The organism is Magnetovibrio blakemorei (assembly GCF_001746755.1).
Classification (GTDB): Bacteria; Pseudomonadota; Alphaproteobacteria; order Rhodospirillales; family Magnetovibrionaceae; genus Magnetovibrio; species Magnetovibrio blakemorei.
Genome location: NZ_MCGG01000052.1, coordinates 55,243 through 111,108, shown reverse-complemented (window position 1 = coordinate 111,108; position 55,866 = coordinate 55,243). Strand labels below are relative to the sequence as shown.

At 54.1% G+C, this 55,866-nt stretch carries 61 protein-coding genes and 3 tRNA genes (2 of these 64 cut by a window edge); 15 read left to right on the top strand and 49 right to left on the bottom strand.

The annotated features are described in order from the left end of the window. The 32 genes from BEN30_RS13610 to BEN30_RS13455 form a co-directional block, all read right to left on the bottom strand. Positions 1-1,300: the 5' portion of a Do family serine endopeptidase gene (locus BEN30_RS13610; RefSeq protein ID WP_084005564.1), read on the bottom strand. 152 nt of this gene lie to the left of the window's left edge; only the first 1,300 of its 1,452 coding nucleotides appear in the window; its start codon is at positions 1,298-1,300; the stop codon falls past the left edge of the window. Then, the gene (locus BEN30_RS13605) at positions 1,281-2,426 is read right to left on the bottom strand and encodes an HD-GYP domain-containing protein (RefSeq protein ID WP_084005562.1); all 1,146 of its coding nucleotides are present in this window, start codon (positions 2,424-2,426) and stop codon (positions 1,281-1,283) included. The genes BEN30_RS13610 and BEN30_RS13605 overlap by 20 nt, the downstream gene beginning before the upstream one ends. 130 nt (positions 2,427-2,556) lie before the next feature. Beyond that, the gene (gene rplQ / locus BEN30_RS13600; protein WP_069958865.1) at positions 2,557-2,979 is read right to left on the bottom strand and encodes a 50S ribosomal protein L17; all 423 of its coding nucleotides are present in this window, start codon (positions 2,977-2,979) and stop codon (positions 2,557-2,559) included. A gap of 205 nt (positions 2,980-3,184) precedes the next feature. Next, positions 3,185-4,204, bottom strand: a complete 1,020-nt coding sequence (locus tag BEN30_RS13595; RefSeq protein WP_069958864.1) for a DNA-directed RNA polymerase subunit alpha — start codon at positions 4,202-4,204, stop codon at positions 3,185-3,187. 134 nt (positions 4,205-4,338) lie between these two features. Further along, complete coding sequence (gene rpsK / locus BEN30_RS13590) at positions 4,339-4,731, bottom strand: 30S ribosomal protein S11 (RefSeq protein WP_069958863.1); 393 nt, start codon at positions 4,729-4,731, stop codon at positions 4,339-4,341. 10 nt (positions 4,732-4,741) lie between these two features. Beyond that, the gene (gene rpsM, locus BEN30_RS13585) at positions 4,742-5,110 is read right to left on the bottom strand and encodes a 30S ribosomal protein S13 (protein WP_069958862.1); all 369 of its coding nucleotides are present in this window, start codon (positions 5,108-5,110) and stop codon (positions 4,742-4,744) included. A gap of 102 nt (positions 5,111-5,212) precedes the next feature. Continuing rightward, positions 5,213-5,860, bottom strand: coding sequence for an adenylate kinase (locus BEN30_RS13580; RefSeq protein WP_069958861.1), 648 nt, complete (start codon positions 5,858-5,860; stop codon positions 5,213-5,215). A 2-nt stretch (positions 5,861-5,862) separates the two neighbouring features. Further along, positions 5,863-7,200 carry a preprotein translocase subunit SecY gene (gene secY / locus BEN30_RS13575; protein ID WP_069958860.1) on the bottom strand — a complete coding sequence of 446 codons (1,338 nt, stop codon included), beginning with the start codon at positions 7,198-7,200 and terminating at the stop codon, positions 5,863-5,865. 27 nt (positions 7,201-7,227) lie between these two features. Then, a complete protein-coding gene (rplO, locus tag BEN30_RS13570; protein WP_069958859.1) occupies positions 7,228-7,737 on the bottom strand; it encodes a 50S ribosomal protein L15 in 510 nt (169 codons plus the stop codon). 28 nt (positions 7,738-7,765) lie between these two features. Continuing rightward, complete coding sequence (gene rpmD, locus BEN30_RS13565; protein ID WP_069958858.1) at positions 7,766-7,960, bottom strand: 50S ribosomal protein L30; 195 nt, start codon at positions 7,958-7,960, stop codon at positions 7,766-7,768. A 5-nt stretch (positions 7,961-7,965) separates the two neighbouring features. After that, entirely contained in the window at positions 7,966-8,556 is a 591-nt protein-coding gene (rpsE, locus tag BEN30_RS13560) for a 30S ribosomal protein S5 (protein WP_084005560.1), read from the bottom strand. A gap of 7 nt (positions 8,557-8,563) precedes the next feature. After that, on the bottom strand, positions 8,564-8,926 hold the full coding sequence (gene rplR / locus BEN30_RS13555; RefSeq protein ID WP_069958857.1) for a 50S ribosomal protein L18: 363 nt from the start codon (positions 8,924-8,926) through the stop codon (positions 8,564-8,566). A 9-nt stretch (positions 8,927-8,935) separates the two neighbouring features. Then, entirely contained in the window at positions 8,936-9,469 is a 534-nt protein-coding gene (gene rplF / locus BEN30_RS13550) for a 50S ribosomal protein L6 (protein WP_069958856.1), read from the bottom strand. Positions 9,470-9,484: 15 nt separating this feature from the next. Beyond that, positions 9,485-9,883 (bottom strand): 30S ribosomal protein S8, encoded by a 399-nt coding sequence (rpsH, locus tag BEN30_RS13545; RefSeq protein WP_069958855.1) that lies wholly within the window; start codon positions 9,881-9,883, stop codon positions 9,485-9,487. Positions 9,884-9,896: 13 nt separating this feature from the next. After that, a complete protein-coding gene (gene rpsN, locus BEN30_RS13540; protein WP_069958854.1) occupies positions 9,897-10,202 on the bottom strand; it encodes a 30S ribosomal protein S14 in 306 nt (101 codons plus the stop codon). Continuing rightward, complete coding sequence (rplE, locus tag BEN30_RS13535) at positions 10,202-10,759, bottom strand: 50S ribosomal protein L5 (protein WP_069958853.1); 558 nt, start codon at positions 10,757-10,759, stop codon at positions 10,202-10,204. The genes rpsN and rplE overlap by 1 nt, the downstream gene beginning before the upstream one ends. A 15-nt stretch (positions 10,760-10,774) precedes the next feature. Further along, positions 10,775-11,086: a 50S ribosomal protein L24 gene (rplX, locus tag BEN30_RS13530; protein WP_069958852.1), complete on the bottom strand. Its 312-nt coding sequence runs from the start codon at positions 11,084-11,086 to the stop codon at positions 10,775-10,777. Next, positions 11,086-11,454: a 50S ribosomal protein L14 gene (gene rplN / locus BEN30_RS13525; protein WP_069958851.1), complete on the bottom strand. Its 369-nt coding sequence runs from the start codon at positions 11,452-11,454 to the stop codon at positions 11,086-11,088. Before rplN ends, rplX begins: the two co-directional genes overlap by 1 nt. A gap of 50 nt (positions 11,455-11,504) precedes the next feature. Further along, on the bottom strand, positions 11,505-11,741 hold the full coding sequence (gene rpsQ, locus BEN30_RS13520; protein WP_069958850.1) for a 30S ribosomal protein S17: 237 nt from the start codon (positions 11,739-11,741) through the stop codon (positions 11,505-11,507). An 11-nt stretch (positions 11,742-11,752) separates the two neighbouring features. Then, complete coding sequence (gene rpmC / locus BEN30_RS13515; protein ID WP_069958849.1) at positions 11,753-11,953, bottom strand: 50S ribosomal protein L29; 201 nt, start codon at positions 11,951-11,953, stop codon at positions 11,753-11,755. Between the two features lie 2 nt (positions 11,954-11,955). Further along, complete coding sequence (rplP, locus tag BEN30_RS13510; protein WP_069958848.1) at positions 11,956-12,375, bottom strand: 50S ribosomal protein L16; 420 nt, start codon at positions 12,373-12,375, stop codon at positions 11,956-11,958. Positions 12,376-12,410: 35 nt separating this feature from the next. After that, on the bottom strand, positions 12,411-13,088 hold the full coding sequence (rpsC, locus tag BEN30_RS13505; protein WP_069958847.1) for a 30S ribosomal protein S3: 678 nt from the start codon (positions 13,086-13,088) through the stop codon (positions 12,411-12,413). After that, complete coding sequence (rplV, locus tag BEN30_RS13500) at positions 13,088-13,468, bottom strand: 50S ribosomal protein L22 (RefSeq protein ID WP_069958846.1); 381 nt, start codon at positions 13,466-13,468, stop codon at positions 13,088-13,090. Before rplV ends, rpsC begins: the two co-directional genes overlap by 1 nt. Positions 13,469-13,470: 2 nt before the next feature. Next, positions 13,471-13,749 (bottom strand): 30S ribosomal protein S19, encoded by a 279-nt coding sequence (gene rpsS, locus BEN30_RS13495; RefSeq protein WP_069958845.1) that lies wholly within the window; start codon positions 13,747-13,749, stop codon positions 13,471-13,473. Positions 13,750-13,763: 14 nt separating this feature from the next. Continuing rightward, on the bottom strand, positions 13,764-14,588 hold the full coding sequence (gene rplB, locus BEN30_RS13490) for a 50S ribosomal protein L2 (RefSeq protein WP_069958844.1): 825 nt from the start codon (positions 14,586-14,588) through the stop codon (positions 13,764-13,766). A gap of 12 nt (positions 14,589-14,600) precedes the next feature. Continuing rightward, positions 14,601-14,900 carry a 50S ribosomal protein L23 gene (locus BEN30_RS13485; protein ID WP_069958843.1) on the bottom strand — a complete coding sequence of 100 codons (300 nt, stop codon included), beginning with the start codon at positions 14,898-14,900 and terminating at the stop codon, positions 14,601-14,603. Further along, complete coding sequence (gene rplD / locus BEN30_RS13480) at positions 14,897-15,517, bottom strand: 50S ribosomal protein L4 (protein WP_069958842.1); 621 nt, start codon at positions 15,515-15,517, stop codon at positions 14,897-14,899. The genes BEN30_RS13485 and rplD overlap by 4 nt, the downstream gene beginning before the upstream one ends. A gap of 5 nt (positions 15,518-15,522) precedes the next feature. Beyond that, positions 15,523-16,272, bottom strand: a complete 750-nt coding sequence (gene rplC / locus BEN30_RS13475; protein ID WP_069958841.1) for a 50S ribosomal protein L3 — start codon at positions 16,270-16,272, stop codon at positions 15,523-15,525. A 38-nt stretch (positions 16,273-16,310) separates the two neighbouring features. Continuing rightward, positions 16,311-16,619 (bottom strand): 30S ribosomal protein S10, encoded by a 309-nt coding sequence (gene rpsJ, locus BEN30_RS13470; protein WP_069958840.1) that lies wholly within the window; start codon positions 16,617-16,619, stop codon positions 16,311-16,313. 61 nt (positions 16,620-16,680) lie between these two features. After that, positions 16,681-17,871, bottom strand: coding sequence for an elongation factor Tu (gene tuf, locus BEN30_RS13465; RefSeq protein WP_069958839.1), 1,191 nt, complete (start codon positions 17,869-17,871; stop codon positions 16,681-16,683). A 104-nt stretch (positions 17,872-17,975) separates the two neighbouring features. Continuing rightward, positions 17,976-18,049, bottom strand: a tRNA-Gly gene (locus tag BEN30_RS13460). Positions 18,050-18,110: 61 nt separating this feature from the next. Next, a tRNA-Tyr gene (locus BEN30_RS13455) sits at positions 18,111-18,196 on the bottom strand. A gap of 173 nt (positions 18,197-18,369) precedes the next feature. Here BEN30_RS13455 and rlmB point away from each other — a divergent pair. Beyond that, entirely contained in the window at positions 18,370-19,296 is a 927-nt protein-coding gene (rlmB, locus tag BEN30_RS13450; RefSeq protein ID WP_084005570.1) for a 23S rRNA (guanosine(2251)-2'-O)-methyltransferase RlmB, read from the top strand. A gap of 6 nt (positions 19,297-19,302) precedes the next feature. On the opposite strand, the gene BEN30_RS13445 is transcribed toward rlmB, so the two are convergent. Further along, positions 19,303-19,995 carry a haloacid dehalogenase type II gene (locus BEN30_RS13445; protein WP_069958882.1) on the bottom strand — a complete coding sequence of 231 codons (693 nt, stop codon included), beginning with the start codon at positions 19,993-19,995 and terminating at the stop codon, positions 19,303-19,305. A gap of 109 nt (positions 19,996-20,104) precedes the next feature. On the opposite strand from BEN30_RS13445, the gene BEN30_RS13440 reads away from it, so the two are divergent. Then, positions 20,105-20,180 (top strand) — tRNA-Thr (locus BEN30_RS13440). Positions 20,181-20,328: 148 nt separating this feature from the next. Continuing rightward, entirely contained in the window at positions 20,329-20,946 is a 618-nt protein-coding gene (locus tag BEN30_RS13435) for an IS1595 family transposase (protein ID WP_069958838.1), read from the top strand. On the opposite strand, the gene BEN30_RS13430 is transcribed toward BEN30_RS13435, so the two are convergent. The 5 genes from BEN30_RS13430 to BEN30_RS13410 form a co-directional block, all read right to left on the bottom strand. Continuing rightward, positions 20,890-21,558 (bottom strand): hypothetical protein, encoded by a 669-nt coding sequence (locus tag BEN30_RS13430; RefSeq protein ID WP_069958837.1) that lies wholly within the window; start codon positions 21,556-21,558, stop codon positions 20,890-20,892. The two genes, BEN30_RS13435 and BEN30_RS13430, sit on opposite strands and share 57 nt — an antisense overlap. Positions 21,559-21,810: 252 nt before the next feature. Next, positions 21,811-22,497 (bottom strand): EAL domain-containing protein, encoded by a 687-nt coding sequence (locus tag BEN30_RS13425; RefSeq protein ID WP_084005558.1) that lies wholly within the window; start codon positions 22,495-22,497, stop codon positions 21,811-21,813. A gap of 287 nt (positions 22,498-22,784) precedes the next feature. Beyond that, on the bottom strand, positions 22,785-23,000 hold the full coding sequence (locus BEN30_RS13420) for a hypothetical protein (RefSeq protein ID WP_069958835.1): 216 nt from the start codon (positions 22,998-23,000) through the stop codon (positions 22,785-22,787). A 143-nt stretch (positions 23,001-23,143) separates the two neighbouring features. Beyond that, entirely contained in the window at positions 23,144-23,506 is a 363-nt protein-coding gene (locus BEN30_RS13415; RefSeq protein WP_170827064.1) for a CZB domain-containing protein, read from the bottom strand. 194 nt (positions 23,507-23,700) lie between these two features. Then, a complete protein-coding gene (locus tag BEN30_RS13410; protein ID WP_069958833.1) occupies positions 23,701-26,709 on the bottom strand; it encodes an HD domain-containing phosphohydrolase in 3,009 nt (1,002 codons plus the stop codon). 249 nt (positions 26,710-26,958) lie between these two features. On the opposite strand from BEN30_RS13410, the gene recQ reads away from it, so the two are divergent. Beyond that, a complete protein-coding gene (gene recQ / locus BEN30_RS13405; RefSeq protein ID WP_069958832.1) occupies positions 26,959-28,764 on the top strand; it encodes a DNA helicase RecQ in 1,806 nt (601 codons plus the stop codon). Positions 28,765-28,766: 2 nt separating this feature from the next. Here recQ and BEN30_RS13400 read toward each other — a convergent pair whose 3' ends face one another. Beyond that, positions 28,767-29,387, bottom strand: a complete 621-nt coding sequence (locus tag BEN30_RS13400) for a cytochrome c oxidase assembly factor Coa1 family protein (RefSeq protein WP_069958831.1) — start codon at positions 29,385-29,387, stop codon at positions 28,767-28,769. A gap of 5 nt (positions 29,388-29,392) precedes the next feature. Then, the gene (locus BEN30_RS13395) at positions 29,393-30,352 is read right to left on the bottom strand and encodes a DUF805 domain-containing protein (protein ID WP_069958830.1); all 960 of its coding nucleotides are present in this window, start codon (positions 30,350-30,352) and stop codon (positions 29,393-29,395) included. A 223-nt stretch (positions 30,353-30,575) separates the two neighbouring features. Between BEN30_RS13395 and BEN30_RS13390 the strand changes: the two genes are divergently transcribed. Continuing rightward, on the top strand, positions 30,576-31,253 hold the full coding sequence (locus BEN30_RS13390; protein ID WP_139135034.1) for a DUF6134 family protein: 678 nt from the start codon (positions 30,576-30,578) through the stop codon (positions 31,251-31,253). A 128-nt stretch (positions 31,254-31,381) separates the two neighbouring features. On the opposite strand, the gene BEN30_RS18690 is transcribed toward BEN30_RS13390, so the two are convergent. After that, positions 31,382-31,543, bottom strand: coding sequence for a hypothetical protein (locus tag BEN30_RS18690; protein ID WP_170827063.1), 162 nt, complete (start codon positions 31,541-31,543; stop codon positions 31,382-31,384). A gap of 356 nt (positions 31,544-31,899) precedes the next feature. Between BEN30_RS18690 and BEN30_RS13385 the strand changes: the two genes are divergently transcribed. The 3 genes from BEN30_RS13385 to BEN30_RS13375 are packed head-to-tail and all read left to right on the top strand — an operon-like array spanning position 31,900 to position 36,523. Beyond that, complete coding sequence (locus BEN30_RS13385; protein WP_069958828.1) at positions 31,900-34,818, top strand: molybdopterin oxidoreductase family protein; 2,919 nt, start codon at positions 31,900-31,902, stop codon at positions 34,816-34,818. Between the two features lie 2 nt (positions 34,819-34,820). After that, entirely contained in the window at positions 34,821-35,558 is a 738-nt protein-coding gene (locus BEN30_RS13380; RefSeq protein WP_069958827.1) for a 4Fe-4S dicluster domain-containing protein, read from the top strand. 17 nt (positions 35,559-35,575) lie between these two features. Beyond that, positions 35,576-36,523 carry a dimethyl sulfoxide reductase anchor subunit family protein gene (locus BEN30_RS13375; RefSeq protein ID WP_069958826.1) on the top strand — a complete coding sequence of 316 codons (948 nt, stop codon included), beginning with the start codon at positions 35,576-35,578 and terminating at the stop codon, positions 36,521-36,523. An 11-nt stretch (positions 36,524-36,534) separates the two neighbouring features. On the opposite strand, the gene BEN30_RS13370 is transcribed toward BEN30_RS13375, so the two are convergent. The 3 genes from BEN30_RS13370 to BEN30_RS13360 form a co-directional block, all read right to left on the bottom strand. After that, positions 36,535-37,560, bottom strand: coding sequence for a TAXI family TRAP transporter solute-binding subunit (locus BEN30_RS13370; protein WP_084005554.1), 1,026 nt, complete (start codon positions 37,558-37,560; stop codon positions 36,535-36,537). Between the two features lie 14 nt (positions 37,561-37,574). After that, positions 37,575-38,471, bottom strand: a complete 897-nt coding sequence (locus BEN30_RS13365) for a MurR/RpiR family transcriptional regulator (protein WP_069958825.1) — start codon at positions 38,469-38,471, stop codon at positions 37,575-37,577. A gap of 233 nt (positions 38,472-38,704) precedes the next feature. Continuing rightward, positions 38,705-39,424 carry a FadR/GntR family transcriptional regulator gene (locus BEN30_RS13360; RefSeq protein WP_069958824.1) on the bottom strand — a complete coding sequence of 240 codons (720 nt, stop codon included), beginning with the start codon at positions 39,422-39,424 and terminating at the stop codon, positions 38,705-38,707. Between the two features lie 361 nt (positions 39,425-39,785). On the opposite strand from BEN30_RS13360, the gene proS reads away from it, so the two are divergent. After that, on the top strand, positions 39,786-41,306 hold the full coding sequence (gene proS / locus BEN30_RS13355; RefSeq protein ID WP_069958823.1) for a proline--tRNA ligase: 1,521 nt from the start codon (positions 39,786-39,788) through the stop codon (positions 41,304-41,306). 136 nt (positions 41,307-41,442) lie between these two features. Here the strand turns inward: proS and BEN30_RS13350 are convergent, their stop codons facing one another. Beyond that, the gene (locus BEN30_RS13350) at positions 41,443-41,925 is read right to left on the bottom strand and encodes a hypothetical protein (RefSeq protein WP_211563411.1); all 483 of its coding nucleotides are present in this window, start codon (positions 41,923-41,925) and stop codon (positions 41,443-41,445) included. 494 nt (positions 41,926-42,419) lie between these two features. Between BEN30_RS13350 and BEN30_RS13345 the strand changes: the two genes are divergently transcribed. After that, positions 42,420-43,367: a hypothetical protein gene (locus tag BEN30_RS13345; RefSeq protein WP_069958822.1), complete on the top strand. Its 948-nt coding sequence runs from the start codon at positions 42,420-42,422 to the stop codon at positions 43,365-43,367. A gap of 39 nt (positions 43,368-43,406) precedes the next feature. On the opposite strand, the gene BEN30_RS13340 is transcribed toward BEN30_RS13345, so the two are convergent. Then, the gene (locus BEN30_RS13340; protein WP_069958821.1) at positions 43,407-44,393 is read right to left on the bottom strand and encodes an RsmB/NOP family class I SAM-dependent RNA methyltransferase; all 987 of its coding nucleotides are present in this window, start codon (positions 44,391-44,393) and stop codon (positions 43,407-43,409) included. Next, on the bottom strand, positions 44,393-45,259 hold the full coding sequence (rsmI, locus tag BEN30_RS13335; RefSeq protein ID WP_069958820.1) for a 16S rRNA (cytidine(1402)-2'-O)-methyltransferase: 867 nt from the start codon (positions 45,257-45,259) through the stop codon (positions 44,393-44,395). The genes BEN30_RS13340 and rsmI overlap by 1 nt, the downstream gene beginning before the upstream one ends. 163 nt (positions 45,260-45,422) lie before the next feature. Here rsmI and BEN30_RS13330 point away from each other — a divergent pair, with 163 nt between their 5' ends. The 3 genes from BEN30_RS13330 (at position 45,423) to BEN30_RS13320 (ending at position 49,353) form a co-directional block, all read left to right on the top strand. Beyond that, the gene (locus BEN30_RS13330) at positions 45,423-46,349 is read left to right on the top strand and encodes a DNA/RNA non-specific endonuclease (protein WP_084005552.1); all 927 of its coding nucleotides are present in this window, start codon (positions 45,423-45,425) and stop codon (positions 46,347-46,349) included. 135 nt (positions 46,350-46,484) lie between these two features. Further along, on the top strand, positions 46,485-47,762 hold the full coding sequence (locus BEN30_RS13325; RefSeq protein WP_069958818.1) for a nucleotide sugar dehydrogenase: 1,278 nt from the start codon (positions 46,485-46,487) through the stop codon (positions 47,760-47,762). Between the two features lie 10 nt (positions 47,763-47,772). Further along, a complete protein-coding gene (locus BEN30_RS13320) occupies positions 47,773-49,353 on the top strand; it encodes an acyl-CoA synthetase (RefSeq protein ID WP_069958817.1) in 1,581 nt (526 codons plus the stop codon). Here BEN30_RS13320 and BEN30_RS13315 read toward each other — a convergent pair. Further along, on the bottom strand, positions 49,340-52,189 hold the full coding sequence (locus BEN30_RS13315) for a bifunctional diguanylate cyclase/phosphodiesterase (RefSeq protein WP_069958816.1): 2,850 nt from the start codon (positions 52,187-52,189) through the stop codon (positions 49,340-49,342). The two genes, BEN30_RS13320 and BEN30_RS13315, sit on opposite strands and share 14 nt — an antisense overlap. Positions 52,190-52,768: 579 nt before the next feature. On the opposite strand from BEN30_RS13315, the gene BEN30_RS13310 reads away from it, so the two are divergent. Next, the gene (locus BEN30_RS13310) at positions 52,769-52,978 is read left to right on the top strand and encodes a cold-shock protein (RefSeq protein WP_069958815.1); all 210 of its coding nucleotides are present in this window, start codon (positions 52,769-52,771) and stop codon (positions 52,976-52,978) included. 85 nt (positions 52,979-53,063) lie between these two features. Here BEN30_RS13310 and BEN30_RS13305 read toward each other — a convergent pair whose 3' ends face one another. Then, positions 53,064-54,593: a SulP family inorganic anion transporter gene (locus BEN30_RS13305; RefSeq protein ID WP_069958814.1), complete on the bottom strand. Its 1,530-nt coding sequence runs from the start codon at positions 54,591-54,593 to the stop codon at positions 53,064-53,066. A 365-nt stretch (positions 54,594-54,958) separates the two neighbouring features. On the opposite strand from BEN30_RS13305, the gene bioB reads away from it, so the two are divergent. Continuing rightward, positions 54,959-55,866, top strand: partial view of a biotin synthase BioB gene (gene bioB, locus BEN30_RS13300; protein WP_069958813.1) — the 5' portion only. Its footprint extends 115 nt past the window's final position; only the first 908 of its 1,023 coding nucleotides appear in the window; the start codon lies at positions 54,959-54,961; its stop codon lies beyond the right edge, outside the window.

Here is a 55,866-nt window from a genome sequence, read left to right as displayed (position 1 = left end):
AACGTGCGGCACTGCCCTTGCGGTCCAACGCCAACACGATCACGCCGGTTTGTTCATGCTCAAGCCCCAATTCATCGGCCAGCTTGGGCGATAAGTTGGCGACCACGGCCCCTTCGAACGGGTGATGGCCGCGCAATAAGGTTTCTTCACGCCGAGGGATTTCCGGGGGCGCTTCCAAGGCGATGTCGAGCGACACCGGACCGCCGCGTCGCATCACCGAGACGCTGGCTTTGCCGCCCACTTCAAGGGTGGCGATGATAAAGCGCAAATTCTGCCCATCACGCACTTCCTTGCCATTCACGCCCAGCAGCACGTCGCCAACCTTAAGGCCACCACGAGCCGCAGGGCCACCCTCATGTACTTCGGTAATCATCACGCCAAACGGACGCTTCATGCCCAAGCTTTCGGCGATATTTGCCGTCACGCCTTGGCCCTTGGCCCCCAACCACGGGCGCACCACGTTGCCCGTGGTCACCAGGGCGGAAACCACCCGCTTGACCATATTGGACGGAATCGCAAAACCAATCCCATTCGATGCCCCGGTTTTGCTAAAAATCGCCGTGTTGACGCCCACCAATTTACCCGACATATCCACCAAGGCACCGCCGGAATTGCCGGGATTGATGGCCGCGTCGGTTTGGATGAAGGAATTGAGATCCGATACCGACGAAGCGGTGCGCGCCAAGGCAGACACGATGCCGCTGGTGACCGTTTGACCGACCCCAAACGGATTGCCAACGGCCAAAACCAAATCACCGATTTCCAACTGGTCGGAATCACTCAATTGCAAAAACGGCAGGGATTCCCCTTTTAAATCCAATTTAAGAACGGCGAGGTCGGTGCGCTCATCCTTGCCCAAAATCTTGGCTGCGAATTCACGTCTGTCATTGAGCACCACTTTGACTTCTTCGGCGCCTTCGAGAACGTGGTTGTTCGTGACCACCAACCCGTCCCCCCGAATCAACACCCCGGAACCCAGAGTGTTTTGAACCTTCTTTTCGGGTCCGGGAATGATGCGTTGGGCATTATCGCCAAAAAAACGACGAAAAAACGGATCGTCAAATAGCGGCACCGTTTTGCGGGTGCGCACCGTCTTGGAGGTGAACACGTTGACCACCGCAGGTGCGGCTTGCTTTACCAAAGGGGCAAAACTCAACTGCACCTGTTGACGCGTCTGCGGCGACATGCGCTCTTGGGCGAAGCCGGGAACAGCCATCAGCCCAACAGACGTCAACACCGTGGCGACAAACAAGGCGCAAAACGCACCCACACGCAATGAATTAACCGAACATATCTTCATGGAATCTCTTCTGAATCTCTTCAATCTTGGTTATGTGGTTGGCCAGAGCAGACACGCATTCCCCATCGAATATTTTTGGGCTCTTGCATTTTAAGAAGTCCAAGGCCTCGTCATTGGTCCAGGCTTTTTTATAAGGCCGCACACTGGTCAGCGCATCAAACACGTCCGCGACGGCAATAATCCGGGCTTCCAGGGGAATTTGATCCCCCACCAAGCCTTGAGGATAACCACTGCCATCCATGGCCTCGTGGTGACACCAGACAATATTTTGCAACATATCGATTTTGGGCATGCTTTCCATCTTAAAGCCGCTGATCAATTTCCCTACGATTTCCATACCTTTGGCAACATGCGTTTGCATGGTTTCGCGCTCGAAGTCGGTCAACCGCCCTTCTTTCAACAAAATGCCATCCGGGATGGCAATTTTGCCGATATCGTGCAGCGGAGCAAAATGGAACAGATATTCGATAAACTCATCGCTCAGTTCGTGGCTATCGGCCATGCCCAAGGCAATGACTCGCGAAATGTTCGCCATACGCGTCAAGTGGCCGCCTGTTTCTTCGTCCCTAAACTGGGAGATTTCCCGCGCCGTCTTGACCGCCGCTTGCAGGGTGCGAATGGCATTGAACTCGGTGATGCTGAGCAAACCCACAAGCTGAGCATAAACACCAAGCTTGTAAACAACAGTATCGGTGAAACATCCCGTTTCTGACGCATTGAAAAAGACAAAACCGTGAAACACGTTGTTGTGGACGATGGGCACGGTGTGGCTCGACAGATAGCCTTTTTTGAGAATTCTCTGCGTATGCTCACTGTTTCCCTTGGCCAAAACCGTGAGATCGTTGATGGTGCGGGGCGCCCGGTCCTCGGCCAATGTGGACAGGGACTGCACGTCTTTCAACGCGGCCTCATAATGTTCGATCGGACTGCCATGATCGGAAGAGTTAACGAAGGTCTTCAACACATCCGTTTCGGGATCGTAGAGCGCCACCGCAATGCGGTTGAGGCTGGGCAACCACGACTTGATCTCTTGATGAATTTCGACCACCCGCGCAGACAACTTGTCTTCGGCTCCGCTTTGGGGCCGCTCCTCACAATTGTCTGGGGACAAAATGGTTGGTATCATCGGTGGAAACCCTTAATGGTTCAAACAGGCGGGGTATCATACCCTTTGTTGAGCAAAGACCCAATGCTCCCTAAAACAAAAAAAGGCAGCTCTAAAGCTGCCTCTTTTCGAATACAAGATTTGCAAGCGCTTAATCTTCCGCTGCAGCAGCCTCGGCGGCGACACGGGCCTTATCGGCGGCGCCTTTGGCTTCGGGATCACGATCCACCAACTCCAGGTAAGCCATCGGGGCGCAATCGCCATGACGGAAGCCAGCTTTGAGAACGCGGGTGTAACCACCGGGACGTTCTTTGTAGCGCTCTGCCAAGACTGAAAACAACTTTTTGACTGCAGCGTCGTCACGCAGGTAAGAAAAAGCCTGACGACGGGCATGCAGATCACCGCGTTTGCCGAGCGAAATCATTTTGTCGGCGATGCGACGCATTTCTTTCGCTTTGGGCAGCGTGGTTTTGATCTGCTCATGAGTCAAGATAGCCACCGCCATGTTCGAAAACATAGCTTTACGATGGCTGGAGGTGCGGTTCAGTTTACGTAAGCCGTTGCCATGACGCATAACGGTAACTCCTTCTATTTTCTATCCGGCCCCAGAGTGCACACACATCCGTGAGCACACGCAAAGGTCCGATTGCAAAGCCCGCCGCCTCGCCCCTGAAATCCCAAAGGGACATCAGAGGAACGGGTACGACGGGTGTGGACCAAGATGGTCCTGAGCTAAAAGCGCTTTACCACTTTAACCGAAAATCGGTTCATCCAATGGATTAGTAGGGCTCTTCAAGCTTTTTGGCCAAGTCCTCGATATTCTCGGGCGGCCAATTGGGGATATCCATGCCCAGGTGCAGACCCATCTGTGACAGCACTTCCTTAATTTCGTTCAAGGATTTGCGGCCAAAATTCGGGGTGCGGAGCATGTCAGCTTCGGTCTTTTGAACCAAGTCGCCGATATAGATGATGTTGTCGTTCTTGAGGCAATTGGCGGAACGAACCGACAATTCCAACTCGTCGACTTTGCGCAACAAGTTCTTGTTGAACGGCAGCTCGTCGCGAACGTCTTCTTCGGCACTGGCCACGACGGGCTCTTCGAAGTTGACGAACAAACGCAGCTGGTCTTGCAAAATGCGCGCAGCCAAAGCCACAGCGTCATCGGGCGTAACCGAACCGTTGGTGTGAACTTCAAGCGCCAACTTGTCCAAATCGGTCTGTTGACCAACGCGGGTGTTTTCGATCTTGTAGCTGACACGGCGCACCGGAGAGAAAACAGCATCGATGGGGATCAAGCCGATAGGCGGATCCTCAGGACGGTTTTCAGATGCAGCCACATAGCCCTTACCGGTATCAACGGTAAATTCCATGTTGACCTTTTTGCCCTCGTCCAAGTGGAAGAGAACCAAATCCGGGTCCATAACTTCGATTTCCGAACCGGTTTCGATCATTCCTGCGGTAATTTCGCCGGGTTTTTCGACCGATAACGTCATCTTTTTACGGCCTTCGGAGTGCACGCGCAGGCCCAAAGACTTAATGTTCAAGATGATGTCGGTGACGTCTTCACGCACGCCCGGAATGGACGAGAATTCGTGCAGAACGCCATCCACATGGATCGCCGTAACGGCACCCCCACGAAGCGACGAAAGCAAAATACGACGAAGAGCGTTGCCCAAAGTCAGACCGAAGCCGCGTTCCAGCGGTTCAGCGACAATAACAGCGGACCGCGAGGCATCATGCCCCGGAACCACTTCAAGTTTCGCCGGTTTGATCAATTCCTGCCAATTTTTTTGAATCACGGTTGTGACCTCACGCCTGGCACGTTAATGCATTAATGGGCTCGAATGAGCCCTAACTCTATACGACGGCCCCGAATGAATTCCGGGGCCGATAAATAGCGATCCGTTTGGACCAGACCGCTTAAACGCCTCAATTAAACACGACGGCGTTTACGCGGACGGCACCCGTTGTGCGGGATCGGCGTCACGTCACGAATTGACGTGATGGTGAACCCGACTGCCTGCAAAGCACGCAGTGCGGACTCACGACCTGAACCAGGACCCTTCACTTCGACCTCAAGGGTCTGCATGCCATGATCCTGTGCCTTTTTACCGGCATCTTCCGCCGCCATCTGGGCTGCGTAAGGGGTCGATTTGCGCGACCCTTTGAAACCCTGAATACCTGCCGAAGACCAGGAAATCGTATTGCCCTGGGCGTCGGTAATGGTGATCATGGTGTTGTTGAACGTTGAGTTCACGTGCGCGACGCCGGAAACAATGTTCTTGCGCTCGCGGCGACGGGGACGCGCCGTTGATGCTTTAGCCATAACTCAGCCTCTATTTCTTTTTGCCGGCAATGGCCTTTGCAGGGCCCTTGCGCGTGCGTGCGTTGGTGCTGGTGCGCTGACCGCGAACCGGCAGACCACGACGATGACGAAGACCGCGATAGCAGCCCAAGTCCATCAAACGCTTGATGTTCATGGCGACTTCACGACGCAGATCACCTTCGACCTGATAGTCGCTATCAATGGTTTCACGGATTTGAATGACTTCGTCATCCGTGAGTTCATTAACACGACGTTCGGCCGGAATCCCGACCTTCGTGCAGATTTCCTTGGCCTTGGTATTCCCAATTCCATGGATGTATGTGAGCGCAATCACGACCCGTTTGGAGGTCGGAATGTTAACGCCAGCGATTCGAGCCAAAGCCGATACTCCTTAACCTTTGGTTTTCAAAGGCTTCGCGTTGTCAAATAGGTTGAAGAGGCGCGATTATAAGAAATCGCACCCCCGTGTCAATACGAAGTCTTAAGAACCGATCAGGTTCTCCAGTTGCGCGGTGACGTCGTCAATCGGCGCCATCCCGTCAACTTGTTGCAAAATGCCATGATCCCCGTAGTAAGTGGCGATCGGCGCGGTTTGTTCATGGTAGGCACTGAGCCTGTTGCGCACGGTTTCTTCGTTGTCATCAGCGCGGCGGGTGAAATCAGTAGAACCGCACTTATCACAGACTCCGTCCGTGGCAGGTTTTTGGAACGAATCGTGATAGCCAGCACCGCATTTGGAGCACGTATAGCGGCCGCAAATTCGTTCCACCATGGCTTCGTCGTCGACTGTCAGCTCGATAACCTTTCCGAGCTTCAAGGACTTCTCAGCCAACATCTTGTCAAGGGCCTCGGCCTGCGGCACGGTGCGCGGGAAACCGTCAAGGATGAAACCGTTTTTGCAGTCATCTTGATCGACGCGGCTGGAAATCATGCCGATGATGATCTCGTCAGAGACAAGTCCACCAGCTTCCATGATTGCTTTCGCCTGCTTACCCAGGTCCGTTCCAGCTTTCACTTCGGCCCGCAACATGTCGCCCGTGGACAACTGCGTCAAACCGAACTTGTCTTCCAAACGCTTGGACTGAGTTCCCTTACCCGCACCCGGCGGGCCCAATAAAATCAAATTCATAACTAACGTCTCCCCCGTAATTTAGCTTTCTTAATCAGTCCCTCGTATTGATGAGCCATCATGTGGGACTGGACTTGGGCGACCGTATCCAACGTCACGGTCACGACGATCAGCAGCGATGTGCCGCCAAAATAAAAGGGTACTGCATACTGCGACATCAAGATTTCCGGCAGCAAACAAATGGCCGCCAAATACGCCGCTCCGAGAACGGTTAGTCGCGTCAGCACTTTATCTAGGTATTCAGCGGTGTTTTTGCCGGGACGAATGCCGGGAACAAAGCCGCCATACTTTTTCAAATTTTCAGCCGTGTCATGCGGATTGAAGACAACCGCGGTGTAGAAGAACGCAAAAAACACAATCAACATCACGTAAATGATCAAATAAGCCGGCTGCCCACGTCCCATCCAGGCGGTCAACGTGGTCACCCACTCCGGCCCCGCCCCTGCGGCGCTGAGCCCCAAGATGGTAACCGGCAGACCCAAGATCGATCCCGCAAAAATCGGCGGAATCACGCCCGCGGTGTTCAGCTTCAAGGGCAAATGGCTGCTTTCGCCGCCAGTCATACGGTTGCCTTGCTGACGCTTCGGATATTGCACGATGATCCGTCGCTGAGCGCGTTCCATGAACACAATCAAGAAGATAACGCCCACTGCCATAGCCATCAAGGCCAGGATAAAGATGGTCGAGAGTGCCCCGGTGCGACCCAATTCCAACGTACCCGCAATTGCTGTGGGAAGGTTGGCAACGATGCCCGAAAAAATGATCAGTGAAATGCCATTACCGACCCCGCGCTGGGTGATTTGTTCGCCCAACCACATCAAGAACATGGTGCCACCGGTCAGCGTCACCACCGTAGTAAAGCGGAAGAACCAGCCCTGATCCAACACAGCCGCGCCGCTCGACATACTTTCCAAACCAACAGAGATTCCATAGGCCTGCATAATCGTGATCAAAACGGTCAGATAGCGGGTGTATTGGTTGATCTTTTTGCGGCCCGATTCGCCTTCCTTCTTCAGTTGTTCCAGCGATGGTGAAATCGCCGTCATCAACTGCATGATGATGGAAGCCGAGATGTACGGCATGATGTTAAGCGCAAAAATGGTCATACGCGACAGCGCGCCGCCCGTGAACATATCGAACATGCCCAACAGGCCGCCCGAGTTCTGACGGAAGATTTCTGCCAACGCAACAGGATCGATGCCCGGCAAAGGGATATAGGTCCCGAGCCGGTATACGATCAACGCTCCCAGGGTAAACCAGATGCGTTTTTGAAGCTCGGTGCTTTTTTGGAAAGCCCCAAAGTTCATGTTACGAGCCATTTTTTCGGCGGCAGAAGCCATTATTCGTCGTCTCCGGCGCTATGCTGTTTATTTGCCACTCTCGGCGGCGGCTTTAGCTTTACCAATCAAGGCTGGCGTCACGACGACGATGGCAAGCGTGCCCCCCGCCTTTTCGACAGCTGCGACGGCGGCTTTAGAAGCACCAGCGGCTTCGATGTTCAGCTTTGCGGTGACTTCACCACGGGCCAGGATGCGCACGCCGTCGTAACGGCCTTTGATCATGCCGGCTTCGCGCAGAACAGCTTCGTTAATAACCTTTTTGGCATCCAGCTTTTTGCTATCGACGGCCTTTTGCAGCTCACCAATGTTGAGCACAGCATAGGTTTTGGCAAAAATGTTGGTAAACCCACGCTTCGGCAAACGCCGATACAAAGGCATCTGGCCACCTTCGAAGCCGAGGAGCGAAACGCCCGAACGGGACTTCTGGCCCTTGACGCCGCTGCCGGACGTTTTGCCGGTACCGGAACCGATACCGCGACCGATACGCTTGCGATTCTTGGTTGCGCCCGCGTTGTCGCCGATCTGATTGAGGTTCATTGTCTTTATTCCCTATCTGAAAACGGCCTTAGCCGGCTTCTTCAACCCGTACCAGGTGAGCAACCTTGTTGATCATGCCGCGCACTGCGGGCGTATCTTCAAGTTCACGGCTACGGTTAATTTTGTTCAGACCAAGACCCTTGAGGGTCGCGCGTTGATCCTTGGGGCGGCCGATGGGGCTGCCGGTCTGGGTCACGGTGACGGTTTTTTTCGTCGCGGCCATCTCAATTACTCCTTAGTTTCCGTGTCGCCACGGCGTGCGACAATGTCGCTCACCTTGAGGCCACGGCGCGCAGCAACACTGCGCGGCGATGCGCAACGGTTCAGCGCATCGAAGGTTGCTTTGATCATGTTGTGCGGGTTCTGCGAACCGGTGGATTTACACACCACGTCTTGCACGCCCATGGTTTCGAAAATGGCACGCATCGGGCCACCAGCGATCACGCCGGTACCTGCTGGCGCACTGCGCAAAACCACGCGACCGGCACCGTAATGCCCTTCGACGTCATGATGCAGGGTGCGGCCTTCGCGCAGCGCGATTCGAACCATCTTCTTTTTGGCTGTATCGGTTGCTTTGCGAATGGCTTCTGGGACTTCGCGGGCTTTGCCGGTACCAAAACCGACGCGACCTTTGCCGTCACCAACCACCACCAAGGCAGCAAATGAGAAGTTACGACCACCTTTGACGACCTTGGAGACACGGTTAATGCCAACCAAACGGTCGATCAGATCGGATTCTTCACGCTCGCGGCGTTCACCGCCACGAGGGCGGTCGCTGCGAGGACGTTCACGCTTTTGAGGAGCGGGCTGATTCATCATAATCTCCTTAGAACGCCAGACCGGCTTCGCGGGCTGCGTCGGCCAAGGCTTTCACCCGACCATGATACCTGTAACCACCGCGGTCAAAGACAACGTCTTTGACGCCAGCTTTAACGGCGCGCTCAGCGATGAGCTTGCCGACTTCAGCTGCTGCCGCGGTATCGGAGCGGGACTTGAGTTTGGACTTTAAGTCCTTCTCAAGGCTCGACGCCGCCGCGACGGTGTGGCCTTTCAGGTCGTCAATGACCTGGGCATAAATGTACTTACCGGAACGGAAAACCGAAAGACGAGGACGCCCTGCGGACTTCTTGGCGATTTGAGCCCGCGCGCGTTGCTTGCGCCGCTCAAAGAGTTGTTTCGCTGTTGCCATGGTCTTACCTTACTTCTTCTTGCCTTCCTTACGCACGACGAACTCGTCGGCGTAACGGACACCCTTGCCTTTGTAGGGCTCAGGCGGGCGGAAACCACGAATATCAGACGCGATCTGACCGACTTTTTGTTTGTCGGCACCAGAAATATCAATGGTCGTCTGATCGGGACAGTTGATGGTGATACCCTGGGGCACCGGCACCACGACTTCATGAGAGAAGCCGAGAGCCAACACGAGGTCGCTCCCCCTGATCTGAGCGCGATAACCAACGCCCGAGATCAACAGCTTTTTCGTAAAGCCCTGAGATACGCCCTCAACCAGATTGTTGATGATGCTGCGAGACATCCCCCACATCTGACGAGCGCGCGGCGCACCTTCACGCGGATCAACCTTCACATCGTTGTCGTTGATGGTCACAACAACGTCGTCGGTTAAAGTCGCACTCAATTCACCAAGCTTGCCCTTTGCCGTAACAACAAGGCCAGACATCGCGACGCTAACGCCATCGGGAATCTGAACAGGGTTTTTACCGATACGAGACATGATCTGTATCCCCCCTTAAAAGACTTGGCACAACACTTCACCGCCCACGTTGGCCACACGGGCCTCTGCGTCAGACATGACGCCACGGGGGGTGGAGATGATGGAGATGCCGAGACCGTTATAGACCTTGGAAAGGTCTTTGATTTTCGAGTACACGCGACGACCGGGCCTGGAAACACGAGAAATCTCCTGAATCGCGGGCGCACCTTCGTGGTACTTGAGTTCGATCTTGAGCGCACGAATACCGGGACGGTCTTCGTACTCTTCAAAACTACGGATGAAGCCTTCGCGCTTGAGAACATCAAGAACGTTAGCGCGCAACTTGGACGACGGCGCAACAACAGAGGACTTCTTAGCCATCTGACCGTTACGGATACGGGTCAGCATATCGCCCAAAGGATCTGACATGGACATGTGTCTGTCTCCCCTACCAGCTCGACTTGACTACGCCGGGGATTTGTCCCGCCGAAGCCAGATCACGCAGTGCGATGCGCGAGAGCTTAAATTTACGATAGTTTCCGCGCGGACGACCAGAAAGGCCACACCGCAAACGGAGGCGAATCTCAGCAGAATTACGCGGAAGCTCAGCAAGCTTCAGTTGCGCGTTGAAACGATCTTCCAAGGACAAACTGTCGTCCACGGTCATCGCTTTCAAACGGGCACGCTTCGTCGCGTATTTCTTCACCAAACGTTCGCGCTTCAAATTGCGTTCGATTGAGCTTTTCTTAGCCATTACTGGTTGCCTCCAGTCTCGCCGGCGAACGGCATGTTGAGGTGGCGAAGCAAGGCTTTTGCTTCTGCATCGGTCTTTGCGCTGGTGCAGATAACGATATCCATACCGCGAACCTTATCGACCTTATCGTAATCGATTTCGGGGAACACAATCTGTTCCTTAAGACCCATAGCGAAGTTGCCATTGCCGTCAAAGCCCGTACCCTTCACGCCACGGAAGTCACGTACGCGCGGCAGCGCGATGTTGACCAAGCGGTCGTAGAATTCGTACATCTGGTCTTTGCGCAAAGTCACCATCGTGCCGATGACCATTTCTTCACGCAGCTTAAACGCCGCGATCGATTTTTTCGCTTTGGTGGTCACAGGCTTTTGGCCGGTGATCAAGGTGAGGTCGGAAACAGGCCCATCGATTTTTTTCTTATCTTGGGAAGCTTCACCAACACCCATGTTCAAAACGATTTTCGTCAGCTTCGGGACCTGCATGGGGTTCGTATAATTGAACTCCGCCTGCAGCGCCGGAACGACGGTCTCGTTATACACTTGTTTCAAGCGTGCCATTTTTGTGTCCCTTCCTTAATCAATGACCACGCCGGAACGCTTTGCATAGCGCACCTTGCGGCCATCAACGTCCTTAAAGCCAACGCGCGTCGGCTTGTCGTCCTTGGGGTCCAAGTGGGCGATATTGGAAAGATGGATAGAAGCCTCTTTCTCGATAATGCCGCCTTCGGACGTCTGGGTGGGACGGGTATGACGTTTGACAACGTTCACGCCCTGCACGATTGCAAGATTGTCACTCGGATTTACACTCAACACTTCGCCGGTTTTACCCTTGGAGCGTCCTGTGAGCACGACGACCTTGTCGCCTTTTTTAATTTTGCTCGCCATTACAATACCTCGGGCGCCAATGAAATGATCTTCATGTAGTTTTTGGCGCGCAGTTCACGTGTCACTGGGCCAAAAATACGCGTGCCGATCGGTTCGTTGTTGTTGTTCAACAGAACAGCAGCGTTGTTGTCGAACCGGATGGTCTGGCCGTCAGCACGTTGAATGTCCTTGGCTGTACGCACAACAACAGCGCGGTGCACGTCGCCTTTTTTAACGCGGCCACGTGGGATCGCTTCTTTAACAGAAACGACGATCACATCGCCAACAGAAGCATACCGACGCTTCGAACCACCCAACACCTTGATGCATTGCACCCGGCGTGCGCCCGAATTGTCTGCAACCTCCAGATTTGATTCAACTTGAATCATGGGGTTATTCCTTTTTCCGTGTCACGGTCTCTGCGGTTAAGTCAGGTGACTTAGGCAGACTCAGTGACAACTTCCCAACATTTACGCTTTGAAAGCGGACGGCATTCGCGGATGCGGATGATGTCGCCTTCTTTTACAACGTTTGCTTCGTCGTGCGCGGCATATTTTTTAGATTTGCGCACGTATTTTTTGTAAATCGGGTGCATAACGCGGCGTTCGACCAAAACAGTAACCGTTTTGTCTTGCTTGTCGCTCACCACGACGCCCTGAAGAACACGTTTAGGCATTCTCGTTCTCCTTACGACGCGGCAGCGCTGGTGCGCTCGCCGATAATGGTCTTGATGCGCGCAATGTCTTTGCGAATTGCATTTTTGCGCGCGGTGTTATCAAGCTGCCCACTGGCGGCTTGAAAACGCAGGTTGAAGGACTCTTTACGCAAGTCCAGCAGCTGCGCCTTAAGCTCGTCGTCGCTTTTGGTGCGAACGTCGGATGCTTTCATAATTAATCCTCCTCGCCAAAGCGACACACAAACTTGGTGCGGATCGGCAATTTCGCCGTGGCCAACTCGAACGCGCGCTCTGCAACGTCACGAGGAACACCATCAACTTCGAACAAGATACGGCCGGGTTTAACGCGGCACGCCCAATATTCAATTGAACCCTTACCCTTACCCTGACGAACTTCGGCAGGCTTTTGAGTAACCGGAACATCCGGGAAAATACGACACCACACACGGCCCGCACGCTTCATGTGACGGGTTAATGCGCGACGCGCAGCTTCGATCTGACGTGCTGTCAGACGATCCGGTGCCATGGCTTTGAGGCCGTAGCTACCGAAATCAACAGTATAACCACCCTTGGCCAGGCCATGGATGCGGCCTTTGAAGGCCTTGCGGAATTTAGTACGTTTGGGGCTCAGCATTGTCTGCTTTCCCTTGCCTTTATGTTAATGTGGGCTTAGCGCTGCGGTTGCTGCGCTTGAGCTTTCTTTTCAGTCGCCATCGGATCATGAGCAAGAATGTCGCCCTTATAGATCCAAACCTTGATTCCGCAAACCCCATAAGTGGTGTGAGCAGATGCGACGGCGTAATCAACGTCAGCGCGCAGCGTGTGCAACGGAACGCGGCCTTCACGGTACCACACGGTACGCGCGATTTCCGCGCCGCCCAAACGGCCTGCGCAGTTGATGCGGATGCCCTCAGCGCCAAGACGCATGGCCGACTGAACGGCCCGCTTCACGGCACGACGGGTGGACACACGCCGTTCAAGTTGCTGAGCAATGTTGTCTGCCACCAACTGAGCATCGATTTCCGGCTTGCGGATTTCAACGATGTTGAGGCTGACTTCAGCTTTGGTCAGCTTTGCAACTTCAAGGCGAATTTTCTCGATGTCCGCGCCCTTCTTGCCGATCACCACACCCGGACGGGCGGAGTAGATCGTCACACGAGCTTTTTTCGCCGGACGTTCGATAATGATCTTAGAAACGCTCGCCTGTTTCAACTTCTCAGTCAAAAAACTGCGGATCTTGATATCTTCATGCAACATTTCGGCATAATTGCCGTCAGCATACCAGCGGGAATCCCACGTGCGGTTGATGCCGAGACGGAAGCCGATCGGGTTGATCTTATGTCCCATTATACGGTCTCCTCGCGCTCACGAACAATCAAACGCAGATTGCTGAACGGTTTTTGGATACGGCCAACACGGCCACGGGCGCGGGCTTTCCAACGCTTCATCACCATCGCACGGCCAGCGGTGGCCTCAGCGACATAGAGACGATCGACGTCGAGCTGATGATTGTTTTCTGCATTCGCAATCGCGGATTCCAGAAGCTTTTTCACGTCCAGCGCGATGCGGCGCTTGGAAAACGTCAGCTGGCCAAGAGCCAATTCGCAGCTTTTACCGCGGATTGAACCACAAACCAAGTTCAGTTTCTGTGGGCTGACGCGAATCATCTTCGCAAAAGCCATTGCTTCGTTGTCCGCCAATGAGCGTTCAGCGCTTTTCTTACCCATGATCAGCTCCTCTTGCCCTTCTTGTCTGCGGCATGCCCCAGATATGTGCGGGTTGGCGAAAACTCACCGAATTTGTGACCGATCATTTCTTCGGAAACGATAACGGGCACAAACTTTTTGCCGTTATAGACACCAAAGGTGAGGCCAACAAACTGCGGCAAAACGGTAGAACGACGCGACCAAGTTTTGATGACTTGATTGCGGCCGGCGTCACGAGCGGCATCTGCTTTCTTCAGCAAATAACCATCGACGAACGGACCTTTCCATACGGAACGCGGCACTGTGCCTCTCCTACTTACTTAGCACGGCGGCGCATAATCATGCCGTCCGTCTTCTTGTTCTTACGAGTGCGCTTGCCTTTAGTAGGCTTGCCCCACGGTGTAACCGGATGACGACCACCAGATGTACGACCTTCGCCGCCACCATGAGGGTGATCAACCGGGTTCATGGCGACGCCACGCACGCTCGGACGTTTGCCAAGCCAGCGACTACGGCCAGCTTTGCCAATCTTGATGTTCTGTTGGTCAGCGTTCGATACAGCGCCAATGGTGGCCATGCATTCGCCGCGGATCAAACGCAACTCACCAGATGCCAAACGCAGCTGGGCGTAGCCTTGATCTTTACCGACCAATTGAACGTAAGTCCCGGCGCTACGTGCGATCTGAGCACCCTTACCGGGCTTCATTTCGACGTTGTGAATGATCGTGCCGACCGGAATGCTCGACAGCGGCAGGGCATTGCCCGGCTTAATGTCGACGCTTTTGCCGGCAACGACTTGATCACCTTCGGTCAAACGCTGGGGCGCAATGATGTAAGCGCGCTCACCATCTTCGTACGCGATCAATGCGATGAATGCGGTGCGGTTGGGATCATATTCCAAACGCTCTACCGTACCGACAACGTCGAACTTGTTGCGCTTGAAATCAATGATGCGATAACGACGCTTATGACCGCCACCAATACGACGCGCGGTGATGCGTCCGGTGTTGTTGCGGCCACCGTTTTTGCGCAAGCCTTCGGTCAATGCCTTTTCAGGCTTGCCCTTATAAAGACCCGTACGGTCAACCGTAACCAGGTTACGTTGGCTCGGTGTCGTTGGTTTGTATTGCTTCAGTGCCATGACTTAAATTCCTTAGACGCCAGTGGTCACATCAATGGAGTCACCATCGGACAGCGTGACGATCGCTTTTTTCATATCGTCACGTTTGCCCGGGCGTCCGCGAAACTTTTTGATCTTGCCCTTCTGGATCAGGGTGTTGACACCTTGAACCTTAACTTTGAAGAGTTCTTCGACCGCTGCGCGGATCTCCGGCTTAGATGCGTCCATAGAGACTTCAAACGCAACTTGGTTATGCTCGCTCATCAGTGTCGCCTTCTCGGTGATGAGAGGACGGCGGATCACTTCGAACATACGTTCTTTGCTGACGCTCATTTCAGACGCTCCTGCAACTGGACTACGGCGTCCTGGGTCAACACCAAGGTGTCGTGCCGCAAGATGTCATAGACGTTAGCGCCCTGGGTCGGCAGCACATCGAGACCGATGATGTTGCCAGCGGCGAGCGCAAAGTTCTTGTTGACTTGGGCGCCGTCGATAACCAGAGCAGAACCCCAGCCGAGCGAGGCCAGCAATTTGTTCAGCTCAGACGTTTTCGGCGCCTTCATTTCGGTGTTGTCGACAATCACCAACTTGCCGGAAGCCTGTTTTGAGGACAACGCGGTCTTCAAAGCCAACTTGCGGAATTTTTTCGTCAACTGGTGATCGTAAGCACGCGGCTGCGGGCCAAAAACGATACCACCACCACGGTGCTTCGGCGAACGCGAAGTCCCCTGACGGGCGCTACCGGTGCCCTTTTGCTTGAACGGCTTCTTGCCGCCGCCGGACACGTCGGAACGGCCTTTGGTGGCGTGGGTGCCTGCACGACGTTTGGCAAGCTGCCAATTGACGTAGCGCGCCAAGAGATCGGAGCGAACTTCGAGGCCGAAAATCGACTCATCGAGCTCTACGCTGCCGGCCTTCTTGTTTTCGAGGCTAATCACATCGAGTTTCATCGCTCTTATTCCTTCTCAGCCTGAGGCGCGTCTTCAGCCACAGCTTCCGCAGCGGGAGCTTCAGCAGGCGCTTCGGAGGCGGCGTTCCGCAACTGAGCGGGGAACGGCAGACCTTCTGGCATGGTTTTCTTGACCGCATCGCGAACCAAAACCCAACCACCAGCGGAACCGGGCACGGCGCCCTTCACCAAGATCAAACCACGAGCTTCATCCGTAGAGACGACTTCGAGGTTCAGCGTGGTCACCCGTTCGGCACCCATATGTCCAGCCATTTTTTTGCCCTTGAACACCTTACCGGGGTCCTGACACTGGCCAGTGGAGCCGTGCGAACGGTGAGAAACAGACACACCGTGCGAAGCACGCAAGCCGCCGAAGTTGTGACGCTTCATCGCACCGGCAAAACCTTTACCGATGGATGTTCCGGTCACGTCCACGAACTGGCCGCCAACAAAGTGAGAGGCCGCAATTTCTGCGCCCACTTCCACCATAGCATTGGCAGGAACGCGGAATTCGACGAGTTTCTTTTTCGGTTCAACCTTAGCCTTGGCGAAGTGGCCCCGTTGGGCTTTCGTTTGACGTTTGGCTTTCGCGGCGCCGACACCGAGTTGGAGGGCCGTGTAGCCGTCCTTGTCGTCTGTCTTGTGCGCCACAACCTGGCAATTGTCCACTTTTAGCACGGTCACGGGAACGTGAGTGCCATCGTCTTTAAAGACGCGGGACATACCAACCTTTTGGGCAATTAATCCGGTACGCATTGGTCCCTTCCTAAGCCTTTTCTGTGAGGCTTATAAAGTTAGAGTTTAATTTCAACGTCCACACCAGCAGCGAGGTCGAGCTTCATCAGCGCGTCAACGGTCTGAGGGGTGGGGTCAACAATATCCAGCACCCGCTTGTGGGTACGAATTTCGAATTGTTCACGCGACTTTTTATCAATATGCGGGCCGCGCAGAACGGTAAATTTCTCGATCCGGGTGGGCAGCGGGATTGGGCCACGCACCTCAGCGCCTGTGCGCTTGGCGGTGTTCACAATCTCACTCGCGGACTGATCCAGTACGCGATGGTCAAAGGCCTTAAGCCGAATGCGAATATTCTGGTGTTCCATTTTTTGAACCTGTCCAGTTGGATGCCCCGTCCGAAAATCGGACGGGGGTAATCCGTAACGTTTAAGCGATCACCTTAGAGACGACGCCAGCACCAACGGTGCGGCCGCCTTCACGGATAGCGAAGCGCAAGCCTTCATCCATGGCGATCGGCGCAATCAGCTCGACTTCCATAGCGATGTTGTCGCCCGGCATAACCATTTCCGTGCCTTCCGGCAACGTGCACATGCCCGTTACGTCGGTGGTGCGGAAATAGAACTGCGGACGGTACTTGGTAAAGAACGGCGTGTGACGGCCACCCTCTTCCTTCGTCAAAATATAAGCTTCAGCCGTGAACTTGGTGTGCGGCGTGATCGAACCGGGCTTGGCCAAAACCTGACCACGCTCAACATCGTCACGCGCCGTGCCACGCAGCAACACACCAACGTTGTCGCCAGCTTCGCCGGAATCCAGCAGCTTGCGGAACATTTCAACGCCCGTACAGGTCGTCTTCACGGTGGGCTTCAAGCCGACGATTTCGATTTCTTCGCCAACTTTAACAGCGCCGCTTTCGATACGACCGGTCACAACCGTGCCACGGCCGGAAATCGAGAACACGTCTTCGATCGGCATCAGGAACGGCTTGTCTTTCGGACGGTCAGGCTGCGGAATGTAATCATCAACGGCCTTCATCAGTTCAAGAATGGAATTCTTGCCGATTTCGTCGTCACGGCCTTCAAGTGCGGCCAGAGCCGAGCCTTTAACGATGGGAATATCATCGCCGGGGAAGTCGTAAGAGGACAGCAACTCGCGGATTTCCATTTCCACCAGTTCCAGCAACTCTTCGTCGTCAACCTGATCGACTTTGTTCATGTACACGACCAATGCCGGAACGCCAACCTGACGCGCCAACAAGATGTGCTCGCGAGTCTGCGGCATGGGGCCATCAGCAGCCGAAACCACCAAAATGCCACCGTCCATCTGCGCGGCACCCGTGATCATGTTCTTCACATAATCCGCGTGACCCGGGCAATCGACGTGGGCGTAGTGACGCGCATCCGTCGTGTATTCGACGTGTGCGGTCGAAATCGTGATACCGCGGGCGCGCTCTTCAGGAGCTTTGTCGATGTCGGCATAGCCGGAGAACGTGGCTCCGCCCGTTTCTGCCAAAACCTTCGTGATCGCAGCCGTCAACGTCGTCTTGCCATGGTCAACGTGACCAATCGTGCCGATGTTGCAATGCGGTTTATTACGCTGAAATTTTTCTTTGGCCATTTCCGACTTCCTTAAACATTACGGTAACCACAAAACAAATAGATCAAAGCCCAATTCGCAATCAAATCAAGCGGACCTACACACTAGCTTGCCCCGAAAAGAGTTGGAGCGGGTGAAGGGAATCGAACCCTCGTCGTAAGCTTGGAAGGCTTCTGCTCTACCATTGAGCTACACCCGCAAGCGGAACTCCAACCCCTTAAAGGGTTCCGGCCAGTGCTCGGCACCTGCGTACATAAGGATGGTGGAGGGGGTTGGATTCGAACCAACGTAGACGTACGTCAGCGGATTTACAGTCCGCCCCCTTTAGCCACTCGGGCACCCCTCCATATCCTTAGGATGCACGCCGGATTACCGACGGTCCGGACGGTGCGCAATATGAACATTTACAACGCCGTGTCAACCGCCGAATGGCTTGAGCAGCTAAAGTTTTTTTGGACTTCGCGCCATATCGTGCAAAAGAGCGGAGACAAAGGCCCATTCATAATGATAAAAGCGGCCATGGCTAAACATAAAAAACCCAACCGCCCCCCTCGCTCCGGTGCCCGCTCCGGCCCCCGATCCGACTTTGAAACCGGTCGTTCGGACCCATCGCATCGCGCTGACCGCACTCGCGGCCCCCGCGGCACAGAAGATGGGGAGAGCGAAGCGCTCCGGCGCGTTCTCAACACCAACAATCAATTGCTGTACGGTGCGCATGCGTGCCTCGCGGCCATTGCGAATCCGGAACGCGACATCCATCGCATCGTTTTGGCGACCCAAAGCGCCGACGAGTTGGAAGTTCCGGTGTGCGACGCCGCAAACGCCGTATTTGCCGAATGCCAAGTGACACGCCCCAAAATTGAATGGCGTGATCGTCGCGAAATCAATGACTTATTGCCGCGCGATGCCGTCCATCAAGGCATTTGTATTGACACCAAGCCCCTGCCCCACCCGGTTCTGGAAGACATCATAGATGACGCCCAGGGTCTGCCCAGCGCATGCATTGTCGTGTTGGACCAAGCCACCGACCCGCGCAACATCGGGGCTGTCATGCGCACCGCCGCCGCCTTTGGCGCCATGGCTGTGGTGGTTCAAGACAAGCACGCCCCCGACATCACCGGCGCGCTGGCCAAAGCCGCGTCCGGTGCGGTGGAACGTTTGCCTTACATCAAGGTCACCAACTTGGCGCGCACCTTGGACCAGCTCAAAGCCGCCGAATTTTGGTGTGTCGGATTCGACGGACAAGCCCAGGACTATTTGTCGGGCAAGACCCTGCAAGGGCGCAACGCCATCGTTTTGGGTGCCGAAGGGGCCGGTTTGCGGCGATTAACCCGCGAAACCTGCGATTTGCTGGTGAAAATTCCCATCAGCGACGCGGTGGAGAGCCTCAACCTCTCCAACGCCGCCGCCATCGCGCTGTTTCAGTTCGCCCAATCGAATTCTTAAGCGGGTTCACGTCCCCAAAACCAACGCCGCCAGACCCGTCAGGTCCTTAAGCTCAGCCTTGGGGGGGAAACCCAGCGTTTCAGGGACTTGTCCGGCGCGGTTCACCCACGCCGCTTGAAAACCGAACGCGCTGGCTCCCATGGCGTCCCATCCGTTGGACGACACGAAGCAAATGCGCTCTTTGCTCACCCCCAAACGGTCCACCGCCAATTGATAAACGCGGGGGTCGGGCTTGTAGATGCCGACGTCCTCAATGGACAACACCGAATCCAACAGCGCGCCAATGCCCGCCGCCTCAACCGCGCTGGCGAGCATGCCGGGCGTGCCATTGGACAAAATCGCCGTCTTCAGTCCCGCCTCTTTCAGCGTGCTCAGCATCGCGGGAACTTCCGGATACGTGTCCAACACTTCATACAATGCCATCAGCTTGGTGCGCAGTGCGGCGTCCTGAAGGTCCAGCGTTTGCAGGGCAAAATCCAATGCCCGCCCGGTCATCTCATAAAAATCCAAATGCCGCCCCATGAGACTCGACAGCCACGTGTATTGAAGCTGCTTGGTACGCCAAATCTCCGCCAGTTGCCCAGCTTTATCGCCCAAATCGCCCTGGCACTTGGCGGCGGCGGCGTTGACGTCCAGCAACGTCCCGTAGGCATCAAAAACGCACGCGTCAATATCGGTAAAAGAGGAGGCCTCGGTCATTTTTTCACCCAATCCATCGTAATCCGTCAGTATAACCTCACCTGCCCACTTGCCGTAACGCTTTGTCGAGGGTATATGTCCGGGGCAACGACACCAAAACAACACCTGTGCCGGCTTAGCTCAGTTGGTAGAGCACCTGATTTGTAATCAGGGGGTCACGAGTTCGAATCTTGTAGCCGGCACCATTTTATTGAATATTTTCAATTGATTAAACAAAGAAAAATGGCGCCAATTCGGCGCCATTTTCATTTGTGAATACTTTTGTGAATGTATTTTTAGGCTATTTTAAGGGGCTGTCCCAGATAACCAAGATTTGGGGTTATCATGGGAAGCATGCGCAAGAGTCGACTTAGCAGGTATAAACAAGATCGCTTGATTGAGCATTTTGTCGCGGGCACGACGGCCCGGACTGCGGCGAGCCTGTGCGGTGTGAACCGCAAGACAGCCGCCTTCTATTTTCTGCGCCTGCGCGAGATCATCGCCGTTGAACTGGAGGCAGAGAGCGAGGCAATGTTCGGCGGCGAGGTCGAAGTGGATGAAAGCTATTTCGGCGGCAAGCGGAAGGGTAAGCGTGGACGTGGGGCCGCCGGTAAAATCCCTGTATTTGGCCTGCTGAAGCGCGGCGGTAGGGTCTACACAAAAACGATTCCCGATGCCAGTTCAGCGACCTTGTTGCCAATCATAGAACGCAAAGTTGTTCCTGATAGCATCGTATATTCGGACTGTTGGCGTGGTTATAATGTGTTGGACGTATCGGATTTTCACCACTTTCGGATCAACCACTCCGAACTCTTTGCAGACAAACAAAACCACATCAACGGGATTGAGAATTTTTGGAACCAGGCCAAGCGCCACATGCGTAAATTCAACGGTGTTCCAAAAGCCCATTTCGGCCTATTTTTGAAGGAATGTGAGTGGCGTTTTAACAACAGTGATCTGTTTCCACGTTAACTCGCGGCGAATATCGGCAAGTTCGTCCCTAGTAAATGGTCGCCTATCGCTTTGCTCCTTGAATCCTTCCGGGGGCTTTTCTAGTGAAATATTCGCGATAAGAGGCTTTTCTTTCGCTTCCATGATGTTTTTGGGCAGACGCTTAAAAAACAAGCGCAATACCCAGAGTTCAGTATTGACCGTGCTAACAGATGGTGCCGGGGAAAATTCAGTACGACGATTATCTTTATAGTCGTCAATCTGATCCTCACCGATTTCACGAACGTCCATGTCCCCAAAATATGGCTTCAAGTAAAGCTGGAGAGGCGAAAGGATCGCGGTTCGCTTTCGACTAATTTTCTCAGCCTCAAGCACCTCAATCCATTTGTCAGCCTGATGACGAAACAACACTCGGTCCAGAGTATGCCCCGCGCGGTGGCGTCGAACCAGATCCTTGTAAGCACGTTCAGCGGCATCATAAGCTTTGCGGCGATCCGTCACTTTAGTCGACTTGATATAATACTTGCCGCCAACGTACGCCCGATACTGCCACCTGCCGTTCTTAGCACCTGGGCGGCGATATATGCACAAGTTGTCGTTAATAAATTCCTGATCTTGATAAAAATTGACCATTTTAGCCTGTAAATAATTTATGTGAATATGTGAGTTAAATGTGAATATATCAATAACTTAGACCATACTCAAGGCCAAAAAGATCAGGAATGATATGTTATTTTTACAATAAATATCAATCTATTACAAAAAGCCTTCCGATTTGTAATCAGGGGGTCACGAGTTCGAATCTTGTAGCCGGCACCATTATTTTCAACGCCCCAGCTGGAAACGGCTGGGGCTTTGTCGTTTTAACAAGGTCAGTTGAGCCGATTACAGAGCCGAATAATCTGGTTCCGGCAGCGCTTCGGTTTTCGGCTTGCATAAAATGTAGCCTTGAAAATAGTCAACGTTGAGTTCCCGGAGCATATCAAGGTCACCTTGTTCCTCGACCCCTTCGGCAATGACCTTAATGCCTAAGGCGTGTGCGGTTTCAATGGCACCATGGGTGATGGTTCTTTTGATCACGTCTGTAGCAATACCTTGGCAAAGCTCCATATCCAGCTTCAAAATTTGCGGTTTGAATTTGGTCAATAAATTCAAACCCGCATAGCCAGATCCAAAATCGTCAATGGCCGTGATAAAGCCACGATCGCGATATTCATCAAAAATGTTTTGCAAGTGTGCCGGATCGTTAATGGGTTCGGCCTCTGTGACTTCAAAGATGATGCGGTTGACGGGCAGGCCAAACTGATCCGCAGCCTCAATCGTAGCGCGAATACACGTTTCCGGACGGTACACGGCGTTGGGGAGAAAGTTGATGCTCAAATTGCATTCAATCCCCAAACGCGCGGCAATCTGAATGGCAGTCACCCGGCACGTCTGGTCAAAAATATACCGATTTGTGTCCGTAACGCGCGACAAAACCTCTCCCGCACCGGCACCATCTTTTCCCCGCACAAGGGCTTCATAGGCAAAAACAGTTTTGGTGTGCGGGTCGATGATGGGCTGATAAGCCATCGTAATATCAAAACCCAAAGGCTTACCCTCTAGACATTCTTTACAGCCCAAGGGGCGAAAGTCTAAAGGGGGTTCTGATGAAAGGAGCGTCACGGAATTCGTCCCACATTTTAAGGCCTAAGTTTGGCCGACAAGTGCAAAAGCAGGCACCGACCCGCTGAGCCGCAATTGGAACACGCTATTGGATCGCGTGTCAAAAAATACATTCTGAATATGGTCGTTTCATTTACACGAGCTCCGCCCGCATAATCCGTTACCAGGAAAATCTCAATATTAAGAGATGTCGTTTATTTGGGTAATTGCTTGCCAAGCAAATCGACAAATAGAGCCGCACCATCCGTATCTGGCTGAGCATGCTGGCGTAACGTCATTGAGGCTTCGACAAAAACACGCCGGGCCTCGTCCTCAGAAAGAGTACCTTTCTCGATCATGACGCCAATCAGGCGCATGAGGACTTGCTGTATACCTGTTGTGATTTGCATGGGCGTTATTGATTCCGTCATATTTTAAGTCCCGTTCCAACGTTTGAATTCTATGAACCGTTTCCTTTAAAATGGCCCTGTCGATAAACATTAAAGTAAAAAGCAGATGTCTGCTTTGCAAGCTGAGGAGAAAGACAAACGTAAGGGAAAATTAAACGGAAAGATCACACGGAAGTGTTCTGATTAATCTTCTTAATCAGTCTGTTGCAACTGTCTAACAATCGCTTTGATGTCTCAATAAAATCACCGTGCAGGGACAGATATTTTTTTGCTTCGCTCAGTTTTCCAGCCTGAGCCAAGACTACGGCTTGCGACGTAGCCTTGTGCAATTCCATGTGAATATTTTTCAAGTCCTGATATTCAGGAAGCTCCCTGTATTGGACAGCCTCACCATGTATCCATTTACCGATTTCGCACAAGTCATCGCGCGCGATTTCCTCTGGTTTTAGCTTGGAAGGATTTTGAATATCGGCCAGCATTTTCTTAAGCCAAGCCATATGCCAGTGGACTGCTATTTGAAAATCCATTGTAAAAGGGCCTTTTATCACCCTGGTCGGTCCCCCCGTCCAGATAATCATTATATCATTTAACGTAATGAAATGGTGAACGAAAACGCCCCGTAATGAACCGGCCTTATTTAGGCACCGCGTTACCCCCCTCCTTTCAATCTTAAGGTGCGTTCGAAGGCTGTCGTCAATACCTGCCGAACGCAACGTGAGGTTCAGGCCCCGACGTAGGCTGAGATATCGACTTCGTCAATGCGCTCTGCATCAAGGAACCTTTCCGCGTACCGCATATAACCGCCAGAGGTAAGGAAGAGGTCAAACAGGTCGGGGTCGATGTGCCCGTCTTTTTTGAAGAAGCTGAGAATCTTGACGGCCTCGGACAATGTTTTGGGCTTTTTGTAAGGCCTATCGGATGCGGTCAAGGCTTCAAAAATGTCCGCGATGGCCATAATGCGCGATGGCACCGACAACTGATCTTTGGTGAGTTGGCGCGGATAGCCTGATCCGTCCATATTTTCATGATGGGTGCCCGCATATTCCGGCACCCGCGCCAAGTGCTTGGGAAACGGCAAGCGTTCAAGCATGGCGATGGTTTGCATGATGTGTTCGGTGATTTTAAAGCGCTCTTCCCCCGTCAGGGTGCCGCGCTCAATACACAGGTTATAAAGCTCACCGTGGTTATAAAGATATTGCGGGACGTCGAGCTTAAAATTCATGCCCTCGTACATTTTGTGGACGGTGCCTTCGCGCTCAATAATGTGCGTAACCTTATCGTCCAAAAGCTTTTCCGTCACAGGCAGGGTCTGAGAAGGTCCCGACGCACGGTAGCGGGTCATCTCATCATACGAGAGTCCCAAACCATCATCGAAGTTTCGCTGCCAGGGAATGTCAGCCAATACTTTTAAACGCTCGATGCTTTCAGGCTTCATGAACTCACCGCCAACATTGCATTCAGCGATGAAAGCAAAATCATCCACCAATTGAGCCTTGCGCTGTGCAAAAGCGGTATCGGCAACGTGCTGCTCCATTCCATCCGCAAGGGCTTCAAGGCGTTCAATCGTGGCATCGCGCAGCAGCACCTCAAAGCGTGTGCGCACCTCATGAATGCGGTTGTAAATCGATTCAAGCTTGGTTGCTTTGTCGACCACATATTCCGGCGTGATCACCTTGCCGCTGTCGTGCAGCCATGCACCGATGCGAAATTCACGCCATTGATCATCGGTCTCAAACCGGAAATCGGCCAATGGACCTTGATCGACCTTGCTGGCCTCTTCAGCCAACATAATCGCCAACTCAGGGACCCGCGCGCAATGCCCCCCGGTATAAGGGCTCTTGGCGTCAATGGCGCCCGCGATCAATTGGATCATCGAGTCCATAAGTTTTTCTTGGGCTTCCAGAAGATTGCGATTGTACATCGCGGTCGCAGCCTGAGCGGACAAGGCTTCGACAAAGTTTTGAATTTCCGGCGAAAACGCAATGGGCACATCTGAGCCCGGTTCCCGGGCGTTGATCAACTGCAACGCCCCGATCACATCACCGCCACGCGGCCTTAACGGCACGGTGATAAAGGACCGCGAAACATAATTGTTTTTTTCATCAAAGGCGCGCGTGCCGGAAAAATCGAACGTGACGTGATCATAAGCATCCGGCGTATTCACGACCTCACCCTTATGCACGCAATAGCTCACAACGTTCTTGTGATTGGGTAGACCTTCTCCGTCGTACATCGCCACTGGCGGCATGTTAACGGCGGTTTGAGACGTGCCACCATACGCAAGCCCCAAAGAATCATTGCGAACCAATTGGAAATGCAGTTGCTTGTCATCGCCCAGAATATAGAGCGAACCACCATCCGCATTGGCCAGCTCTTTGGCACCCAAGAGCAACATTTCCATCAATTTTTCACCGTTGTGTTCCGCTGCCATCGCGATACCTAAAGAGACCAAGCGGTTCAATTTATTTTCCGAAACCTCAAGCGCATGGGTGTATGCGGACAGATCGGTTTTCATGTTGGAAAAAGCTTTGCCCAGTTCATGAAACTCAATGATCCGCGACGGTCTGGGCGGTTCACCGGTAAAATCACACTGCCTGATCCGCTCTGCGTCTTGGGCAAGATACACCACACTTCTGCTCATGCGGTTGGCAAAAAACAACGCAATGGTGACAAACAAGCTCAACCCCAGCAGCGCCATAAAAAAGATTTGCTTTTGCATGGCAAAAATGTGCGAAACAAAATCATCCATCGGTGCGGCGACAGTGATATCGATGCGCCGCATGCCCATATTCCATTCCATTTGATGTACCAAAAGCTTGCGGCCATCTTGATCAACAAAATGGGTGCCATCACCCAGTTGACCTTCCCGAGCCTGAGCCACACCCCGCGCCAAAACCGTATCAACATCCTTAAGTGATGTGAGGGGGGGGTGAATGCCGAAGTTTTGCGACATGGCGATGACGCGTCCAGCTTCATCCGACATGACGATGCCGCCGTGATCCGAAATTTTGAGCTGAGAAACAAAATGCGACAATTGTGTCAGCGTCACATCAACGCCGAACACACCACCCCGATCCGCCAAACGCCTGGACGCCGAAATACCAGGCTGCTGCAACGAGCTAAAAAGATAAGGCGCAGACAGCTGTACCTCATCTTGATCCAGTGCACTGATGTACCAGGGCCGCTTGCGCGGATCGTAACTGGGCGACGGTTCTTTCCGCTCGCCAAGGGTGGCAAGGTTCGCGTCTAAAAACGTCCAAGACTGTATGCGATCTGATGAAGCCCCCTCGCCCGTTGCGGCTGAAATGGTGCGCACAATCCAGCGCGTGGCGCTGGGCGCTTTATGGGCGGCAAGCACGGCGTTTTCCCCAGCTGCTGAAATCACCTGCAAAAAGCGCCCGTCCGAATACCCGTAATAGAGCGAGTAAAGTGATGGCGTTTGGGTCAAGGCCGAAATCAAAAGCGACAAAGGTGCGGCGTCCAAGCCGTTACCCAAATCCGCCGTAATCGTGTCTTGGGTAGCGCCTAAATTGGCAAGTTCCAAAGCATTGCCGATCAATCGATCCAGGCGCGCTTCTGCAAGGCTCGAAGTGCTCTCAAACATTTGGTCGGCCGTTATTTCGGCTGTACGCGAACTCACCACCCATACGCTCACGACCGTCGCCAGGGTCATGGCCGAAATGATCAACAAAATCGCCGAGATGATGCTTATATTAAAACGAATTCTCATCGCTAACACCTGCCCTACACTCTCTTATAAATGGTCTCAATGGCAAATTATACCCATATAAGGCGAAATAAAGAATGTTAAGTTTCCACAATCTCGCGATGAGCTCCACTGTCCACACAACGATTCTGAAGACCAAAATTTTGCCACAGCCCTTGTCCCGCTTATAATTATCACGATCAAGATGCTGAAATCACGTCCTTTATTTAGAAGCTATCAATATTGCGCCCCCATCAGGTTATAGTCCGCCCCATGCCCCATCAAATTCTCAAAGACGTTTTTGGATACGACAGCTTTCGCCCCGGCCAGTTTGAGGTTGTGGAGGCCTTGTTGTCGGGTGAGCATGCCATGGCGGTGATGCCCACCGGGTCGGGTAAGTCACTGTGCTTTCAAATTCCCGCCCTGGTAAAAGGCGGCCTCACCATCGTCGTGTCGCCGCTGGTGGCGTTAATGGAAGATCAAGTCGCCGCCCTGAAATTGGCCGGAGTGGCCGCGGAAACCATCAATTCGGCCCGCGATCGCCCCATCAATGTCGAAGCCTGGCGGCGGGTCGCGGCGGGCGAAACACGACTGTTGTATTTGGCCCCTGAACGCCTGATGACCGAGCGCATGCTGAGCGCACTGACGCGTCTGCCCATCAGCCTGATCGCCATCGACGAAGCCCACTGTATGTCGCGTTGGGGACCGTCATTTCGCCCGGAATATGAAGCCCTGTCGAAACTGAAAGACCAGTTCCCCGGCGTGCCCATCGCGGCGCTCACGGCGACGGCGGACACCGCCACCCAAGAAGACATCGCCGCCAAACTGTTCGGCGGCAAGGTTAAGTCCTTTGTATCGGGCTTTGACCGCCCCAACATCCGCCTCAATGTCGAAGTCCGCACCGACCCCAAACGCCAGCTTTTGGATCTGTTGAAAAACCATGAGGGCGAAAGCGGCATCGTCTATTGCCTGTCGCGCGCCAAAACCGAAAAGATCACTGATCTGCTCAATCAAAACGGGGTGCGCGCGTTGGCTTATCACGCAGGATTGTCGGCAGACATGCGGGCGCGCAACCAAAGCATTTTCATGATGGAGCCGGGTGTCGTGATCGTCGCCACCATCGCGTTTGGCATGGGCATCGACAAACCGGATGTGCGGTTTGTATGTCACACCGACATGCCCGGCAACGTCGAAGCCTACTACCAAGAAATCGGCCGCGCCGGACGCGACGGCAAGCCCGCCGTTGCACACATGTTTTACGGCCTGGACGATCTGCGCATGCGTCGTATGTTTATTGAACAAGAAGACAGCGACATAGATCACAAACGGCGCGAACACAAACGCCTTGATGCCCTGATTGCCTATTGCGAGGCCCCCAGCTGTCGCCGCCAAGCGTTGTTGGCGTATTTTGAAGACACAATTGAACCCTGTGGCAACTGCGATATGTGTCTCTCCCCGCCCGAAATGATCGAAGGCTCGGATACCGCCAGAACGCTTTTGTCGGCATGTGTGAACACCGGGCAAATGTTTGGCCAAGCCCACCTGATTGACATCGTGCGCGGCGCGGATACGGAAAAAATTCGCTCCACCGGACACGATCAGTTGGACGCTTACGGTCGTGGCGAGGACATTGCCAAAGAGGCTTGGCGATCCATCGTGCGCCAATTGGTCGCGGGTGGGTTTCTCAAAATCGACGTCACCGGACACGGTGGCCTCAGCGTGACCGCCAAGGGGCAAAGCTTGCTCAAGGGCGAAACGGAATTTCACTACCGCAAAGACTTGGTGCACAAAGCGAACACGAAAAAAACCCGCGCATCAAGTGGCGGCCGTGCCGCAGCGCCGACGGACTTAAACGAAGAAGACGCCAAGCTGCTCACCCAGCTTAAAGACTTGCGCACCCACTTGGCGATGGAACGCGAAGTGCCGGCGTATATGATTTTTTCCGACCGTTCCCTGGAAGATATGGCACGCCAAAAGCCCCGCACCGAAAGTTCTTTTTCCGACATTCACGGCGTCGGCGCGGCCAAGCTCAAAGACTTCGCCGAAGCGTTCATCGGCGTGATCGTGGAAAACACTTAAAATCAAATGCCTTCTGTCACCACCAACTCGATGCGCTCACCGTCTTCGGTTAAAACATTGAGTTGACGCAAGCTCCAACCCAAACCCTCATCTTTGCGCAGTTTGGCAGAAGCCGTGCCAGAGCCCTTTGGGCCTTCGATGTCGAAAGTCAGATCCGCGATGCCTTCTGAATTGTGCAAATCGATGGCACCGCTTGTCCACCACCCCGACGGCTCAACCGGAAGACCCAAAGACCGTTCCAGTTGCGGATGATAGCGCAAGGTCTCAACGGTGATGTGGTAGGGGTCACTGGATGTAAACGACGCCATGATGAGGGCGAAAAGAAGTCCGAAAAAAAGCGGCACGCCAAAAAAGACACCAACGCCCACACGTGCCCAAATGCGTTGGGTGCGTTTAAAATGCTCGACACCCTGCCAGTCGTTGTTGGCCCAGGCCCACGCATTGCCCTTAGCCCCCAAGACAAACGGCATGATGATGTTGACGCCGGGAACAAACATCAACAGCGCAATCCACGTGTTGTTCCCCAGACCCCACACCCAGTTGAGAAAAAATGCCCCCCAATTCCAGCCTTGCAGTTCTGGCGGCAACACGGATCTGCGCTGAACGGGACCATTATGTTGCATAGAGGTTATTCACCTTCAGGTTCGCGTCCGCCGCCGCCCTTGCGTTGGATTGGACGCAAAATCTCATTGCCCAAGCGGCGCTTGATGATGTCCAAGTTTGCATCTCCACCGGACATTTCGGCCACGACGATGGGCTCTTCACGTTCCGGTTCAGGTACCACGGCCTGCGGCTTGACGAAGGTCCGCGCGCCAAAGCCCTTGCCCCCTATGTCCCCGTCAGCAGGTCCCGACGGCGGGTGGGGGTGGGGGTGAGGATGATCGTCCACGCCCGCCCCACCATCACCGCCGCCACCGTCTGCTGAACCAAAGACTTCATCAAGATAATCGTCAATGGGGTCGATGGGGTCCGCACCAAAATTATTTGGTCCCGGCGTACCGCGAAAAAACGCCATCATGATCGCCATCCAGATGTTGTAAAACGGCACGATAAACAACAACAGCCACCAACCCGAATGGCCCAGGTCATGAGCACGCTTTACGGCAACGGCTGTGCCAACCCAGACGTTAAAAACAATCATCGGAATGGTCACGATCAGCAAGCCGATACCACCCACCATCGCGCCAATGCCGCTTCCCCCGTCGAACATCATGCCCACAAGCAAGGCAAACAGCTGCACCACGTTGGCGATGATGGACATCAGCACAAAGCCTTTGAGCCAATAGGCCTTGCGGTTCAATCGTCCGGAATAAGAAAACCACACCCATTTGAGCGGCTGGTTCCAGCCCTTCATATTGCGCCGAGCAATCAACAATATTGCGGCGGAGATGATCAGAAACACGACCGTAATGCCAATTTGCGCCATGACGGCATATGTCCCGAACTGCTCAAGTTGAGCCATTTGTTCCGCGGTCATTTCGCTTTGCTGCGCCCGGGCTGTGGGTGCGCCGAACAACACGTTCAGCAGGGCAACCGCGCCAGCTGCACGCAAGAATGGGGGAGAGTTGAAGATGGGCCTGTTGATCATTGTCATTCCACTACCAAGTGTCTCATTTGTCTGCCTATTTGCATTGTGCCAAAAAACCATGCAAAAGCGAAGGCTTTGCAACACTGGCCGGTCTCACATCGGTCAGGCTTTTGGAATAGCCTTATAAATCAACACGTAAACCCATTCAGCACGGGTTCAGATTGCCTCTTTTATCGTCATTCCCACAGTGAAGTTTTGGATCAAATTGTGGGAACCCATTTTCATGAAGACGATGAACCTCTTCGGCGCGCGTGCCCGAACATATGCGTTTACATCTGCAGTGTTCGCTTTCGCGACCATCGCAAGTTGGCAAGCCCATGCCGTCACCAAGACCCTTGATTTCACCGTACTACGCGACGGCAAAACAATTGGCACCCACAGTTATACGATTTCCGACCAAGGTGACGAAACCTTGGTGGAGGTCAGCACCGACATTCAGGTGAAAGTGCTGTTCATCACCGCTTACAAATTCCATCACACCTCCAAAGAACTGTGGCGCGGCGGCAAGCTGGTCTCGTTGACGTCAACCACAAACGATGATGGCACCCAAAAGGCGCTGCAGGTGACGGCCAGCCCAGGCAAGCTTGATGTGGACAGCATCGTCCATGACCAAGACCGTCGCCAAAGCGCCGACATCAACACCCAACCGGCCAGCTTGTGGAATCCGACCATCGTTCATCAGCACAAAATTCTCAACACCCTCGACGGTACCATGATGAAGATCAACGTTTCCGATTTTGGCACGGAAGTCGTCGAGGCGGCGGGCGCCCAAGTATCTGCGCACCACTACGCCATCAGCGGGGAACTCACCCGGGATGTGTGGTTCAATGACGCGGGCGATTTGGTGCGGGTGCGTTTCCCCGACAAGACCAATTCGGAAATTATCTATGCTTTGAAGTAAATCACATTGGTGAGTTGGTGAGTTGGTGAATTGGTGAGTTGGTGAATTGGTGAATTGGTGAATTGATATTGGTATCCTCAAAGGACACTGCACAGGTGAAAAAGCTCAACGTCTAGCGTCAGGATCGATTACCATTTGACGCCCTTAAGGTGGTCAAACGCGCCATACCCCGCGATGGCGATCACGATCAGGGCAATCCACACCAACACAGGCAAACCTGCCACCCGGCGGACCGGAGGCAGGTTCGTCTCCCCGTCACCTGGGGCGGGATATTTGCGCGAATATTTCATACCCCCAGTATACGCCCAAAAGCCTCCCACTTAAAACAAGACCGATTCCAAGCTTTCGATGCTACACTTTCGCGTCGGCGCCCCAAACACACGGGTAGGTACACCGTGGAATGAGCCTTAAAAGGAGCATAAATGGCATAAATTTAGCCATTTTTTATTTTTAAGGTTTCCCTTATATAACCATTTCATTATATAAACATTATACCGCATTGAGCCGGAAAACCTGCTCGCGCGTGCACAAAAATTGGCGCATTGTTTGATGCGCTGCAAAAAAAGAACCTAACCCCGAACAGCCCCCCCATTTTGGGAACTGGCTTTGCTGAAGGCTGAAACCATTGGCCTCGCGGAGACGTCGAATGAACGAAGTGAATAAGCCGTCCACCAAAATGGCCGATCCCCACGCCGCTGATGACAACGTCGATTTGTCTCCGACGCTGGGCGAAGAGGTGAAGTACACCACGTGCTATATGTGCGCGTGCCGTTGCGGCATTAAGGTTTATTTGCATGACGGCAAGGTGCGCTACATCCAAGGCAACCGCAATCACCCCGTCAACGGCGGGGTTCTGTGCGGCAAGGGTTCAAGCGGCATCATGCAGCACTATTCCCCGGCCCGCTTGTCCAAACCGATGAAGCGCGTCGGCGAGCGCGGTTCGAACGAATTTGTCGAAATTGAATGGGACGAAGCGTTGCAGCTGGCGTCCGATCGTTTGGGTCACATCCGCAACACCGATCCCAAGAAGCTCGCCTTTTTCACCGGGCGCGATCAATCCCAGGCCTTGACCGGGTGGTGGGCCAGCCAATTCGGCACCCCCAACTACGCCGCCCACGGGGGCTTTTGTTCAGTGAACATGGCCGCGGGTGGCCTCTACACCATCGGCGGCGCGTTCTGGGAATTCGCCGAACCCGACTGGCACCTGTCCAAATATTTCATGATGTTTGGGGTCGCTGAAGATCACGATTCCAACCCGATCAAAAAAGGTCTGGGGTTGCTGAAGAAGCGCGGCGCAAAGTTCGTCGCAGTCAACCCGGTGCGCACCGGATACGGGGCCATCGCCGACGAATGGGTCGGCATCCGCCCCGGCACCGACGGTTTGTTCATCATGGCTTTGGTGCACGAGTTGCTGAAATCGGGCAACGTCGATGTTGAATATCTGATCCGCTACACCAACGCCGCCTGGCTGGTGATTGACGACAAAGGTGCATCTGATAACGGCCTGTTCGCCCGCGACGCTGAAGGCAACCCGCTGTGCTGGGATCAAGACGCCCAAGCCCTGGCCAACGCCAAGTCGGGCAAAATTGCCACCCCCGCACTCAAGGGCAAATTCACCCTTGCTGATGGACGCACAGCGGTTCCCAGTTTTGAAATTCTGGCCCGGCGCTACCTGGACGCCCAGTACGCCCCCGAACAAGTCGCCCACGTGTGCGGCCTGAAGGTGGCAGACATTAAGCGCATCGCCGCGGAATTGGCCCACGTGGCCTTTAAAGAAACCATCGAAATCGACCAGGAATGGACCGACTGGACCGGCAAGGTTCACGACAAAATGATCGGCCGTCCGGTGTCGTTCCATGCCATGCGCGGTATCTCTGCGCACTCCAACGGCTTTCACACCTGTCGTATGCTGCACATCTTGCAAATCTTGCTGGGCTCGGTCGAAGTGCCGGGCGGATTTCGCATCAAAGCGCCTTACCCCAAACACATTCCGCCGGGCATCAAGCCCACCGGAAGGTCTGATCAAGTGCACCCCAACACCCCGCTTCCGGGCGCGCCTCTGGGCTTTCCCACCGGACCGGAAGATTTGTTGTTGGAAGACGACGGCTTCACGCCCCGGCGCATCGACAAAGCCTACAGTTGGGAGCACCCAATTTCCAGCCATGGCATGATGCACATGGTCATCCACAACGCGTGGAAAGGCGATCCGTACAAGATCGACACCTTGATGATGTTCATGGCCAACATGAGCTGGAACTCATCCATGAACACCGCTGGCACCATCGAAATGCTGACCGACAAAGAAGCCGATGGCAGCTACAAAATCCCCTACATCATTTACGCGGATGCCTATTTTTCCGAAATGGTGCAGTACGCCGATTTGATTTTGCCCGACACCACCTACCTGGAACGTCACGACTGTATTTCGCTTTTGGATCGCCCCATTTCCAACGCCGATGCGTGCGCCGACGCGATCCGTTATCCGGTGGTGGAACCGGACCGCGATGTGCGCGGCTTCCAAAGCGTGCTGATCGATTTGGGTCACCGTTTGGGCCTGCCGGGTCTGACCAACGACGATGGCTCTGCCAAGTATCCAGGCGGCTTGGCCGATTACATGGTCAACCACGAACGCGCGCCGGGCGTCGGCATGCTGGGCGGGTGGCGTGGTGTCAACGGCGACAAACCGATGAAGGGTGAAGTCAACCCCAACCAGTTGAACAAGTACATCGAAAACCAGAGTTTCTGGAAACACGAATTCGCCCGCGATCAACGCTATTTCAAGATGGCCAATAAAAACTATCTCGATTGGTGCGCCGACATGGGCCTGCTGCCCAACAACGAACCGATCATTTTTCAGATGTATTCCGAAGTGTTTCAAAAGTTCCGTTTGGCCGCCGAAGGCCATGGCGACACCACTCCGCCGAAAGCCGATGCCGAACGCATTTTGAAATATTTTGATCCCCTGCCGATTTGGTATCAACCGTTCGAAGAAACCATCGTCGACACCAAAGAATATCCGCTCCATGCCCTGACCCAACGGCCCATGCATATGTATCATTCATGGGGTTCACAAAATGCATGGCTGCGCCAAATCACCGGCAAGAACCGTATGTTCATTCACAATGACTTGGGGGCCAAGTTGGGGCTCGTCGATGACGATTGGATCTGGGTATCGAGCCACCATGCACGCATCCGCTGCCAAGTCAAACTGGTGGACGGCGTCAACCCAAACACGATTTGGACATGGAACGCCATCGGCAAACGTCGCGGGGCGTGGAACCTGGACAAGGACGCCATTGAAGCCAAAGAAGGCTTCTTGTTGAACCATTTGATTTCCGAACTGCTTCCGGTTCAAGGCGACGGGTACCGCTATTCCAATTCCGACCCCATCACCGGACAAGCCGCTTGGTTTGATCTTCGGGTTAAAATTGAAAAGGCGGAGCCCAGCCAGTTTGGCGAAAGCTGGCCGCAATTCCCGGTGGTCGAAAAGTTCGACAACATGGCCGAGACGCCCAAAACTTTGCGCTATGGCAAAGATTTCCGCGCCAAACGGGAGGGCAAATAAGCATGACCTCTCTGCCAAGTCATACCAATAAAAAGTTGGGCCTGGTGATCGATTTGGACACCTGCGTCGGCTGTCACGCCTGCGCCACCAACTGTAAATCCTGGAACTCCGGCGGACATTCCGCTCCGCTCACTGACTACGACCCGTATGGTCCGCAGCCCGATGGGGTGTGGTTTAACCGGGTCCATTCGTTTGAAGTCAAACGCGGCGACCGCCCCAATTTGACCATCAACTTCCCCCGCTCGTGCCTGCACTGCGACAACGCCGAATGCGTCACCGTGTGCCCAACGGGGGCATCGTACAAACGATCCGAAGACGGCATCGTGTTGGTCAACACCGACAAATGCATCGGCTGCAAGTTGTGCAGTTGGGCTTGCCCCTATGGTGCGCGCGAATTTGACGCTGATGAAGGCGTGATGAAAAAATGCACCTTGTGCATTGATCGCATCTACAATGAAAACTTAGATCCCGAAGATCGTCAACCGGCCTGCGTTCTCGCCTGTCCCACCAGCGCGCGTCACTTCGGCGACTTGAACGATCCGGAATCCAAAGTTTCGCAGTTGACGGCTGCCCGCCATGGCCGCGACTTGATGCCAGAACTGGGCTACAAACCCACCAATAAGTATTTGCCGCCCCGCGCGCGCAAAATTGACAGCGCCGATATTGGCGCGCCCGAAGAGCTGGAACCGTTTGAAGCTGATGGCTTCTTGGGCTGGCTTGACAAAGTCCTTTCGAAATAAGGGGGGGGACGACAGAAATGCATCCTGCTTTTTCGGTTATCTTTTTCACCACCTGTTCAGGCGCCGGCTACGGCTTGCTGGCGATGATGGGCATTTGGGGCGCAGCCGGCATGTTGCCGAGCGAACGTTGGATGGGCTTGTCCGGTCTGCTGTTCGCCCTCACCTTGGTCACGGTCGGCTTGTTGGCCTCGACCTTTCACTTGGGCCGCCCGGAACGCGCTTGGCGTGCCATGACCCAATGGCGTTCCTCTTGGCTGGCGCGTGAAGGCGTAATGGCGGTGTTGACGTACATCCCCGCTGCGCTGTTCGGCCTGGGCTGGGTGTGGTTTGAAGACACCACTGGTCTGTGGGCGGTTGCCGGTGTGGTGTCGGCGATCTTGGCATGGCTGACGGTGATCTGCACGGCGAAAATTTATCATTCTCTGCGCCCCATCCATCAGTGGCACAACGATTGGACGGTGCCGTCATATCTGTTGTTGTCGATCATGAGCGGTGCCGTTTTGATGAGTGTTTTGGTCCACCTGTTCGGCGCTGAGAACCCGTATATCCAAGGCCTCACCGTAGTCACCCTGGCTTTGGGTTGGGGATTGAAGACTTTGTATTGGGGCTTCAACAAACGCTCAAGCGGACTGCCGACAGTGAATTCCGCCATCGGCATCGATGCCGCCGGTGATGTCAGCGTTTTGGAACTGCCGCACACATCGGATAACTATCTGATGAAGGAAATGGGCTACAAGGTCGCGCAAAAGCATGCCGACAAATTGCGCACCATTTCACACGTGACCGGGTTTGCTTTACCGTTGGTGTTTTCCGCGTTGGCAATGTTCATCGACGGTTACGCCGCATTGGCGGCTGTTGTGCTGGCGTGGGGGCTGTGCTCGCTTGGCATCATTGTTGAGCGCTGGTTGTTTTTCGCTGAAGCCAAACACACGGTGAACCTTTATTACGGTGCGACCAAGGTTTAGGGGCAGGACTCTTAATCCACCAAGCCCACTTCCTTGAAGTACTTCAATGCACCGGGATGCAACGGGGCTGCCGAGAGTTCCGGGTGGGCCATTTGCGTCACATCAAGATGTTCCAGCGCTGCGTGCATATGACGGAGGTCGTCAATGTGTTCAAACACCGCCTTAACCATTTCATAGACGACTAAATTGGGCGTTTTGGCCGTGGTCACCAAGGTTGCGCCAACTTCGAAAGTCTGCACTTTTGACTCTGAGCCCGTATACATTTGGCCGGGAATATTTGCGAGCCTAAAATAAGGTGAACTGTCGATCAGGTTTTGCACATCCTTACCCGTCACATTCACCAACACCACATTACAAGACGTCGCAGCTTCTTTGATCGAGGCGTTGGGATGGCCAACCATAAACACGATGGCGTCGATTTGATTGTCACACAGGGCCTTTGACTGTTCCGAAGAGGTCAATTCCATAACCTTGGAAAAGTCACTGTTGGTCCAGCCTTTCACTTTCATCAACCTGTCCAAGGTCACCCGTTGACCGGAACCGGGATTGCCGATATTGACCCGCTTTCCCTTGAGATCGTCAAAGGCCCGAACCCCCGCATCGGCACGCGCCAACACCGAAAAGGCTTCGGCATGCAGACTAAAAACCAATCTGAGGTCCGTAAAAGGACCATACGCTTCAAAAGGCAGAAGTCCGTTTACCGCGGCAAACTGAACGTCCGATTGGGCAATGGCAAAATCCAAATCACCTTTGCGCAGAGCATCTATATTGTAAGCCGACCCCATTGTGCTTTCGACCGAACAGCGAATGCCGTGGGTACGTCGACCTTTGTTGACCAACCGACATATTGCGCCGCCTGCGGGATAATAGACGCCTGTCGCCCCACCGCTACCGATGGAAACAAAATGGGTTTCTTCTTGTGCCCAAACGCTTGTGCCCAAACCCAATGCCAGCGCCGCCGCCAACGCAGATACCAGAACATAAAATCCAAAAGCGCGTTTCAACGTTTTTCGCGAAAGACAAAAAAATCTGGTCATCAAAGTCCTGTTCCTCACCGTCGAACCCGCGTTACTTTATCAAGCCAGTAAGCATCAAAACCGTTCAATTGTTCTTCACTGTGCTCCAGCGCCGTCAAAGCCTTTGCCCCGCCGCGCGCAATCATCAACATCACCAAGGCTTCAATCACCGCCATGGCGGGAACGATGGAATGAAACAGAGACGGACTTTCGTTGCTTACCAAAATTGTCATCGTTTCTTTCTGACGGGCAATGGGCGAAACCGAACTGTCGGTCACCGCAACCACTTGGGCACCGTGTTCGAGCGCATAATCAACAGCACGCACGGTGTTGCGGCTGTAGGGTGAAAAGCTGGTGGCAAGAACCACGTCACCCTTCCCCACGCCCCGCAGTTGATCTGCAAAAGTGCCGCCATGACCACCGACCAAATGGACGTTGTTGGTGAACATTCGACACGCATAGTGAAAATAAAAAGCCACCGGGTACATGGAACGCGCACCCACGGCAAAGATATTGCGCGCGCCACACAAAATCTCAGACGCCTTTATGATATCGTCGAGGTTATCTTGTTGATGCAGGGCTTGGAACGCCGTGCATTCCATGTCAAACATTTCAGAAATCAGCGAAGCGGTATTGCCATTGCCGCCCCGCGCCTGCAACTCACGGGCTCCCCCGACATAGCTGACCTTAGGCTTAGAGCGCAGGCGCACCTGAAAAGGTTCTTGAAATTGAGCATGCCCCTCAAAGCCCATCTCCCGCGCCAAACGCACCATCGTTGACGGGTGCACGTCCGCATGGGCGGCCAATTGACGCATGGAATACAGCGCCACATCATCTGGATTATCGATAACGTACCGCGCCGCATGCTTAAGTTGGGGGCTCAAGTGCGCAAAGGCGCTCTCAAGGCGGGCAATGATCTCTTCGAAGTTCATCAACAGTGTCGCTTTGGTTTAAGATATGTACGCCCCACCTCATATCCTCAGATCATAATCTTTCCAAGTCACCCATTGCAACAAATGAAACAGCCGCAAACAAGACGAAGCACTTGTGGCACCCCCGCACCTTCCCTTTTGAGCCGATGGTGCAGCCATCCAAGCGGACAGGTCCTACATGAAGGCAGAACCTGTCCGGTCAAGGATGAGTGCAAAGAATGAAAGCGCCTGAATTAAGTACCCTTTTGCATCTTCGTAATCGCCGCCAGATTATATTCGAAGGTGCGATCCAAAAGCGTAAACATGGCTTTCCAAGCTGCACGCGAATCATGAACCTTGATTGCATCCAAGATGTCGGCGTGGAGCTTGATTTCTTCCAACTTTGAGGACGGTTCGGCAAGACGGAAGCTCATCGTCAGTGCGGCTTCAACCAAAGCCCCCAGTGGAGCCAACAGCTCATTGCCGCTGGCATGTAAAATCCCCTGATGAAAGCGCAACGTCGGTGCGACGCTGGCTTCTACGTCCGCGCCCGCTTCGACCATATCATCAAAGGCCTGCTGGATATCTTGAATAAGCTTCTCGCTGGCGCGTTTTGCCGCCAAGGACGCCGCCAACGGCTCAACCGCTTGGCGAAACTCCACCAAATCCTGGATGTACTGTTCGGGCTCGCCCGACTCCAACCGCCAGGCCAAGATATCCGGGTCCAGCATATTCCATTCATTGCGTGGGCGCACGCGTGTGCCGGTACGAGTACGGCTGACCAACAGACCTTTTGCGGTCAGGACCTTAATGCCTTCACGCAGGGCCGTCCGACTGACATCAAACGAAGCCCCCAACTGGGTTTCATTGGGCAGAATTTCTCCTTCACTGATGTCACCGGTGACGATGCGCTTACCCAGCTCATGTACCACCTGTCCATGCAAGCTTCTGGTCGAATATGTACGCTGGTCCATCTTTGGAGTCCTGGCCTCTTTCCAAATTTGTTTCACAGTAAAATCCCCTCAGAAAATCCATCGCGGCCATCTTATGATAACCACCCTTACCCACAACCTATTATTGTGGGATAATATTTGTTTTAATGCTTCTACCCCCTAAATGTAATATATATTGACTATTTTTGGAACTATTCTTTACCATTTTATCATCGCCCCTCAGGGCCGATACACTTATGGTGAGATTTATGGTCAAGCTGAGTTTGAAGTGACATCGGTTTGTGTATCAGCCCTTGATTTCTGCCGCGCTTTGATTGATACCAATCGTCTCAGAATGCCGAGCTCGGCGACCTCCCATGTGCTATGAACGGTGAACACGAAAATGTCGAACAAACCTCAAGGTAAACCCACCAAAACCGCCATACGTTTCACCCGTGAAGCCGATTTTCCAGCCTGGTATCAAGAGGTTATCAAAGAAGCCGACATGGCCGAAAATTCCGGGGTGCGCGGCTGCATGGTGATCAAGCCGTGGGGTTTTGGCATTTGGGAAAACCTTCAACGCCGCCTGGATCAACGCATCAAGGAAACCGGCCACCAAAACTGCTATTTCCCGCTGTTCATTCCGTTGGAACTGATTGAAAAAGAAGCTGCCCACGTTGAAGGCTTCGCCAAGGAAATGGCGGTCGTCACCCATCACCGTTTGGTTGCCAAAGACGGCAAGCTGGTGCCCGACGGCAAGCTCGACAGCCCCTTGGTGGTGCGCCCGACATCGGAAACCATGATCGGCGAAAGTTTTGCCAAATGGATTCGCAGTTATCGGGACTTGCCGGTGTTGATTAACCAGTGGGCAAACGTGGTGCGCTGGGAAATGCGCCCACGCCTGTTCTTGCGCACTTCGGAATTTCTCTGGCAGGAAGGCCACACCGCCCACGCCGACGAACAAGAGGCACGTGCGGAAACCGCCACCATGCTTGAAGAATATCGCGCCCTGGCCGAAGATTGGCTGGCGGTCCCGGTGATTGCGGGTGAAAAATCCGCTTCTGAGCGCTTCCCCGGCGCGGTGGAAACCCACACCATCGAAGCCATGATGCAAGACGGCAAAGCCTTGCAGTCGGGCACCTCGCACTACTTGGGGCAGAACTTCGCCCACGCCGCTGACATCAAGTTCCAAGACAAAGACGGCGGCGAAAGCTTCTGCCACACCACATCCTGGGGGGTGTCGACGCGCATGATCGGCGCGATCATCATGACCCATGGCGACGACGACGGCCTGCGCGTGCCGCCGACCATCGCGCCCCATCAAATCGTCATTTTACCCATTGCCCGCGACGAAGAAGCCGCCGCCCGGGTCCTGCCCGCTGCGGATGAATTGGCGGCAAAACTGAACAACACCGTGGCATTTGGCAATGTGGTGCGCGCCCACGTTGACAAACGTGAAGTCAATGCCGGGGAAAAGCGCTGGAGCTGGATCAAAAAAGGCGCACCCATCATCGTCGAGCTGGGGCCGCGCGATCTCGACCAAGGCACCGTCATGGTCACCCATCGCACCGACATCGGCGGCAAAGCACCGCAGCAGATGGACGATTTTGTCACCAACATTCGCGAACAACTTGAATCCATCCAGGCGACCTTGTTCCAACAAGCCAAAGCTTATCGCGATGCCCGCGTGCGCACCGACATCCAAGACTTTGAAGCCTTCAAGGCCTATTTCAAAACCGACGATGTCAACACGTCCGGTTTTGTGCGCGCCTATTGGGACGAAAGCGCGGAAAGTGAAGCCTCCCTTAAGGAACTTGCCGTCACCATCCGCTGCCTGCCCTACGATCAACCCACAGCACCGGGCGTGTGCGTGATCACCGGAAACCCGGCCACCAAGCACGCGATTTTCGCCAAGGCTTATTAGGCCATAAAAGAAAAGACCCAAGGTTTCGGCCTGACGATCATGTTCATGATCCGGTCGTGTACCTTGGGTCTTTTTTTATTCACGTGTCACAATCGGTAAGCAGGGCCTAAGCCCTGCTCCCCGTCACGTCACAGAATTATTTAGCTGGTGCAGCAGGAGCAGCCGGAGCCGGAGCGCCGTAGCCATAAGGAGCACCATAAGGGGCGCCGTACGGAGCACCATAAGGAGCACCGTAAGGAGCGCCATAACCGCCGCCATTGTAACCGTTGTAGCCGTTATAGCCATTGTTGCCGTTCCAGCCGTTGGAACCGTTCCAGCCATTGGAGCCGTTGCCGCTGTAGCTGTTCTGGGCGTTGCCATTTCCACTACCGGACATGCCGAAGTTGAAAGAGCCGTCGCCACTGCCATTACCGGCACCATTGCCGTTGCCATAGCCGTTACCGTTGCCGTTGCCCCAACCGTTGTTGTTGCCATTGCCCCAACCGTTGTTGTTGTTGCCCCAACCGTTGTTGTCGTTAAACGGACCGAAGCCCCATGCAGAGGCATCATGTGCCGCCATAGAGGCAACAGCTGCAACGCCTGCAACCGCCAAAACCTTCATCATTTTGTGCGCGTTCATATCCAATACTCCCTAATATGTGTTGTTTGTTGTTTATTATTTTCAGATGTTTCCACCTGACTTCACGTTATTCGCCGTCTCAGCTTAACGTTTGAGACCTAAGAGAGTCCTCGGATTGCTTTGGATTTACCCACTTCAAAGGGGTCCATCATGAGATTTCAAGCATCAGCTTCCGCCACTGTGTCAAAGACTCGCGGATATGTAAATGATTTTACGATTCGCCAAATACGCGAAATAATGAAAAAAGCCCTAACTCGGATTGTTTCAGAGTGAGCGTTACATCTATTGAAAATGAAACAAAAGCTCACAAATCCGCACTAAACCAGCGTTTGCATACAAAAGCACCCCAAGGCATCTGAGCCTTTTCAGAACCCTTGTAGATCTATTCCTAAATATGCAGCAATAAACATATTTCGCTCACGATGGGCATTTGTTAGGCTTATGGGGACTTTCATGGGGAACAGGACCCATCCGGTTCAAGGGGGAAACAAACAATGTTTAAAGCAAAAAACGTCATACGGATTGGCAAAGGCGCCAACGCCGTCTTAGCCCGTCCATTATCAGGCATACCCTTAGCCATTTGGGCCTTTTCCTTAACATTTGCCTTGGCGCTGGGCTCAACCGCTGCCCAGCAAACGCCGCCACCCAATCCCCATAGCCCACCGCCCACCAGCGTCACCCACCAAATGTATTTGGACATGAAGCTGGGAACGCTGAACATTCATGGCGACAATGCCGTGGTTGAGGCCTTGGTTCTGCAACGCGACATTCCCATCACCTATGACTACGTGGCAACGTTGATGCGCACCCCCAATGCGTTTGGCGAAGGCCCGGCATGCATCGTGTGTCACAGTTCAAACGATCAATTGAAAAGCTATCGTGGGCTCAATCTGTCGAGCTGCGAAGGCATCTTGCTGGGCGCAACGGAGGCCCCGGCCAACCCCATCGTGATCAAGGGCGAACCCTTTCAAAGCCATTTGATCCAACGCATTCGCAACAACCGGATGCCCTTGGGCACGCCCTTTTTTGCCCCCGTCGATACCGATAGCATTTTGGCCGTCAAAGACTGGATCAACGCAGGTGCACTGAACGACGAGAACTTCACCACCAAGGTGTTGCCGCTGTTTGTGGACCCCGTCGCGTTTGGATCTGAAACCGCCTGCACGGAATGTCACAAATCGTTTCGCGACCCGCCCAGCTTCAACGAAGTCAACCTGACCTCCTATGACGCCATCATGACCGGGGCGTTTTCCAAGACTCGCAAAAAACAAAATCTTCCGGGCCTGCCCATCGTCGTACCGTCCAACGCCGAGGCCAGCCCGCTGTATCAGCGCCTCACCACCAGCCGCATGCCGCCGGGCACCGATCCGGGTTCACCCGCCGATCATCCCAACACGCTGCTGCTGATGCGCTGGATCGAACAGGGGGCGAGCTGCGATTAAATCCACCCGAAATCGGTGAGGTTTGATGAGCAGGAACGATCAAGGGAGTGACTTCTCAGCTTCAGCCTTGCGCAGTCGGCAGACAAAAAAGCCTTCCAAATACTTTGACGGCAACACCCGCACCGCGTGGCTGAGTTGGCTGTCGAACGGTTGGCCGTCCCAGGATTTTAAGCCGGGTGCACGGTTGGGGATATCCAAATCGATGGCTTCAACCAAGGCATCGGCGTTGTGTTTCAAATGGCGCGACACCGGGCCTTCGTTTTCTTCGGGGCCAAACGTACAGGTAGAGTAAATCAGCACTCCGCCGGGCTTGAGAACCTTCCACGCCGCGGTGAGCATTTTTTGCTGCAAGTAGCTCATCTTGATGACGCGCTCGACAGACCAATAGCGCAGCGCGTCGGAACGACTTAAATCCAGCATGCCTTCGCCGCTGCATTGGGCGTCGAGCAAGATGCGGTCAAATTGACCTTCCACATGACGATCGATGAACTGGCCTTCAAAATTGGTGATTTGGGCATGAGCCACATGAAAGGTGGTGAGCACCTCTTCCAGTTTTTTCAGGCGCGGCTTCATGGCGTCGTTGGCGATGATGTCTGCGCCCCCGCCCGCCAAGGCTTGAATGTGTGACGTCTTGCCGCCGGGTGCGGCGCAGACGTCCAAAATACGGTCGCCCGCTTGGGGGTTCATCGCCAGGGCCGGAATCAAGCTCGATGCGTTTTGGATGTAGATGTGGCCGGCCTGAAACAGTTCGTCTTCCGCCAAGGTGCGTTTGTCGCTGAGCAAATGATACGCGCCAGGGCACCAAGGGATCGGGTCCAGCTCTGCGCCGAACGCAGCTAACTTTTCCAAAATCTCGGCTTCGCTGAGTGGCGAAAGCGTGTTCACACGGATGGAGCTGTGCAGCTGGATAGATGCCAGTTGTTCGGCAAGGACTTCGCGCACGCCAAAGATTTTGGCCAGACGGCCCAGATAGATTTTGCGCGGGCTGGCTTTTCCAGCGCCGCCGAACTTGCCCGGACGTGCCATCAATCGTCGTCCCCGTCGTCCTCGTCGCGTTTGGATTTACGGCTGACGCCTTCGATCAACACGGTGATTTCGCCCTTGGGTTTGTCTTCTGCAAACTCCTTGACCAACTGCGACAGCGGGCCGCGATGATAGCGTTCAAACATCTTGGTCAGTTCCAGCGCCACCACCGCCTTGCGGTCGCCCAACACCTCTAAAGCATCCGCCAAAAAAGCGCCGATGCGGTGTGGGCTTTCATAAACAATAAGGGTGTGTTCCGCATCGCGCTCCGCTTCCAACATCTTTTTGCGCTTGCCCGACTTGCGCGACGCAAAGCCTAAGAAGGTGAAACTGGAGGTGGGCAAACCGCTGGCCACCAGCGCCATGGTCGCGGCATTGGCGCCGGGCAGAACTTCGACCTTTACGCCTTCGTCCAACAAGGTACTGATCACCCGATAGCCGGGATCGGAAATCCCCGGCAAGCCTGCGTCGGAGATCAAGCCCACCGCGCGACCTTCGTCAATCAAGCTGCGGATACGGCTCACGGTACGATCTTCATTGTGTTCGTGGCATGAAAATGTCGGGTGTGGCTTTTCGATGCCCAAATGACTGAGCAATTTGGAACTGACGCGGGTGTCTTCACAGCCCAAAGCGTCCAAGGCCTTCAGCGTTTCCACGGCGCGAAACGTGATGTCGCCCAAATTGCCGATGGGCGTGGCGATGACGTAAAGCCCCGCCTCCAGCAGCCCCTTGGGTTCGGCAAGCGGCTTGGGTACCGGGGCCAAACCGGGCTTACCTCCGGGCTTTCCCCGATAAGCATCGCGCCCAGAAGAGCGGTGTTGAGAGGCACGGGAATCGCGCGAACCTCGGCTGGGGCGTTTTTGCGCCATGGGCGTGCCTTTTCGACAAGAGGTGGTCGCCCTCTTGATAGCACCTTCCCCCCACCCGATACCAGATTGCATTAAATTCATATAACAGCTTTTTATTGCATTCCTCCTCAATACACGTAAAATTTGCATAGATTCGTGGTTGCACGTATAGGGATACACGCCCATGAGACGCACCACCTTGATGGCATATATATGCGTTTGTATGAGCGCCATGGCCTTGAACCATCAGGCTTTTGGTGGTGAACGGGTTTTGGGGCCGGAGAACGCCGCTCCCCCCGTCCCTGCCCCCTTCGCCGCGTGTCAGGACCAATTTCCGGGCAACACCGTACCCAAGGCCAAATCACAAACCATCCAAGATTTGTGCAAACTGGCCGATGGACAGCCCCTGTTCGCCATCCGCTATGACACGGCGCGCAAAATCCCCACCTGGACCGTGCACAAGTTGACGCCCGACCTGATGGCGCAAATCAAAGCCAATTCGGGCGTGCTGAAGCGACCAAAATTCACCCCAGATGAGGCCATCAAAGCCGATCTTCAAGCCATCGACAAAAATTACGTCCGGTCGGGCTATGCCCGCGGACACATCGTACCCGCCAATGACATGAGCTGGAGCAAAGCCGCCTACGACACAACCTTCCATTTTTCCAACGTGGTGCCGCAAAAGCAGACCTTCAACGCCGGGACCTGGCTGGGCGAAGAAGATGCGTTTCGCACCTACGTCGCCGCGAAAAACGTGCCCATGTGGATTTATTCCGGCGTTTTTGGCACCAATAAAGACGATCCAGAGACCAAAAACGTCACCGAAGGCCCGACGATTGGGACCGCTCCCAACGCCCCCATCGTGCCGACGTGCTTTTACAAAATCATCGTGGCCGCACCAGAAGAAGGGCAGCCTTACAAAGTGCTGGCGTCTTTGTTTCGCTGGAATGATTACGGCAAACGCAACACCTGGGTCGAGTCGGTGAGCACGCTCAAAACCATCCAAACGCGCAGCGGCATCGATTTTTTAGGCGGATTGCCCTTAGAAGCCGATTTTGACGCTACCTTTTGGGGTGTGAAAATGCCCGAAACGCCCGGTGACTGCCAATAATTCACCGTTTTCATCCGCAAAATATATGCATAAGGTGTTGCACCCTGTGGGCCTTGCGTTTAGACAAGGCAATGCCTCTAGATGTGCGCCAGTAGACGTGTGCAAGAAGAGGTACCGCGCTAAGGGAGTATCATTGTGAGCCATAACCGCCGCATTTCCGTAATTGGGCTGGGCTATGTCGGCCTTCCGGTGGCCGTGGCGTTTGCCAAACAGGGCTTCACCGTCGGTCTCGACATTTCACAAGCGCGCATTGACGGCCTCAAAGCCGGGCACGACATCACCGGCGAAGTCGAAGATGCAGATTTGGCTGCAGTGGACCTCTTGCTCACCACCAATGCCGCCGATTTAAGCCAGGCCGATTTTCACATCATCACCGTGCCGACGCCCGTTGACGACGCCAACAAGCCCGACTTGCGGCCCCTGGTTTCAGCGTCAACCACGTTGGGTGCGCACCTCAAAAAAGGCGACATTGTCGTCTATGAAAGCACCGTCTATCCCGGTGCCACCGAAGAAGTCTGCGTGCCGGTGTTGGAAAAACTGTCCGGCCTGAAATGCGGTCCGGATTTCACCGTTGGTTATTCCCCCGAACGGATCAACCCGGGCGATAAAGAGCATCGTTTTGAAACCATCACCAAAGTGGTCTCCGGCCAAGACGAGGCCACCTTGCAAACGGTGGCCGCCGTCTATGGTTCCGTCGTTAAGGCCGGTGTTCATAAAGCCCCCAGCATCAAAACCGCTGAGGCCGCGAAGGTGATTGAAAACACCCAACGCGATCTCAACATCGCATTGATGAACGAATTGGCGCAGATTTTTGATCGCCTCGGCATCGACACCAAGGACGTTTTGGAGGCCGCCGGAACCAAGTGGAATTTCTTGAAATTCTCACCGGGTTTGGTGGGCGGGCATTGCATCGGTGTTGACCCCTACTACCTGACATACCGCGCCGAACAGGCTGGTCTGCACCCTCAAGTGATTTTGGCGGGTCGCAAAACCAACGATTCCATGGGTGCATTTATCGCCCAGCACACCGTCAAGCTGATGCTGCAAAACGGTGGCGGTCGTAACATTACGGTGCTCGGCCTGACGTTCAAAGAAGACGTTCCGGACTTGCGCAACACCAAAGTCATCGACGTCATTGAAGAGCTGACGGCTTACGCCATGAACGTCAAAGTCCATGACCCCATGGCCCTGCCCAGCGAGGCCCAGCATGAATACGGCATTGACCTCACGCCGATGAACAAGCTCGGGCTTGCCGACGCGGTGATCCTCGCCGTGCCGCATGCATCTTATGTCAAAGGTGGCTGGGACTTTGTGCAAAGCCTACTGACAGGCGGCAAAGGTGTGGTGATCGATGTGCGCAGCGTGTTAGATCGTAACGCCATGCCCGATGGCATAACCCTATGGCGACTTTAGCTCAGCGGCGATGAAACTCACCACCAGCCTGTTTGATCAAGGCGCACCGACGCCCTGCCCGACGCATTTCAATGCGGCGGCGTATTGCTTAGAGACCTCTGCCCAAGCCCATCCCGACAAGACCGCGCTGATTGTGGTGAGCAACCCCGAGACCTTAGAACCCGCAGAGCAGTGGAGCTTCGCTCAACTGGACGACGCGGTCACGCGCATTGCCGCTGGGTTGTTTCACATGGGCTTAAAACCCGGCGAACGGGTGATGCTGCGCCTGGGCAACGAAAGCACCTTTCCGCTGATATTTTTCGCCACCTTGGCGGCCGGTGGCATTGCGGTGCCGACTTCATCACAGCTGTCGGCCCGCGAAGCTCATTTTATCTTGGAAGACTGCGGCGCGCGGTTTTTGTGCGCGTCGACGGATTTAAAAATCGACGACATTCCCGAACACTGCACCCAGCTGTTGGATGACGACATCCGCGATTTAATGACTTGTGAAGACACCGTCGATTACGCCCATACCCATGGCGATGATCCGGCTTACATCGTCTACACGTCTGGCGCCACGGCGAGCCCCAAGGGCGTCCTGCATGCCCACCGCGCGGTGTGGGCGCGGCGCATGATGTATGATGGCTGGTACGGACTTGGTGAAACGGATCGCATGCTCCATGCCGGGGCGTTCAACTGGACATACACCTTAGGCGCAGGCTTGATGGACCCCTGGGCGGTTGGGGCCTCGACGGTGATTTACAATGGTCCCAAAGCCCCTGGCGTGTGGCCCAAGTTGGCGGCCAAGCATTCCGCCACGTTGTTTGCGGCCGTACCCAGCGTGTACCGCCAAATGCTCAAATACGCCGATCATATATCCCAAGGCTTCGCACATTTGCGCCACGGTCTGACGGCAGGTGAAAAACTCTCTGAAGCCGTCAGAGACCATTGGATCAAGGCCACCAAAAAGCCCCTGTTCGAAGCCCTTGGGATGAGCGAATGTTCAACCTATGCCTCTTCATCGCCCTCCGTGCCCATCAAACCGGGCTTTACCGGACGTCCGCAAATCGGGCGACGGGTGGCCATCCTCAACCCTGAAGACGGTTCGGTGGAAACCATGCCCGTCGGCGAACCGGGACTGTTGGCTTTGCACAAAGACGACCCCGGCTTGATGATGCGCTATTGGAACAGGGACTCAGAAACCGTCGCGGCATTTCGTCAAGACTGGTTCCTCACCGGAGATTTGGCCTTGCTCGATGATGAGGGCTATCTGCAATACTTGGGGCGTGCAGACGATTTGATGAACGCCCAAGGTTATCGGGTGTCGCCGCAAGACATCGAAGACGTACTGGTCCATCACCCCGGCGTGCAAGAATGTGCCTGCGGGGAAATTCAAGTGCGCGAAGACCTCTCCATCATCGTTGCGTTCATCGTCGCCAAGCCATCCGCACACCCAACAACCGAAGAGCTGACAACCTATGCTTCTGAGCGTTTGGCGGCGTACAAGGTGCCCAAAGATTTTGTGATGGTTGAGGCTTTGCCCCACACGCCAACGGGCAAGGTTCTCCGTCGCGCTTTGACGGGGCTCTACACGCAGGTCAAACCAACTTAAGAGCTGGCTGTCCTTTAGAGGAAGCGGTTTTTCCGTCGTCTGTTGTATCGCGATTATCCAGCAAAGCGGAAAAGGCATCCAGGAGCAACGGCTTGCTGAACAAATAGCCCTGCAAGATGTCGCAGCCTTGTTCCGTCAGCCATTGAGCTTGCTCTTGATCTTCCACACCTTCGGCGATGACTTTTAAATTGGAGCGTTGCGCCAAGGCTAAAACGGCAGTCACCAATGACCGACTGCCTTCGTTGTGCGGCAAATCCATAACGAACATACGGTCGATCTTTAGGGTCGTGAACGGGAAACGATGCAAATAGCTCAGCGATGAATAGCCGGTGCCAAAATCATCAATTGAAATGCTCACACCAATTTCCGCCAGCTCGTTCAAAGTGACTTCCGCTTCAAGCGGGTCTTTGATCAACAAGCCTTCGGTGATTTCAATTTCCAACGCTTTGGGTTCCAAGCCGTATTTGAGCAAGGCCGATTTAACGCTTGAAGCAACATCCGAACCGATCAGCTGCACCGGAGAAAGGTTCACCGCCATGTGGAAGTTGGGAATAACATCACGCCACTCACGCGCATGACGACAGGCCTCATCCAGCGCCCAGCCCCCCAATTCGATAATCAACCCGGTGCTTTCGGCAACGGGGATGAATTCATCCGGGCCGATGCTGCCCAACTCCGCATCGGTCCAACGCATCAAGGCCTCCGCCCCAATAATGCGCTTGGTCTTTGCGTCGATCAAAGGCTGATACATCAACGAAATATCGCCGCGACTGTGGGCACCGGCCAGACGGGTCTGAATGGCCAACCGGCGCGCAGACGCATCGTGCATGTCCTTGGTAAAGGTTCTAAACGTATTGCGCCCGCCATCCTTAGCGGCATACATGGCGGTATCGGCCATCTGCATCAAACTTGCAGCCGTATCCGTCGGCCCTTCGGCAAAGGCAACACCCAAACTGATTCCGACATACAGGCGATGACCTTCAACCACCAGCGGGCGGTCAAAGGCATTCAAAATCGCTTCGCACACTTTGCCGGCGGCACCGCGATCGGAAAAGCAAGGCACGATCAAAATAAATTCATCACCACCAAAGCGCCCGGCCAAACTTCCGGGAGGGGCTTGCTGATGAATACGTCCAGCCGCTTCTTTTAAGGCTTCATCGCCAATCACATGGCCCAGCGTATCGTTCACAATGCGAAAATCATCCAAATCACCCATGATGACGGCATGAGGACCTTCGGGACCGTCGCTGTTTTTCAGAGCGGTGGTTAAGTGTTCCAAAATCAACACCCGGTTGGCCAACCCCGTCAGCGGATCGTAATTCGCCAAGCGCTTGAGACGCTCTTCATAACTGCGCCGCAATGTGATGTCGCGGATGAACAAGGAGAACCGCGTATTGCCTTCGGTTTGAATGGGGGTCAGCGTGATTTCCGCGGGAAACCCCTCCCCGGTGCCACGCACGGCATATGTTTCAAAGCGCTCGCGTTCAAAAAGCTTACGCGTCCCGTCGCTCTGACGCCGCGATATGGTGTCGGGTTCCATCATGAACTCAGACACTTCACGCCCCACCAAATCAATTTGCGGAACATTAAACACCCGCGCCGCCGCATGATTTGCGTGGCGAATAAAACCCGTTGCGGTGCACGTCATGACCACATCATCAGAAGCTTCAACGACCGCAGAGTTGCGCCGCTCACTTTCGTTGAGGGCATCAAGCAAACGTTGCTGGTAGGCCCCATCCACATGCTGACGCGCGGCGCGGCTCAGTGCCAGACGCCAACTGCCAAAACCCAACACAAAGACCAGCAAAACCAAAATGGAGGCTTCAGGGATATGCTCAAAAAACTGATCTTTGTACCAAGCGGACAACGGAACCCGGGATGCTAAAATCCAATAGGCATCCGAATTTTCCGTGGTCACGACACGTGATGGCGGTGATACTTTGGCCAGTGTAAAGACACCCTCAGAACCGATAAACTGACCTGTCGCTTGCTGCGTGTTGCCCAGGATATTGCGCACCCCTTCGGTCCAGGTACGGGGATAAAGGTCTTGGAAGTGATCGCTGCGATCAAACATAAAGGACCATTCCAGATCGCGACGTGGGCCAATCAGCCACGCCCCTTGCGCGTTCACTAGAAAACCGGTGCTTTCGTCAGAAGCAAATACCCGGCGCACCCGGTCCAAGAAATTTTCTGCAAGATAGCTTACCGTCACGATGCCATACCGTTTGCCGCCCACATCAACGGGAGCCACCAAACGAATGGTCGGTTTGTAAGGAACATCGACTTTTTTGTGCTCGATGTTCAAGTCAAGCCGGGACATGAAAATTTGTCCCGGTGTCAAACTGAGGGCGTCATTGAAATAATAACGATGTTTTTTATTTTGCAACTCTTGCCCTTGGGAGGCAACGGGGACTCGATCAACCAAATTGACGCGTACCCGCTCGTCACCGTTCAGATCGATAAAGCGAACCTGATCAAACACCATTTTGGCTTTGGCAAAGGAAGAAAACAAATGCTCCAGGCGCTGACGATTTTCTAAGCTGGGGTCAAGCGCGAATTTGCTCATATCCTCGCTATGAATCAGAAAATTCAAATCGGTAATGGCAAAATTCAAAGATTCGGTGAAACCGTTTTGGGCTTGATAAAGCTTGTCGCTTTCCCGTCGGCTGATTTCTTCACGGGCCGTAATCACATGCACGGTAAACACCGACAACACGACAATAACCATCGACAGTAAGATCGGCAAAAAAATCAGCAGAAAATTCTTCCGAACCAAACCAGCGGTGGGTTCCAAGGCCGGAATAACGGAATCATTTTTATTCAGGCTATCCACCATCACTTATTATCAATCTTATTGCAGGTGGTTAAATCCGAGCGCCTAAGATGAGAACAATGAAAACAATCACTGACCCTTTAACTTGCCCCATTGTGGACCGAATATCCCAATTTTGCACGAGAAAACAGATCCATTTACACCCATAGCGCAGCATAATTAGTCTGATAAGTACCACTTTATAGCAACAATAAAGCGATTTTTATGGACTTTTGACACCGGCCTGCACCCATCCCGCTGCTCAAAACTCTAAAAAATGAAATAACCGGACAAGAATTGAGACCTGGACCGTGCTCCTCACAAAACATTTATTATCAAACATTTGCCAACAATTTTTAGCCTCTACGGTATGACCGAGAGTCATTCTACCCCTAAAATTTCAATTTGAATGTTGTTTGAAATCATAGACAAAAGACAAAAAATGTTGAAAATTGGTAGCTGACGTTGGTCGTTGTTGGCTTAGCCAGGCCTAACCTTATTGCGCAAAACACGCATGTAAGTAACGCCCACTATGACGACGCAGCTTTTTCGCTCTGCGATGAATACAGAGCGTACCCTGTTTTGCCAAGTTAAGGAGTGCCCATGGCAACCGGTATTGTTAAGTGGTTTAACACCACCAAAGGTTATGGTTTCATCACCCCCGATGCGGGTGGTGCAGACGCATTTGTTCACATCTCTGCCGTTCAGAGTTCCGGCCTGCAAGGCCTGAACGAAGGTCAAAAGGTTGAGTTTGAGCTGCAAGAGCAGCGCAACGGCAAGATGGCAGCCGAGAATCTGGTCGCTCTAGACTAACTCGACACACCAATCAAACGACAATAAGAAGCGCCCTCTAAAACCGTAGGGGGCGCTTTTTGTCTTTTGAATTTGGGCAGAGAATCTACGCCAACTCGTCGCTCGCGACGAAGTACCGGGGGTCTTCAATCACGTTGACTTCGACCAAGTCTTTGGCCCGGTGCAAAAGCTTGCGGCATTCCGGGCTGAGGTGGCGCAGGTGCAAGCGTTTTTCCCGCCGTTGGTAGCGTTCGGCCAAGTTGTCAATCGCTTCCAGGCCCGAATGATCGGCAACCCGCGACAAGCGGAAATCCACCACCACATCGTCGGGATCGTTGTCGGGATCAAACAAATCACGAAACGACGTGACCGAGCCAAAAAATAACGGCCCCTGCAATTGGTACTCTTTTCCGCCTTGAGCGTTCAATTTGGTGACCGCCTGTATGCGCGACGCGTTGCCCCATGCATACACCAGCGCAGAAACGATCACACCAACAATCACGGCGATGGCCAAATCGGTAAATACCGTGACGCCCGACACCAAAATCAGCACAAAGGCATCTGAGCGGGGAATTTTGTGCAAGATGCGAAAGCTGGACCATTCAAACGTACCCAGCACCACCATCATCATCACCCCCACCAGGGCGGCCAACGGAATCATTTCGATCAAACTTGAGGCAAACAAAATAAAGACCAGCAAGAACAACGCCGCCGAAATGCCCGACATGCGCCCGCGGCCACCGGAATTCACGTTGATCATGGATTGACCGATCATCGCACAGCCGCCCATGCCGCCGAAAAAACCGGTGACGATGTTGGCCGTGCCCTGGCCCACGCATTCGCGATTGCCGCGCCCACGGGTGTCGGTGATTTCATCGATCACCGTCAAGGTCAGCAAGCTTTCAATCAAGCCAACGGCGGCTAAGATCACCGAATAGGGGAAAATGATGGTCAGCGTTTCCCACGTCAAAGGCACGGTGGGGATATGAAATTCCGGCAATCCGCCGGCAATGGACGCCATATCGCCTACGGTGCGCACATCTAAATCCAACGCCAAAACAATCCCCGTCACGCCCAAAATAGCCGCCAAGGGGGCCGGAATGGCTTCGGTCAACTTGGGCAGATACTGGATGATCGCCATCGCCAACGCCACCAACGCCAGCATGATGTAGAGCGCGTTGCCGCTCAGCCACTCATAACCACCACCGGGTAAATCGATCTGAAACTGTTTCAACTGCGCCAAGAAAATCACAATCGCCAAACCGTTGACGAAGCCCAGCATCACCTGATGCGGCACCATGCGGATGTATTTGCCCAGCCGCAAAGCTCCCGCCAACACCTGGAGTATGCCCATCAGCACGACGGTGGCGAACAAATATTCAACACCGTGATCGGCCACCAACGCCACCATCACCACCGCCAACGCCCCGGTGGCCCCGGAAATCATACCCGGACGACCACCGATGGCGGCGGTGATCAATCCAACCATAAACGCGGCGTACAACCCCGTCAGGGGGTTCACGCCGGCCACAAAGGCGAACGCCACCGCTTCGGGCACCAGCGCCAACGCCACGGTCAGGCCGGACAAAATATCGGCCTTCATGGAAATGGCTTTGCGGTAATGGAATTCAAACATTCGGGCACTCACTCACAAAAAACGAGATCAAGGGGCTATCGACAAACAAAAAACACCCCAGCGGGTCCCGCGCGTCCCGGCTGTTTAAAATGATTCTGCTTTTGATGTGCGCTCTACATACACGGATAGAGCCTCTTGCGGTACCGCAGGCAGGGCATGGCTATCATGCGCTGAACGCATACCTGTCCCGTCAAACAGGTGCCATAAGCGTCATTTGCATGTTGCAACGCACCAATTTCAGCTTGCCCCACCGCGATGCTCGGATTAACGTGTCCGCCTTCTCACACGGCTATGAGAATGGCTGATGCAAAAGGCCTTAAGGCCGCGCGCTGACGAAACCAATAACCAAACTGGGGCAAGATACGATGACCGCCTGCCGACACGACTGGACTGTTGAAGAGGTCCAGAGCCTCTATGATTTGCCGTTTATGGATTTGCTGTATCGCGCCCACACCGTGCACCGCGAAACCTTTGATCCCAGCGAAATTCAATTCAGCTCACTGATGTCGATCAAGACCGGCGGCTGCCCCGAAGATTGCGGCTATTGCCCGCAAAGTGCCCACCACGGATCGGATCTGGAAAAGGAACGCTTGGTCGAAATCGACCGGGTGTTGGTCGAAGCCCAAGCTGCCAAAGACCGAGGCGCCACCCGCTTTTGCATGGGGGCTGCGTGGAAAAACCCCAACAACCGCGATTTCCCGTTTGTTTTGGAGATGATCAGCGGCGTCAAAGGTCTGGGTATGGAATGCTGCGTGACGTTGGGTTCGCTGACCGAAGAACAAACCCGTCAGCTCAAAGACGTGGGGTTGGATTATTACAACCACAACTTAGACACCTCGCCGGAGCATTACGAAAACATCATCACCACGCGCAAATTTCAAGACCGCCTCGACACCTTGGAAAAGGTCCGCGATGCGGGCATCAGCGTGTGCTGCGGAGGCATTTTGGGTCTGGGCGAAGGCGAAAAGGACCGCTCCCGCCTGTTGATGGAGTTGGCCAATATGCCCGCCCATCCCGACAGCGTGCCGATCAATTTGCTGGTGCGCGTCAAAGGCACCCCCTTGGAACACGCCGCCGAAATTGATCCGTTCATTTTTGTGCGCACGGTCGCCGTGGCGCGCATCATGATGCCAAAGTCCCATGTCCGTCTGTCGGCGGGCCGTGAAAGCATGGATGACGCCACCCAGGCGCTGTGCTTCTTTGCCGGTGCGAACTCGGTGTTTTTTGGGGAAAAACTGCTGACCACCCCCAACGCCCAGGCGGACCGGGATCT

Coding starts and splice junctions, on each gene's coding strand:
- BEN30_RS13370 (WP_084005554.1), bottom strand. CDS start 37,560: ATGACCAGATTTTTTTGTCTTTCGCGAAAAACGTTGAAACGCGCTTTT.
- BEN30_RS13340 (WP_069958821.1), bottom strand. CDS start 44,393: ATGGCACGTCCGGGCAAGTTCGGCGGCGCTGGAAAAGCCAGCCCGCGC.
- BEN30_RS13330 (WP_084005552.1), top strand. CDS start 45,423: ATGAGACGCACCACCTTGATGGCATATATATGCGTTTGTATGAGCGCC.
- BEN30_RS13435 (WP_069958838.1), top strand. CDS start 20,329: ATGCGCAAGAGTCGACTTAGCAGGTATAAACAAGATCGCTTGATTGAG.
- rpsE (WP_084005560.1), bottom strand. CDS start 8,556: ATGATGAATCAGCCCGCTCCTCAAAAGCGTGAACGTCCTCGCAGCGAC.
- BEN30_RS13410 (WP_069958833.1), bottom strand. CDS start 26,709: ATGAGAATTCGTTTTAATATAAGCATCATCTCGGCGATTTTGTTGATC.
- BEN30_RS13345 (WP_069958822.1), top strand. CDS start 42,420: ATGTTTAAAGCAAAAAACGTCATACGGATTGGCAAAGGCGCCAACGCC.
- rpsH (WP_069958855.1), bottom strand. CDS start 9,883: ATGTCCATGTCAGATCCTTTGGGCGATATGCTGACCCGTATCCGTAAC.
- BEN30_RS13580 (WP_069958861.1), bottom strand. CDS start 5,860: ATGAATTTGATTTTATTGGGCCCGCCGGGTGCGGGTAAGGGAACTCAG.
- rplC (WP_069958841.1), bottom strand. CDS start 16,272: ATGCGTACCGGATTAATTGCCCAAAAGGTTGGTATGTCCCGCGTCTTT.
- rplQ (WP_069958865.1), bottom strand. CDS start 2,979: ATGCGTCATGGCAACGGCTTACGTAAACTGAACCGCACCTCCAGCCAT.
- BEN30_RS13315 (WP_069958816.1), bottom strand. CDS start 52,189: ATGGTGGATAGCCTGAATAAAAATGATTCCGTTATTCCGGCCTTGGAA.
- rplB (WP_069958844.1), bottom strand. CDS start 14,588: ATGGCACTGAAGCAATACAAACCAACGACACCGAGCCAACGTAACCTG.
- rpsK (WP_069958863.1), bottom strand. CDS start 4,731: ATGGCTAAAGCATCAACGGCGCGTCCCCGTCGCCGCGAGCGCAAGAAC.
- BEN30_RS13310 (WP_069958815.1), top strand. CDS start 52,769: ATGGCAACCGGTATTGTTAAGTGGTTTAACACCACCAAAGGTTATGGT.
- BEN30_RS13390 (WP_139135034.1), top strand. CDS start 30,576: ATGAAGACGATGAACCTCTTCGGCGCGCGTGCCCGAACATATGCGTTT.
- rpmD (WP_069958858.1), bottom strand. CDS start 7,960: ATGGCCGCGACGAAAAAAACCGTCACCGTGACCCAGACCGGCAGCCCC.
- BEN30_RS13605 (WP_084005562.1), bottom strand. CDS start 2,426: ATGATACCAACCATTTTGTCCCCAGACAATTGTGAGGAGCGGCCCCAA.
- BEN30_RS13360 (WP_069958824.1), bottom strand. CDS start 39,424: ATGGACCAGCGTACATATTCGACCAGAAGCTTGCATGGACAGGTGGTA.
- rplF (WP_069958856.1), bottom strand. CDS start 9,469: ATGTCTCGTATCGGTAAAAACCCTGTTCAGATTCCCGATGGCGTTAGC.
- BEN30_RS13445 (WP_069958882.1), bottom strand. CDS start 19,995: ATGACCGAGGCCTCCTCTTTTACCGATATTGACGCGTGCGTTTTTGAT.
- rplP (WP_069958848.1), bottom strand. CDS start 12,375: ATGCTGAGCCCCAAACGTACTAAATTCCGCAAGGCCTTCAAAGGCCGC.
- BEN30_RS13365 (WP_069958825.1), bottom strand. CDS start 38,471: ATGAACTTCGAAGAGATCATTGCCCGCCTTGAGAGCGCCTTTGCGCAC.
- rpsC (WP_069958847.1), bottom strand. CDS start 13,088: ATGGGACATAAGATCAACCCGATCGGCTTCCGTCTCGGCATCAACCGC.
- BEN30_RS13380 (WP_069958827.1), top strand. CDS start 34,821: ATGACCTCTCTGCCAAGTCATACCAATAAAAAGTTGGGCCTGGTGATC.
- rpsJ (WP_069958840.1), bottom strand. CDS start 16,619: ATGGAACACCAGAATATTCGCATTCGGCTTAAGGCCTTTGACCATCGC.
- BEN30_RS13305 (WP_069958814.1), bottom strand. CDS start 54,593: ATGTTTGAATTCCATTACCGCAAAGCCATTTCCATGAAGGCCGATATT.
- BEN30_RS13350 (WP_211563411.1), bottom strand. CDS start 41,925: ATGAACGCGCACAAAATGATGAAGGTTTTGGCGGTTGCAGGCGTTGCA.
- rpmC (WP_069958849.1), bottom strand. CDS start 11,953: ATGAAAGCATCCGACGTTCGCACCAAAAGCGACGACGAGCTTAAGGCG.
- BEN30_RS13385 (WP_069958828.1), top strand. CDS start 31,900: ATGAACGAAGTGAATAAGCCGTCCACCAAAATGGCCGATCCCCACGCC.
- BEN30_RS13430 (WP_069958837.1), bottom strand. CDS start 21,558: ATGGTCAATTTTTATCAAGATCAGGAATTTATTAACGACAACTTGTGC.
- rsmI (WP_069958820.1), bottom strand. CDS start 45,259: ATGGCGCAAAAACGCCCCAGCCGAGGTTCGCGCGATTCCCGTGCCTCT.
- BEN30_RS13320 (WP_069958817.1), top strand. CDS start 47,773: ATGAAACTCACCACCAGCCTGTTTGATCAAGGCGCACCGACGCCCTGC.
- proS (WP_069958823.1), top strand. CDS start 39,786: ATGTCGAACAAACCTCAAGGTAAACCCACCAAAACCGCCATACGTTTC.
- rpsQ (WP_069958850.1), bottom strand. CDS start 11,741: ATGCCTAAACGTGTTCTTCAGGGCGTCGTGGTGAGCGACAAGCAAGAC.
- rplX (WP_069958852.1), bottom strand. CDS start 11,086: ATGGCGAGCAAAATTAAAAAAGGCGACAAGGTCGTCGTGCTCACAGGA.
- rplD (WP_069958842.1), bottom strand. CDS start 15,517: ATGAAACTCGATGTGATTAGCCTCGAAAACAAGAAGGCCGGCAGCGTA.
- BEN30_RS18690 (WP_170827063.1), bottom strand. CDS start 31,543: ATGAAATATTCGCGCAAATATCCCGCCCCAGGTGACGGGGAGACGAAC.
- recQ (WP_069958832.1), top strand. CDS start 26,959: ATGCCCCATCAAATTCTCAAAGACGTTTTTGGATACGACAGCTTTCGC.
- rplR (WP_069958857.1), bottom strand. CDS start 8,926: ATGGCAACAGCGAAACAACTCTTTGAGCGGCGCAAGCAACGCGCGCGG.
- BEN30_RS13375 (WP_069958826.1), top strand. CDS start 35,576: ATGCATCCTGCTTTTTCGGTTATCTTTTTCACCACCTGTTCAGGCGCC.
- rplN (WP_069958851.1), bottom strand. CDS start 11,454: ATGATTCAAGTTGAATCAAATCTGGAGGTTGCAGACAATTCGGGCGCA.
- BEN30_RS13485 (WP_069958843.1), bottom strand. CDS start 14,900: ATGAGCGTCAGCAAAGAACGTATGTTCGAAGTGATCCGCCGTCCTCTC.
- BEN30_RS13425 (WP_084005558.1), bottom strand. CDS start 22,497: ATGGCTTATCAGCCCATCATCGACCCGCACACCAAAACTGTTTTTGCC.
- rlmB (WP_084005570.1), top strand. CDS start 18,370: ATGGCTAAACATAAAAAACCCAACCGCCCCCCTCGCTCCGGTGCCCGC.
- tuf (WP_069958839.1), bottom strand. CDS start 17,871: ATGGCCAAAGAAAAATTTCAGCGTAATAAACCGCATTGCAACATCGGC.
- secY (WP_069958860.1), bottom strand. CDS start 7,200: ATGGCTTCTGCCGCCGAAAAAATGGCTCGTAACATGAACTTTGGGGCT.
- rplO (WP_069958859.1), bottom strand. CDS start 7,737: ATGAACCTCAATCAGATCGGCGACAACGCGGGCGCAACCAAGAATCGC.
- BEN30_RS13395 (WP_069958830.1), bottom strand. CDS start 30,352: ATGATCAACAGGCCCATCTTCAACTCTCCCCCATTCTTGCGTGCAGCT.
- rpsN (WP_069958854.1), bottom strand. CDS start 10,202: ATGGCTAAGAAAAGCTCAATCGAACGCAATTTGAAGCGCGAACGTTTG.
- BEN30_RS13400 (WP_069958831.1), bottom strand. CDS start 29,387: ATGCAACATAATGGTCCCGTTCAGCGCAGATCCGTGTTGCCGCCAGAA.
- rplE (WP_069958853.1), bottom strand. CDS start 10,759: ATGGCACGCTTGAAACAAGTGTATAACGAGACCGTCGTTCCGGCGCTG.
- BEN30_RS13415 (WP_170827064.1), bottom strand. CDS start 23,506: ATGGATTTTCAAATAGCAGTCCACTGGCATATGGCTTGGCTTAAGAAA.
- BEN30_RS13420 (WP_069958835.1), bottom strand. CDS start 23,000: ATGACGGAATCAATAACGCCCATGCAAATCACAACAGGTATACAGCAA.
- rplV (WP_069958846.1), bottom strand. CDS start 13,468: ATGGGTAAGAAAAGCGCTGAACGCTCATTGGCGGACAACGAAGCAATG.